The organism is Levilactobacillus parabrevis ATCC 53295 (genome assembly GCF_001434055.1).
GTDB lineage: Bacteria > Bacillota > Bacilli > Lactobacillales > Lactobacillaceae > Levilactobacillus > Levilactobacillus parabrevis.
In genome coordinates this window covers 1-40,983 of the sequence record NZ_AZCZ01000024.1, presented here as the reverse complement: position 1 = coordinate 40,983, position 40,983 = coordinate 1, and the positions used below count along the sequence as shown (strand labels likewise).

Below are 40,983 nucleotides of genomic sequence, written 5' to 3'. Positions count from 1 at the left end.
GACTAACTTGTTCTTGCAATTTGCGCTTGATCTTTAATGAAAAACTGCCTTATCGCCTAATAACGTTAAAAGATTGGTTGAGAGATGTATGCCCGCCTGCCGCTGCCAGGGATTCCACCTGCTGTGAGGACCGGTCAAAGCTACGAAGACCACGCGTCTCCGAAGTAGGTTGGCACAGAACGCCAGCCAACATGACGCTCACGGCCAGCTCCATCCTGACCTCCTTCGGCTTGCATAGAGCTCTCACCAAAGATCTTGTTGTTATTCAAGACTGGTTACGTTGTTTATCCACAGTTTTTCATGATCAAATTCCATCCGAATCTAAGCTACCGGTAGCCATCTGTTGTAAATTAAACCGCTCAAATCTTTGCGTAATGTCAAGTTTAGTGAGCATTACATTTTCGATGATTGTATAATACATCAAGTTACCATATCAGCATTTAGCTTGATGATAGTTTTGGCCGAATATTGGTCTCAAGTCAGGCAACAAGACTAGCCCTATCTCCCCAAACGTCATCACATAAGGCTTTCACTGCACTATTCCAAGAGTCACCAAAACCATTTACCATATCTCAGTCACAAATTGTGAGATACAAAAAGCGAAGCACCAGCAATATCCAGTGCTTCGCTTTTCACTTTTTGCCTACTGACGATTAGTCTCTGCCGCCGAATAAGCCGAAGATTTGTAACAGTTGTAAGAATAAGTTGACGAAATCCAAGTAGAGTTGCAGTGCCCCGTTGACGGCAAGACCCGTCGTTGAGACTTGGTCACCGTACTTGAGGTACATCTTCTTCATCCGTTGGGTGTCCCAGGCGGTCAAAGCCGCGAAGATGATCACTGCGACGAAAGAGAAGATCATGGCAATCAGTGAACTCCGTAAGAAGATGTTGATCAGCATGGCCACAATCAACCCAATCAAGGCTGCTGAGGCTTGCGTTCCAATCTTGGTCAAGTCACGCTTGGTCGTTACCCCAATCGTTGCCATCGTCAGAAAGACGGCGGCACTGGAGACAAACGCACCAGCAATCGATGTATTGTTGTACATCAACGTGTAGATGGAGAAGACCGCACCGGTGACAACCGCGTAGACCATGAGGCCCACAAAGGCCACCGTTGGGCGTTTCATAGATTGTCCGCTAATCACGAATGGTAAGATGAACCACACGATGATTGGCAAGATCACCATTCCACCGTTGAGGTTTTGTAAGGCACCGCTGAACTGGGTTGCCATGAGAAAAGCCGTCACAGCAGATACCAGCACAGACAAGCCCATCCACCCGAACATCTTAGTCATGAAACCATTAAGTCCGACCTCGGTATTAATCGTTTGACGGGGTTGCTGTTCATAGTTGTTCATTGAAACGCTCCTTTTTTATCAAAACTTTCCCAGCTGAGTGCCACCCAATTGCGGCACAACTTCTGGGTTTATTAGAATACATTTTATCAAATCCACCCCCAAATACAAGTAATCTGTCGCGCACAAACCCAGCAAAAAAGGGAACGACCCGCGCCGTTCCCCCATAGACTCTTAATTATTAAATTTATATTGCGAACAATTATTTACCGGCGCCACCTTCATTATCGGCTTCACCTCTCGCCCAAACGCGGTTGGCGTAAATCGAGTTGAACAGCAGAGCCGCTTGGAGGGCAACTTGTGATAGGTTCGCCCCTAGGCTCCCAATGCTCGTGGCCCCAATCAGGATCTGAACCGTCAGAATCCCCCAGTATAAAACGTTGGCGATGTTGACGACGATCCACAGTGACCAGTTTTCCTTGTATTTCAGAATGTAGAGCAACTGCGCAATGATGCTGACCACGAAGTTGACGGAGTCAAAGTATGGCAGCTGACCATTCAAAGCGGCCAGAACGACCCAGCCAATGGCCCACGCCACGAAGGCACCGATGAAGATCCAACGCCGCGTGTTCTTCTTGAAAGAATGCGTGGCTTCGTCGTGACCCCACATGTACCAGCCGATGGGTTGAGAAATAACATAAATAATATCCATAGCAAAGGACCCATAGGCGTGGCTGATCCAGGCAACGTAGGTCATGGCCAGACACTGAATCAGACCGAAGATAAACGAAATCTTCCGGCCCTTCATCCCATAGACCAGACACAGAACCCCGCCGACCCCGGAAATCATCCCGATGAAGCTATCTGGGACGATCGCGTAAACGACCATTTGGAGCAGAATCAAAATTGTCACGTAGATGACTTCGAACTTTTTCCAATTCGTGAAGAGCTGGTTAAACCACCAGCCGTGTTGTTTGGCATTATCCATCATACATTCCCCTTTTCACTTGTTCTATGTGGTTTGACACGTGTTACTTATAGTGAATCGTCACTTAAGATATTTAACGCCAACTTGATCGAATCCGTCTCGCCTTGGGCCATCAGGTCGTCCCCGTTCGTTAAGTCACTGACCCCCGCAGCTAAATCACCCTCATACAGAACTACGTTATTTAGGATCGACAACGTCTCCAATCCCCGTTGCCGCCCGATTACCATCATAGCACCGGATTCCATATCTGCCCCTAATATACCCTTAGATGACCAAAAGGCCTCGTTTTGTGCATTATCATCCATGTAGAAGCCGTCGTGAGAGCGAATAATGCCGTAGAAAGCTTCGGGCGCGTAGTAGTGCGCCAAAGCCATCAGCCGGAATGATGGCACAGCGGGATAAATGTTGGGCACGTATTTGCCAGTCAGCCCGTCATCACGGACGACCCCTTCACCAATGATCAGCTTTCCGAGGTCAATGCCGGCTTGCATGGCCCCAGCAGACCCCACACGAATGACCTTCTTCACACCCACGTTGTTGAGTTCTTCAATGGCGATGCCGGTCGATGGTGCCCCGATCCCGGTGGACATCACCAGAATGCGTTTGCCCTGATAAGTCCCAAGAATCGACTTGTACTCACGGTTGAAGGCCCAGTCTTCGACATCGTCCAAGAACTTCTTGGAACGCTCGACTCTAGCGGGATCCCCCATAATGATGGCACTATCCGTGTTGATGGTTGGCAATAATTGCGTGTGTGGTTCTGGTTCAGTCATGTCTATCCCTCATTTCTTAGAATTGTAATCAACTGTGGTAAATTTGTGACGCTGATTTGAGACTTATCGACCGTAATGACGTCCAAGTCCCGTAGCTGTTTGATGATGCGGTTAAGATTCCGGCTGGAGGTATCGACCTCATTGAGCAGGTTGGTTCGCGTCACGACTTGATTGCGCCGCGTCGCCCAGATGAGATACGAGATGGCTTGGTCCAACGCCGAATGCAGGCTGTAACGTTCCGTCCGGTTAGTTAAGGTATAGATCTGCGCAGACAAATTAACAATTAATTCCTGTGAAAAATGTTGATCTTCCTTCAACCAAGTTTTAAACAAGTCATTGGGAATCCTGAGAACCGTCACCGGTGTCAGATTCACGACGGAGGCACTATACGGCTTATCCAGCAAGGCTTCCTGCTCGCCAATAAACGCTCCCTTTTCGTAAATATCCAACGCAACGGCTTTTCCACCAGCTGACATCAGGTAAATTTTAACCTTACCAGCGGCCAAAATATACGTGTTGTCATACTGAGCCCCCTGATCAAACTGAAACTCATCCACCGCGTAATGCTCGATTTGAAAAGCATTGATAATATGTAACGGACAAGTCCGCAATAACTGCTGTAGTACGGGCTCCTGGGCCACCAACGCAGCCAAGTCATTCATCATTTCTCAAACAGCTCCTTACAACATAAGATTAGCAAAATAAGTCGGAAAGCCCAATGACGCGGTTCTCCAAATGTATCCGCTTTCACGTGAAAATTATGTATTTTTGTGGTTTTTCCGGGACGAATGTCCTCGACAAACTGAAGCACTTCTGAAACCGCATTCAATAATTGCCATTTTAATAGATAATCGTTTAGCAGTCGGTTAACTGCGCTGACTTCTCACAACTAATTTAGGTGTCAAAGTCACAATAATATTAATAGCATATTGCGATATAAATTACTACCAGCCTTATAAAGTTATATTCCCGACGACAAATCATTCTGCTTAACCCTCACAACCACTTCTATGTTAAAACGATTTTTCAAGTTATTTTGCCAAAAGATGCGACTAAATCCTTAGAAATTACATTAGTACTAGTATAGGGCTAATTTTGAAATAGTTACGATAACTGCAACAGCTCCCCCACACCTTCCAAATTGTAAACGTGCCACCTACCAGACAAAGTTTTTGACGAAAAAAAGCTCCCGGATTTTGCAATCCGAGAGCCATTACCCAACAACGCGAATTGCCAGGATTTTCGAATGTACCCGACCATGGGTACACATCTACGTCTCTAATAGTACCATGAACGGATACAATTTGAAAGCTAATCATAGATATTAGCTAGACGTTAACTGCAAATTGGTTGGACCTCGGCTTTGACCGGTCCCCACAGCAGGCAGAATCCTGGCAGCCGCAGGCGATACGCCAGCGCCACCATAACTACCATCACCATCAGACAAAAAGAGGCACCCGCCAGACCGGCGGATACCTCAACGATAAATCATTTAATTTAGTTGTTCTTTAAAGATAAGTGACTCAGTAATTCTTCGTAAGACCGTTCGTACTTCTGCACGTCACCGGCACCCATGAAGACAACGACAGCATCGTGGAAGTCCAGTAATGGCGACATGTTGTCCACCGTCAGGATTTCGCCACCCTTGGCAATCTTAGCAGCTAAGTCCTTGCTGGAGACAGCGCCTTGCGTTTCACGCGCAGAGCTGAAGATATTGGTCAAGAAGACCTTGTCGGCCAAGTTCAGGCTCTTGGCAAAGTCGTCCATCAGGGCAATCGTCCGACTGAAAGTGTGGGGCTGGAAGACCGCAATGATCTCCTTGTCCGGATACTTTTGCCGTGCAGCGTCCAGCGTGGCCTTGATTTCGGATGGATGGTGCGCATAGTCATCAATGATGGTCATGTCGGCAAGCTTCCGTTCCGTGAACCGACGCTTAACACCCTTGAAATCAGCCAATTCACGCTTGATTTCATCCATGTTGACCTTTTCGAAGTAGGAAACGGCGATTACGGCCAGACTGTTCAGCACGTTATGTTCACCGTACAGGTGGATTTCAAAGTTCCCTAAGTTCTTGCCATCATGGTAAACGTCAAAGGTTGACCCAGTCGTTGAACGCTTGATGTTCTTGGCTTGGAAGTCGTCACGGTCGCTGGTCCCATAGTAATAGACCGGTACGTCCGTCTTTAATTTACGTAACTCAGGATCATCACCCCAGGCGAAAATTCCCTTCTTGACCTGGTTAGCCCACGTCTCGAAAGCACTGTAAACATCGTCGATGCCCGTGTAATAGTCGGGGTGATCGAAGTCGATGTTGGTCATGATCGCGTAATCTGGCTTAGTGGCCAGGAAGTGACGCCGGTATTCGTCGGCTTCGTAAACGAAGAAACGCGCGTTAGGCGTCCCCTTCCCAGTCCCATCACCGATCAGGTATGAAGTTGGTGCCACGCCGCTGAGGACGTGTGACAGCAGGCCAGTCGTACTGGTCTTACCGTGGGCACCGGCAACCCCGATACTGGTGTAACCTTCGATCAAGTGACCCAAGAATTCATGGTAACGGTAAACGGGTAAGCCCATAGCGCGGGCCTTCTTGATTTCTGGATGGTCATCCGTGAAGGAGTTCCCGGCAATCACCGTTAATCCTTCGTGAATGTTGGCTTCGTCAAAGCCCATGACATCGATACCAGCCTTTTCCAAACCACGTTGCGTGAACGTGTACTGGGTGATATCTGACCCCTGAACCTTGAATCCCTTATCATGTAAAATCAGGGCAAGGGCACTCATCCCTGATCCTTTAATTCCGACAAAATGATAAACCGTTGCGTTATCCATTAAATGATCCTCTTTTCTACTCTGTGCGGTAAAGGCCACTTGACTCAATAAACCGTGCGAGTGACTCTCTTTCCATTCTAGCATATCCCCCCACCCCTTAAAAGACGGAGACCGATTAAAGGGCAGTGAGGACTATTCACCTTACAATGAAGATATAGCACCTTAGTCGTGTGGCTCAGGTAAATCTTTCCCTAAGTCGTCCGGCGTGAGGTAGACCTCACGCGGCTTCGACCCGTGCTGTGGTGAGACGTAGTGGTGCTGTTCCAGATCATCAATCAAATTGGCCGCGCGATTATAGCCAATCGAGAAGACCCGTTGCAATTTCGAGGTCGACACGGTCTTCTCCTGAGCAATGTACTCTAAGACCTTTGGCAACAAATCGTCTTGATTTTCTTCAGCCGTTTCGCGTTGCAGTAAGCCCTTCGGCTCAAAGGCATAGTGCGGCTTACCCTGCGTCCGAACAAAATCGGTAATGGCATCGACCTCGGATTCAACGAAAGCCCCTTGCAACCGCATTGGTTGACTGGCCCCGTTACCCAAGTACAGCATGTCCCCACGACCCAGTAGGTTCTCGGCACCAGCGGTATCCAGAATCGTCCGCGAGTCGATCTGACTGGAAACCATGAAGGCAATCCGCGTTGGAATGTTGTTCTTGATGGTCCCGGTGACAATGTCGACACTCGGCCGTTGGGTGGCGACCAGGAGATGAATCCCGGCGGCCCGGGCCTTTTGCGTGATCCGGACAATGTAGTCTTGAACCTCGCTGGCGGCCATCATCATCAAATCAGCCAATTCATCGATAATAATCACGATGTATGGCATCTTCAGGGATGGCTCGTCATTGGCATCGGCACGGTCGTTAAACTGCTCGATGTTGCGGACCCCCGCAGCGGCCAACTTCTCGTAACGTTGGTCCATTTCGGTAACGACCCACTTGAGAGCTGCCGCAGCGGCCTTCGGATCGGAAATAACGGGTGACAGCAGGTGTGGCAAGGCATCGTACGGTGCCATTTCCACGGCCTTCGGATCGATCAACAGAAGCTTGACCTGTGCCGGTGTGGCCTTGTAGAGAATCGAGAGCAGTAGGGAGTTGATGAACACACTCTTCCCGGACCCAGTAGCCCCAGCAATCAAGCCGTGGGGCATCTTCCGCAGATCGGTGACCTGTGGTTGCCCAAATAAGTCGACCCCGAGGGCCACCGTTAATGGTGATTCGCTCTTCTGGAAGACCGGTGAATTCAGAATTTCAGACAACATGACGGGCCGCGACTTTAGGTTCGGAATTTCGATTCCAACCGTACTCTTCCCGGGAATTGGCGCTTCGATTCGGATATCCTTGGCAGCCAAGGCCAGCTTCAAGTCATCGTTTAAGTTCGTAATTTTATTGACCTTGACCCCAAGTGCCAGACTGATCTGGAACTGGGTAACAGTCGGCCCAACCGTCCAGTCACTGACGTGGGCGTCGACATGAAAGGCGCTCAACGTCTCGTCGAGGACTTCGGCTTGGTGTTCGATCCACTCGTCGAGAGCTTCTTCGTCGGGAACGACCGGCTTTGGTAGCAGGTCAACGCCAGGGAAGTGATACCCGCGTTCGGTTTGATCTGCCTCTTCAGTATCTGATACCGTATCCGACATCTCTGGCCGATCAAATAGGGCCAGATTGCGCTGGTCGTTACCCTCTTCTTGCATGATATCGCCAAGCGAGTGGCCGAGACCGCGCGATGGTTTGGCCTTAGGCTTTACCTGTCGCGGTGCCGAACTAGCTGGTGCAGTATCGTCTGCCGTTGCCCGGTCGAGGAGTTGATTGACCTCGGCAGGTCGGTTTGATGCGTCACTTGTCTGTGAGGTCGGTTCCGCTGAATCAGTCGTTGCCTGCGTATTTGTAGGCGCCACGTTGGTTGACAGCTGAACGGCGGGTTTAATCGCCGCCTTATCTGGCGTCGTGGCCACCGTGGCATCTGGGATCACAGCCGGGTGAGCGCTATTGGACGCCACACTGGCCGGAACACCCGCCGCTGAACTCACAACTAAATGAGCCGTGGACCGCACAATTGCGGCGTGGCTGGCGGTGCTTTCCGGTTGGCTGGTTTCAGAAGTGTTAGGAGCTGTTTCGGTTGAATCTTCTTCGGTTGAGACCGTTTCGTCAACTGGTGCCTCACTAGTTGATGATTCACTGACTGGTGAGACATCAGAAGCCGGCGTGGACGCTGCCGTAGTAGCCGTCGTCTTGACTGTTCCCACGGGCAGGTAGTCCCCTACCCCACTGACGGCGGTACTGGTTGCCTGGCTGGCAGGCTCGGTCGATGCAGTCGCTTCAGCATCAGCAATTGGTGCCGTCGGGTAGAAAATTTCGGTTGGTGCCGCTTCACTGGCGATTGTCTCAGCTTCAGAATCAGTGGCATCAGATTCAAACGATGCTTCCGACGCTTCGTCAGCATCTTCGGTCGCAGTATTTGCCGTTGTTTCGGCGTCATTAGTGGATTGATTATCGGAGTTGGTATCTGGAGTTGATGACCCATCTAACACTGTTTCATCCACCTCTTCGCTATCAGAGGTCATATCGTCTGATTCAGAATCAGCGTCCTCACTGTCGCTGTCAGCTGGTTCGCCAGCAATTTTAGTCGACTCGGTTGACGTTTCAGCAACAGTTGTCGAAACATCCCCGGAATCCGTTTGTTTTTCAATGGTATTAGGCTCAACAGCAGCTGTTTCTGGAGCTGAAGTCTCAGTAACCGATGCGTCTGACGACATAGACATAGACGTCTGATCCGACGCTGCTTTTGTGTCAGTTGCGGATGCACTTTCGAGTTCAGCCGCATCGGCAGCCGACCCAAACAACAAAAAGCTGCTATCGTCCTTATGCAACTCCGCCACTAACCGCCGGTAACGCCGCCGCGACTCGGAAGTCGGGTGCGACCAATGCAACTGCTTGGGAATCGGGGTCATCTGAAATGGCCGATAGTTCTCATCATCACTGGATTTTGGCGTTGGTGTTGTGGCCTGTGAGACAGGTGTTGACTTGGCAACGGATGTTTCCCGTGGCTTAGCCGGTGCAGCCTGTTTCGATGCTTGCTCGCGCTTTGCTACCCGTTCCTCGCGAAGCCGCAATCGATCATTACGTTCCTGTCGTTGCTTAACGGAGCGCTGGGCGCGTTCATTCGTGGTGTCTTCTAATTGTTCGGGATTTGGCTTAACCGCAAATTTTCGGTAAAAAGCTGGTCCATCATAGTGCTCCATGTTTCTTCCTCCTTGACGGGTGCACACCGCACCTGCCGAATTTCAAGACTTTGGGAGGAGACACCGCCTGGATTGGCGGTTGGTTAACTCATTCCCTGATTTTTTGTCTAGCAAAAAGCTAGTTTTATAATTCATTTAATTGTGTTTGTCACTAAGTCTCATTTTAGCCGCTTCATGAGATAACGTGAAGCGGTGAGCGCGTCTAAACCGCACATTAAAATTCTTTCTGACCACCCAGCCCAAATTGGCTAAAGGCAATCTCCCCTATTGTACACAAAAAAGCGGGTTGCCGACAAGGGCAAACCCGCTTTCGTAATGTTTCTTAAGCATTTTCTTGTGCCATGAAGATTGTTTGGCCCCGTTCAAAGTCGAACGGTTCCCCAACTTCATAGTCATCGGGAAGAATCAAGGCACCTGGCCGTTGTGGCGCATTGGCTAAGCGCAACTCACGACCGGAGCAGATCATCCCGTCACTTTCGACGCCTCGTAAGGCTCCTGGCCAAATGATCAGGCCGTTGGGCATCATCGCACCAACCTTGGCAACGACAACTTTGATATCGGCTTGCATGTTAGGCGAGCCACTGACAATTTGAACGGACTGGTCATTGTCTACGACCGTTTCCGTCACCAACAAGTGGTCGGAATCTGGGTGTGGCGTTGCCGTCTTAACGTAACCGACAATGAACTTCGATTCCGTGTCAGCGACCAATTCACCATTGAAGCCGGCGTCTTCCAATGCGGCGTTCAAAGCAGCAACCTCGTCAACGGTCAACATCACTTGGCCATTGCCACCGATGTTAGGCAAGATCTTGGAAATTTCCAAGAAGTTGTAGCCTAAGGTTTTTTCCGTTTCGGCGTCGTAAATTCGCGCGATGCCGTCACGAACGGTGTGTGCCTGTTGGGGCGTGTCTTGAGCAACGATAACAATCAAAGTGTCCCCTAATTCTTGGGGATTATAACTAGCAATTAACATGTGGGATCCTTTCCAACGGTTTAATCGGCGTTGGCTGCTAATGAATTAATAAATTCTTCAACCTCAGCCTTGGTCTTGCGGTCCTTGTTGACTAATCGACCAATTTCATCACCATTTGAGAAGGCGATAAAACTAGGGATACCGAAGACATTTAATTCGGCAGCCAAGTCGATGTTTTCGTCGCGGTCAACCGCGATAAACTTAAAATCGGGATATTCTGCTTCAATGTCGGGCATTGCTGGCTTAATGAAGGCGCAATCCGGGCACCAAGTAGCAGAGAAGAATAACATGGTCTTACCGTCTTTAACGACGTCTTTCAGATCAGCGGCTGACATTTTGGGTAATTGTTCCATGAGTAAGCACTCCTTTATTTAAGTTTTAAAAAATACACAAACATCATTATAGCAATGTGGCCGAGGGATTACAAAATTTTAGCTTAATCTGCTTACTTTTTGTTACTTGAAAGCTGGTTATCTGCAGGTAAGCACGTCTAAGCTTTTAAAATTGACTGGGTAAGATGTGATTTTTCCAAACCAACGACTTGACTCTTATAAGTTATTCTTAACTGCTAACAAAATCAATCTAAATATTGACTATACATTATGACCCAATCATTCGAAAATATTTCTCCGATTCCAATGATTCTTTGTCAAGAATTTCAAGCTTTACACCTCGCCAACCTCTGCGTATACTGGCGATAACATTATTTTCCAAACTTTTCTACCTTTTTACGGGAACTTCCCCCTAAACATTGCTATACTAGGGGCAGATAGAACGTTTACACGTCCCATAAATAAACTGCTAAGGAGGCGGTAGGATGACTGCTAGAAACGGACAACTGTATCAACTCAGCCTTACCGGGGTAGTCGGAGGCTTAATGGGCATTTTCATCACGCGCTTCTTTGGTGGCGGCTCGCGCTTGAATCCCGACAACATTTTGGAGCAGGTCAAGCACCAGTTCCGCCAAGAGTCCCCCATTGAAGGCGCCTGGATTGAGAAACATGCGGTACCTTTCCAGAAGTTCGCGGTTAAATCACGCGTTTATTATGGTGGTATCACGCGATATGAGGACGACAAATTAGTGCAATACCAATTTGTCGCAGATGCCAACACTGGTAGTGTCCTGGATATCCACCGTCTGTAATTGACTATGAGCTTAAACAAAAGCAGCACGTTGAAATTTCAACGTGCTGCTTTTTGAGTAATCCTTATTTTGGTTGAAATATGTATCCCAATTCACCCTAATCGACGATAATTGCGAATCACCCGACACAGGTTATAGAGACCGACAATCAGGAAGACGTAAAACACCCCCACGCGCATCAAAGCAAACGGTGTCTCGAAGATAACGGCCTTCCAGAACCATTCGCCCTGCATCTGCCACAGTCCCGGCGTGAGATACCAACTTTTAACATCGAAGAAATTAAGGTCATCCGTGGTCTGCCAATAGAAGAAAACGTAACTCAACAGAAAGACGGCATAGTACAAGCTGAGGCGGGTGAACCGTCGGCGACTTCTGGCCCTGGACCGCTCATCCGAAAAGATATCACGATCCGATGCTGCCGTCTTCTGTTGGAAGTATTGGATACCGCCGTGACGACTCCCGGCAATGAGCCGCCACCCACTATCGCTAAAGAGTTGGCGATAGTCCTGGTAGGCACGCCGTTTCATTCCCCTATCCCGAAAGTCTAATCGGGTATACGGATTGAACTGATCAGCGTCCGCCAGCTTCTGAAATGTATAACAGTGGAGATATGGATTCACCCAATCCAAGCGGTACCCTCCCTCCTGAATGGCATTAATCCAGTTTTCCTCGTCATTAAGATCTAAAAACACGTGAAACTTTTTCATGTCCTGCTCCTCCCTAATAGCCAAACTTCTCGGCAAGCTTCCCCAAGCCCCGTAATCGTTGCGTTTCTAATTGCAAGATTATTTGTCCGGCCGCGGTGATCCGGTACACGCGGCGCCGCTTATCACTGCTCGGTACCTCTTTGATCCATTTTAGCTTCAACAAGTTCTCCGTTGCTCCGTACATCGTACCCGCCGCAATCTTGACGGTCCCCTGACTAAGCCGTTCAATCTCCTGAATGGCCCCATAGCCATGGAGCGGCTGCGTGAGCGCCAACAGAATGTAATATGTCGTTTCAGTCAGCGGTAAATTTTTATTTCGTGCCATTTTCCTTCTCCTGATCTGGTTTTCAATATGTAAAGTCAAATTTTATACAGTTCAGCTATATATAGTCTAACTGTATATTGTGAGCCTGTCAATAAGTATCACCCACTCATAGATCTTAAAGTTCTCTCGATAATCACGCCTATCTAACCCTAGGATTAGATTTACCCTGTCAAGATTAAAGAATACATAAGCCCAATAAAATGATGCGACAAAATCGGTGGAAATTACATTAGTAGTAAGTAGACGGCAAAAAAAGAAGGCCAACTCAACCGAGTCAGCCTTCCCATAAAAATTAACCATTTTAAAATTCAAACAATTAAGAACACCTGCTGCAAGCTCATATCTTTGACTTACAACTATCTTAACCGTAAATCCTAGACACGCTTGAACTTGCTGGAATGATTCTGCATATCGGTGCGGACGATCAACACGTCGGTAACGGCATTCGTCACGACGGCACTGGCAGTGGAGCCCATCAACATCCGTTCGACCACGTTGGAGCCAATAGCCCCAATCATGATCAAATCGGCATTGTATTCCTGCGGCAAGGTCTTGGCCAGGTCAATGTTGGGGTGTCCGTAGAATACGGACGTTTCAACATGTTTGACCCCAGCCTCCTCCGCTTGCTTGCGGTACGCGTCGACGGTCTGTTCCGAACGCTGGCGGGCCTCATCCATGACTTCCTGGTCCACAAAGCCGAAACCGACTTTGGTATTGTTGCCGATTCCAACGTAATCGCCACCCGTCATGATAGTAACGATAATTAAATCTGCTTCGTTTCTGACAGCAACCGCGATGGCTTTTTCAACCGCGCGTTTGGCTTGCCGGGAACCGTCCACCCCAACTAGAATTCGCTCGTAGCGTTCGGACATCTTTACCACTCCCTTGTGGGTGCTCCTCACACCCTATTTCGTCAATTCATAGGTCGCCTGCCCGTAAATGGACATCGCCTTGATTAAATCATCTTCTGGTTGGAACTCGTCAGCTTGATGCATCGTGTCTTGTGTACCTGGGAATAACGCCCCAAAGGCCACACCACGCTTCATCAGGCGACCGTAAGTCCCACCACCAACTACTTCTGGCTGTGCGTCAGTATCGCCGGTCTGTTGCCGGTAAACGTCCATCAACGTGGTGACGATTGGGTCACTTGGATCAACGTAATGTGGGACCATTTCGCGGCCTTGCTTGATTTCAACATTCATCATGGCGGTTGCCTTTTGCAGCCCAACTAAGATTTCTGCAGCGCCAATTCCGGTTGGATAACGGAAGTTGGTGTTGATGAGACCACCCTTATCAGCCGTAAACGTCATAATCCCAACGTTCATGGTCAGGTCACCCATCACTTCATCGGTGAAGGCCAAGCCCAGTTTGTGGGCCCGAGAATCATCGTGGAGATCATGCGCTAACAGGCTCAAGAAGTCCTCAGCATCGCCGCCAAAGTCGTAGGTCGTCAGGAAATGAGCCAGGTAGGTCCCGGCATTGATCCCATTCTTGGGTTCCATCCCGTGAGCGGCCTTCCCGATAACTTCGAAATGCAAACCAGCAGCATCCTGTTCAACCGTTCCCGTAACCGGTGCATCGGCCAAAAATGTCTTGAAGTCGGCCATCATTTGGTCGGCATCGGGGGTTTCAACCGTAGCTTCGGCGTCCCGTGGAACCATGTTTTCTCGCAGGCCAGCTTGGAAGTCACGTAAGGTCACGCTCCCGCCGTTAGATCCAGCAAAGTGGCTTTCAAACGTGACGTTCCCCTTTTCACCGTTAATCAGTGGAAATTCGGCATCGGGGGAGAAGCCCAACGTTGGTGCGGGTTCCAAATCGAGGTAGTGGTGCATCCCCGTCCAGTCACTCTCTTCATCGGTCCCAATGATGAACCGGATCTTCTTGGTAGGCTTGATTCCTTGGTCCTTCATCATTTTTAAACCATAGTATGCAGCCAGTGCAGGTCCCTTATCATCAGAGGTTCCCCGGCCGTACAAGTTGCCGTCCTTCTTGGTCAACGTAAACGGATCGGTGTGCCAGCCCTTACCACCGGGCATGGTGTCGGCGTGTCCCAGAATGGCCAACGTCTCATCACCTTCACCAAATTCAACGTAACCAACTAAATTATCGAGGTTCTTGACGGTAAAGCCGTCACGTTCAGCTAATCCTAAAAATGCGATCAGAGCTTTTGCTGGACCGGGCCCGAGTGGGTAGTCTGCGGTAGCCTTAGAATCATCTCGTGCACTGTCGATGCCGACTAAAGTCGTCAGGTCAGCGACGTAATCCTCGCGGTACTGTTCAGATAACTGTTGCCAATCAATTGCCATGATTGGACCTCCTTTAATTTTTTCGGACCACAACAATGTCCAAAGTATACTTAAACTTAATTCTAGCATAACCGCGCCGAATTGTAAGCCGTTTTCCGGTACTAAAATGCTATACTGAAAGCGAAAACAATTTTGAGGAGGAATTCACATGGAAACGCTCTCGCAATCCATCTTGTCCAAAACGATTCGGCAACGCCCTGCCGACAGCTATAAGGGCACTTACGGGCGGGTCACCCTGGTCGGTGGTAACCGCAACTTTGGTGGCGCCATTTTAATGGCCAGTGCAGCGTCTGTATACGCCGGCGCCGGGTTGGTCACGACCATTACCGATGCCAGCAATCAGACCAGTCTGCACGCACGGTTGCCGGAAGCCATGTTTGCCGACATGACCAATCATGAGCAAATGAAAAGTTTGGTCAGCCCGGCCGATGTTGTCGTGATTGGTCCCGGCTTGGGAACCGACGAAGCTGGACTAATGGCGTTGAACACAACCTTTGGTGCACTCAAACCAACCCAAACGGTGGTCATCGATGGCTCAGCCATTACACTGATCGCCCAGCACAATCTGACCTTACCGAACGCCCACTTGATCTTTACGCCCCACCAAATGGAGTGGCAGCGGCTCAGCGGCATCCCGATTGCCGATCAAAGCGTCGCAAACAACCAGCCAGCTGTGGCTAAGCTCAACGCAACGGTCATCGTCAAGTCTCATCGCACCCAGATTTACACGCCGACTGCGGTCTACGAAAACCCACTCGGCACCCCCGCTCAGGCGACTGGTGGCATGGGCGATACGCTAGCCGGTATGGTCGGCGGCTTCGTTGCTCAATTTACAGATCACACCGATGCTGTACTGGCCGCTGTGTATAGCCATAGTGCCATCGCCGAAGAATTGGCGGAAAAGCAGTACGTGGTCTTACCTCACCAGATTATCGATGTCCTGCCACAGTTTATGAAGGCTCACGAGGCGCTGGTCTAAGCCCTACAGTTAATGGTCCATCCAATTGAGCCGCCAGCAAGCTAACGACCCATGCGGAAAATAATTAACAGTTGTTTTTGCTTGTCAGCCTGCGTCTAGTCACGCATACTAAAGACAATTCTGGGGCAACCCTATCACTGCCCCCTACCAAAAGGAGCACCTACTATGGATGACTTAACCTTACCGGCTGCAATTGCTGCCTTTATCACTGCAACCAATGCCGCTGACAGCGACCAATTTGTCGCCCAGTTCACGCCCGATGCCGTCCTCGACGACTGGGGTACCACCTACAACGGTCCAACTGAGATTGCCAAGTGGAATCAAACCGACAACATCGGCAAACAATCGCACTTCGAACTGGAAGACTTCACGCAAGACAATGCCATGACTTGGACGGTTCAACTTAACGTGACGGGCAACGGCTTCAACGGTACCAGTCCCTTCCGAATGACGATCAAGGACGACTTGCTAGTTCGCGTGGAAATCTTACCGGACTAAAGTGTGCGTGTCGCCTGCGGCAGGTAGGATTCCGGCTACGTTAACGTTTAGTCCAGATAGGCCTGGTTCTAGCAAGTATTCGTGACTAGATGTCATCTTGAAAACATCGGTACTAGATCTGAAATTCTGTTTCAATGGACCAATTATAGATTTGACGTTTCTAACAAGATTCAAAAAATCGGCGACAAACTCGATTAGGAGCTTGCCGCCGATTAGTTTAAGTAAGGTTATATTAAAAGAAAACAATTCGATTACACGTTAGAAGCGGTGATGATTTCTGCTTAACGCCACCATTGTAAAACAATTTGATAGCTAAAAACCACGCTTAGCCGGGGGAGGTCAGGGATGGAGCCGGCCGTGACGATGACCTTAGCTGACGATTTCTGTCAGGTTAGGTCATGGGACGAGCTTGGAGACGTCCGACTTTGACGGCTTCAAGTCGAGGTTCAAGACCACCCCACAGGCTTGGACCGGTCCCCACAGCAGGTGGAATCCCTGACAGCCGCAGGCGACTGGTTTAGAAAACCAAGCTACACCCTTTTACAACTCATGTGAAGTCGAAAGATCGCTATCCAGCGGGCCATTCAACGCATCGATTTCTGCCGGGAATAAGCCGCGGTAGGACGCGCTGGACAGATCGACCGGTAATGGTAGCGGACCATACGCCACACGGCTCACAGGGCCATTGACGCCCTTCAGCGCCATCAATGTGGATACCGCCACGGTCAAGTCACGCGTCCGGACGGTAACCGTCGTCAACTGGTGAAGGGTGTCGGGCACAACTTGGATGTCTTCGAAAGTGATATCGCCTTCCAGACTTGGCAACTGGGCAACCTCACCCGTGAGCTGAACGCGTAAGGTACTGACCCACTCCTGAAGATCAACATCGGTTAGAAAGTGGTCATCATCACTAGCCAATACCAAACCACTGGCCTCCTTAGGCAGGTCTGTCAGTGCTTTGAGTGGCCGTATCTGATCCAAGGTGTTTAACAAACTTCCCAGGCTATGCGCACTGGTCGGGTCCATACTGAGCTGAAATCCAATCGGCTTGTTGAAGACCATGTATTGCGGCTGACGACCAGTAACGGCCATGCCATCCACACGAACCTGATCGGACTTGGCCACCGTCAACAGTGGTGAATCGACCACGTCGTCATTGACTGTCACCCGCTGTTGGTGCAGCAGACGCAAAATCTGCCGCGGCGTGCCCTGCCGATGCTCCGTTAAATAACGTTCAATATTCATCTCGCACCCTCCTAACGAATATGCAACCGCCGACGAAGACCAGCCACACGACCACCGATGATCGCATCGGCTAACCGACTCCTCAACATCATGTAGACGTAGAAATACCCGCCGAGAACGGCCGCAATCGCCGTCACCGTGAAGCTGATGACCCGACCATTGCTACCAAGCAAGCTGCCCAACATGACAACGACCCGTGCAATCGCAAAGGTTCCAAGGGAGGCCAACAGGATACCGTTAGTCTTCTTGGCAATCGTAGCGTAGTTGATGCCGAACTGCATATCCAATGAGTGAATGATTAGGTAACAGGTCACGAACAAGCCAATTCCGGTCGCAACCAGTGGCCCGAAGGCTCCCAAGAAGTAGACTAATGGCCACTGAACAATGAATTTCACCGCGGTACCGACCGCAAAGTAGTGTACGGCACGCCGGTTCTGTGAGATCCCCTGCATCAGCGCGGAAACCACCGTGTAAAGGCCCAAGAGAATCGACAGGTACGATGAGAACGCCAGAATTGACGAACCCAAGGCTTCCTGCGTTTGCCCGTAAAACACGATGTTTAGTGGGCGCGCAACGGCTGACATCCCCAAGGCGGCGGGAATCATGACGAATTCAAACATCAAGAAGGCGTTGGTCAGTTGACCAGAGATTTCATGCTTATTGCCCCGCGTGTAGGCTTCGGACAGCAACGGGACGACCGTCACGGCCAGAGCCGAGGACAATGAAATGGTAATCATAATTAATTTGTTGGCATTTACCCCGAACAGCGCGAACAGGTCGTTCAGGTAGGCATCCGAGTAGTTGCCCGCTAAATGCATGATTGGCGCGAACGTGTATTGGTCAATCAATTGGAAGATCGTGATGCCGGCCCCCAAAATGATGAATGGGACAGCCTGGGCAATGATTTCTTTGTAGAGTTGTTTGGCGGGAACGACTAACTCCTCGTTACTGCCGGCAACCAGGCCGCGGAAGTAATCGCGCCGTTTCCAATAGTAGACACCCAAGACAATCAGCCCGCACAAGGCCCCGATGGCAGCGGCCAACGTGGATTGCGAAACGGCGGAAACCCAGTCGCCCTTCAAAACGTACATGATAATAAAGGCCGTGATCAACATGTAGGCAACCCGCGCCAGTTGTTCAACGAATTGGGAAATCGCGGACGGTGCCATCTGCTGGAAGCCTTGGAAGTAGCCCCGCGTCAGGCTCATCGTGGGGATAATCAAAATGGCCCAGGCCAGCGAGTGCAGCACGGGAATCAGGTTCTTATCGCCACCGGTAAATAGCGGTGCCCCCAGGAACAACAGTAAGGCAATAATCACCCCGGTTAGAATGGCGATTACCAGCCCCCGTTTGTACAACCGCACACTGATGCCATATTCATTCAGGGCATTGTAGTGCGCCACCTGTTTGGCAATGGCGGAAGGCACCCCGGCAATGGCCGCAATCAGGAAGAAGCTATAGATATTATAACCCTTCCCATACAGCGCGTTGGCTTGCAGGAAGAATGTCCCAAACCAGATGTTCCACGGAATAATATAGATTGCGCCGAGAATCCGGGAAAAAATACTTCCCGCGGTCATCCACGCCGAGCCAGCAACCATTTGGTCTTGCGCGCTCGCGGTTTGATTTCCTGTTTGATCAGACCTTGCCGACATTTGACACCCTACTTTCAATTTAATATAAATTATCCCTTGCTTTCAAACAAGGGATGAATGCCACTATGCCGTTCACTGACTGGCAATGTAGCTTTCTACGGCTTCCTTGCTCATATGATACCTTCATAAATATTATTATAAGCCGTTTCGCTATGGATACAGTATACTCATATGATATGCTACCATCAAGCAAGAGGAGGTGGCAGCTTATGGCGAAGACAATGGCCCAATTACCTTACCATTGTGGCGTTAAGGTTAGAGTCTTTCCTTCAACCGAACAAAAACGGCTGATTAAGCGTAATAGTGATGCTAGCCGGTTCATTTATAATCAGATGAATGACATGACCAATGACCTGTTCTGGTTAAAGCAAGTGAAGATTCCAATTACAATTGTCTTGAATCGAATCGCTGATCTGACTGAACGTCTAAGGAATCCATCGACTGCTATCTCCAATATTCATGGTTGGTTAAATCATCCAGATTTTGATAGCTTGATGAAAGCCAACGCTATCAAAAATTACAAGACTGCCTGGAAGCTATTCCGCCAGGTTCATCAGGCGGGGACGCCTAAATTTCATAAGCGTGGTTATACTCAAACTTATCAAACATCGTGTCTTTACGGTGCCAAAGTGGCAGTGCCAACTATGCGTAATGGCAGCGTAAGACTAAATGATACTCATCATCTACAACTACCCAAGCTTGGGCGTCTTCGTTTTAAGGGACTGCCATCGAAGATTTTGGATCAAGCCGATGATATCAGAATCGGGACAACGACAATTTCGATGGATGCTGTCGGCCATTACTTTGTGTCCCTGCAGATGGGTTCGGGACACCCTTTCGCTGCCAAGCAAAGAGTTACGAAATCTAAAGTTGGGATTGATCTAAACCTTGATAATTTTCTGACGGACTCCAATGGACAGGTGATTGCTAATCCACGTTACTACCGAATGATTAAGGGAAAGCTAGCTAAAGCCCAACGGAAACTGTCACGGCGGGCTAGACGAGCTAAGAAGAACCAACAACGTTTATCAGAATCAAAGAATTATCAAAAGCAACGGTTACTAGTGGCTAAATTACGGCTTAAAGTCGCTAATAAACGCAAGAATTTCCTGCACCATGTCTCTACGACCTTGATCAAAAACCACGATTTAGTCGTAGCTGAAGAACTGCGGAGTAAAAATATGTTGCGGAACCACGCTTTGGCAATGAGCGTTTCGGACGTTGGCTGGCGAACACTATTGGCTATGCTATCCTACAAAGCTGGGTTATATGGTCGGAAATTTTTGACTGTCAGTCCGCGAAATACAACGCAAACTTGTAGCCGTTGTGGGCACGTTATGGCCGGAAAAAACAAGTTGACGTTGGCTGATCGCAAGTGGACGTGTCCAAGTTGTGGGATATTCCATATACGTGATCATAATGCGGCACAGAACATTTTAGCTAAGGGTTTAGCAACCTTGTAAGAAACGAGTCCGTCTGGCAACCTACGGACCTAAAAGGCTTTGGTAATTAGCGGATAAGACCTATTCGTAGGCTAGCGCTGTATCTAAGCAAATTGTGGTCACTATGCCGTGGGGTGTGGTTCTCACAAGCGTCCGTTTTTAAACGGGCGTGGTTGACAAATTCAACGTACTCCGAACTTAGCTAACTGCCAAGCTAATCAAACAAATATTATACCATAGCTTGCTGGTCGCAAATATCAGTTTTTGGTAAAGATTTGGGAATCTAGGCCGTCACAATTGCAGTTTGCTTTACCGGATTCAGAGAACAGTGGTATGCTGGAGATAGTCAAGAAACAGATTATTCAAGGAGGAATGCCATTATGACACAAGTAGCAGCTGGGGCTACCGCAGCTCCAGAAATGCAAATGTCGCCGGAAAGAGCCAAGCAAGTTGTGCGGATGACTAAAAGTATCCGTCAACATTTTCCAGAGTTAGCACAGGTTCAAGACGCGCAATTGATTTATTCCACATGGCGTAGCTTTAAGCGGATCGACCAGACCAATGATAGTGATTATCAAACGATGGCTGACGTCTTCTTCCACGAATTTGACCGTCACTTACTCAATTACCAATTCTCAAAGGCTGGCGAAGATGAAGTTGTTAAGCACCGCTTCTTCGCCATCTTAACGGAATTACTGCAATAATTAATCCAGTACCCCCGCCGGCCGGTTGGTCCGCGAGGGCTTTTTTGTGGCAAAGAGTGCGGAACAAGGCGCTTAGACTCTGAGCATTAACGTCATTAAGGGCAAAATCCCGGGTCTGGATTTTTCCTTATTGAGGTTAAGCGCAGGAGTCTGCCTTGTGGAGCACGTTTCAGTAAAAGAGTGCGGAAGCAGGCGGGAGTCAGTGAGCATTAACGTCAATAAGGATAAAAGCCCGGGCCTGGCTTTTTCCTTATTGGGGCTAAGCGGAGCTGACTGCCTGCTGGAGTACGTTTCGGCCACATAAATTTAGAAAACAATCTCCAAGCCAATTTAACATCAAAACAGTTCCCCTAAGCCAACATAGATCTAAGCCAACATCTTCTGACCCATATTCAATACTAATAATCCAGCAGACTTCCCAACTAGGCACGCAGCCTCCACTCCAAACCCAACCAACGCCCCAAAAAGCTCAAATCCTAAAGATTTTTCCACCAATGCGGTATACTAGTTACATAGTCATTGATGGCGCTACCAACCAGTTAAGCAGCGCCATCAATCCGACATCATAGATTTTAAAAGTGAGGCGATTGCTTTGCGTTACTTAGCACTATTAGGAAGTCACGAGCGCCACGGCATCACGGCCGGCTACCTCCAAGCGGTCTTGGACGGCTTGCCGGATTCAGCCGAGGTCGAGACGGTTTTCCTGCGTGATTACGATATTTATCCGGATACCAAAGAGAAGGCTTGCCCAGCCCTCGATGAGATTGAAGCCAAGATGGCTGCCAGCGACTTCTGGATTATCTGTGCCCCAACCTACTGGGGTGGGATGCCCGGCGTCATGAAGCAGTTCTTTGACTGCATGCGATTCCGGCTAGTTCGGATGACCTCGAAGGCCGATACTCTACCCGGCAAATATAAGGATAAACATTACCTGAGTATGACGACCTGCTTCATCAGCTCGGCCGATAACTTCTTTACCGGTATCACCGACCAAACCTTTGTCACGATTGACCGCGTTTTGACTGGCGCTGGTCTGATCAAAGTCGGTGAATTTGTCGGTACCGGCACTTGGGGGACGCACGCCCCGCGGGAGAACAAGCTCGCGGAGTGTCGCCACCTCTCTCAAAAGATTGCTGACCGGCCACGAAAGGATGATAATACCTTGAAACGTTACATACTGCTCTTCTTCATGATTGCTATCATGGCGTTGATTACCATGGGCCTGCAGGCTTGGTGGTTCGGCGTCTTTGCGGCCGGCAAATTTTGGCTGACGTACGCCAGCTTTGTCATTATCTTTTACGTGCTGCTGGCCAGTATCTTACATTTCTTTACGTTTGTGCGGCACCGTCGGCGGTAGTCAGGAGAAATTGTTGACCACTTATTCCCAATCAAATAATGCTATTAAAAAATCAACTTCCAAATGTGGCAGTTGATTTTTTGGGTTTCCTAAGCGTCTGTTTTCAAATAAGCTTCTTCAAAACTACTCGTTCCCGTCCGCATCATCAATTCATTTGGCGTCCCGCTGAACGCAATCTGCTTTCCAGCGAGCACCAAAACTTTGACATTTTCGGTAGGCAAATTACGAAACTGATGCGTTGTCATAATCACAGTCTTCCCATTAGCTGTTAGCTGCTGGATCCGATCAAGCACGCTGACCGCAACTTTGACATCCAACCCACTCTCAGGTTCATCGAACAGATACAGCTCTCGTCGTAATTGACAGACCCCTTCCAGAATAACCAATTGACGCTGTCCACCGGATAAATCGCGGAAATGACTATGCGCAATTTCTTGGAGACTTACCGGCAGTTGATCTTCCGTAAAACGTTCGTCTGGTTGATCGAGATCCACCATCATCTTCAAGGTATCCGCGACCGTAGCGGAACCAGTGAATGGCGCATCCTGCATCTGATAGGCGACCTGATGCATTGTCGGGAATCCCACAAACGGCAGATCACGACGCTCGCTGACACCGGCAATAAAATCCAATAACGTCGTCTTTCCCACGCCATTTACGCCCAATAAGATATTAATTTTTCCAGCGTCAAAGACGGCCGATAGATGCTGAAATAATTGTCGGCCATCCGGCAACTGATATGAAAAATCTCGTATTTCCATAGGTGACCTCCTAATAGCGACTGGTATTCGACTGCAACTTCATGTGGCGAACTGGATAGAAGCCAACCAGTAAATAAAATAATGCGACAATGGCTAAGAGCCCTGCATTGACCAGTGTTGCTTGCCCCAGCATATTCAGACCCGTACTATAGAATTGGATCATATATGAACTTGGCATAAGTATCGTTAAGACAACCCCAAGCAACGAATCCGACTGATAAGGCAGATTGACAATCAGCATGGCTAGCAGGATATATCCCATCATCAACAACGAGGTCAGGTTAACTTTAAGTGGTAGGAGTAAGACAAAATTCGTAAATCCAGCGACGATTGGTATCAACAGGAAATTCAGGAAGAAACCACCAATCATCATCGGAATCAGGAATAGTGAGGACGGATTTAAAACTAACACAAAAATATCAAACAAAATAATTTCAGCTTGGACAAAGACCATTTGAACGATTAGGTTGCTATAAAAAATCAACCGCTTATCGCCAGCGATGATGGTAAACATCTTTAAGAAATTGCTTTCTCGCATACTGACCAGTCCAAATTGAAAACCATTGAGTACGCCGACGAGAATGATATAAACCCAATATCCCAGCAGTTGAAACGCAATATTGCGGGCGCCAAACGGCTGTCCCTTGGAGCTCACGTCAGCTATGACAAAGTAAATTGTTGGACAGATTAACGTGTAAAACAAAATGGCTTTGTCATCCCAAGTTTGTCGCAACTCAAACTGACTTAGTATTCGTAACTTACGCCACATGACGAAGCCCCCCTCATATATAGTTGAAAAGCTCTCATACAACGACCACGGCTTATATAATTAACTAATTTTAATCGTTTTATAATCACTTTGCAATGTTATCTCTGAGTAATTTGAACCTACCATCTACAGTCGATTATACCAATCAAAAAGTGCCAGTCCTCTCCCGTTAGGAAAGTGACTGGCACTTTATGTTATCCATTTGAAATTTAATAACGACTAGTTGGCAACAATGTTAACCAGCTTGCCTGGCACTACGATCACCTTACGAATGGTCTTGCCATCCGTATGCATCTTGACCGTGTCGTCAGCCAATGCTGCGGCTTCAATGTCATCCTTGGCAGCGTCCTTAGCGACCTTCAAGTGGGCGCGGACCTTACCGTTGACTTGGACAACCATTTCAACCACGTCTTCGACCAATTGCTTAGGGTCGTAGGTTGGCCACTTCTCGTAAGAAATCGTCTCGTCGTGACCCATCAATGACCAGAGTTCTTCGGCAATATGCGGTACGATTGGGGCAATCATCTTGACGAAACCTTCCATGTAGATCAATGGGAGACTGTCAGCCTTGTAGGCTTCATTGACGAAGACCATCAATTGTGAGATGGCCACGTTGAAGTGCATGGCTTCGAGGTCTTCACTCACCGTCTTAACGGTCTGGTTGTAGATCTTGTCCAGTTTACCATCGTTGATCATCGTAACCCGGTCGCGTAAACGGTTATTATCATCGATCAATAACCGCCATACTCGGTCCAGCCAACGCCGAGAACCGTTGATACCTTCCGTGCTCCAAGGCTTGGAAGCTTCCAATGGCCCCATGAACATTTCGTACAGGCGCAGGGTATCGGCCCCATCCTTCTCGACGATTTCGTCGGGATTGATGACGTTGCCCTTGGACTTGGACATCTTTTCGTGGTTAGTCCCCAGGATCATCCCCTGGTTAACCAACTTCTGGAAGGGTTCCTTGGTAGGAACGACACCGAGGTCGTAGAGGAACTTGTGCCAGAACCGTGCGTAGAGCAAATGCAAGACGGCATGTTCGGCCCCACCAATGTAAAGGTCAACTGGCATCCAGTACTTCAGCTTGTCGGGATCGGCAATGGCTTGATCGTTGTGTGGATCGATGTAACGCAAGAAGTACCATGAACTCCCAGCCCACTGTGGCATGGTGTTGGTTTCACGCTTCCCCTTACGCCCGTTCTCGTCGACAACGTTCACCCAGTCGTCCAGGTTAGCCAGTGGGCTCTCACCGGTACCAGAAGGTTCGAGTTGCTTAGCTGCTGGCAGCTTCAAAGGCAATTCGTCTTCAGGAACCAACGTGGTTTCGCCATCTTCCCAGTGAATAACGGGAATTGGTTCACCCCAGTAGCGTTGCCGGGAGAAGATCCAGTCGCGCAGGCGGAAGTTAACTTGCTTGTGCCCAGCGTCATGTTCTTCGAGCCAGTCGATAGCGGCCTTGATGGCAGTCTTCTTGTCCATGCCATTCAGGAAGTCGGAGTTGATGTGTTCACCATCACCGGTGTAAGCCGCCTTTTGGACATCGGTATCGTCATCCCCCGCGATAACTTGGGTAATTGGCAGATTGAATTTCTGAGCAAATTCGTTATCCCGGTCATCGTGAGCGGGTACGGCCATGATGGCCCCAGTCCCGTAGGATGCCAGTACGTAATCACCAATCCAGATTGGCAACTTCTTACCACTTAGTGGGTTGATGCCGTAAGCACCGGTAAATACCCCGGTCTTATCCTTATTCAGGTCGGTCCGTTCGAGGTCAGACTTGCTTTCAATAGCAGCCTTGTACGCCTTTACAGCATCTGCTTGTTCCGGCGTCGTAATCTGGTCGACCAAGGCGTGTTCCGGCGCTAAGACCATGTAGGTTGCCCCAAATAACGTATCGGGACGGGTCGTATAGACCTCAACCTTGGTGTCTTCTTGCCCATCGACTGGGAAGAAGACGCTAGCACCTTCAGAACGACCGATCCAATTCCGTTGCATTTCCTTGATGCTGTCGGGCCAGTCGAGGTCGTCCAGGTCATCGATCAAACGATCTGCGTAGGCCGTGATCTTCAGAACCCATTGGCGCATTGGCACGCGGTAAACGGGGTAACCCCCACGTTCCGTCTTACCGTCAATGACTTCTTCGTTGGCCACAACGGTCCCACCCATGAAGTCAGGCGCCCAGTTGACCATGATCTTGTCTTCGTAGGCTAAGCCCTTCTTGTAGAGTTGCTCGAAGATCCATTGGGTCCACTTGTAGAAGGATTCGTCGGTCGTGTTGACCTCACGACTCCAGTCATAGGAGAAGCCCAGGGACCGAATTTGTCGCTTAAAGTTTTTGATGTTGTGCGCGGTAAAGTCCTTAGGGTTGTGCCCCGTCTTCAAGGCGTATTGTTCGGCTGGTAAACCGAAGGCGTCCCAACCCATTGGGTGCAGGACGTTGAAGCCTTGCATCCGCTTCAAACGCGCCATAATATCGGTTGCCGTGTACCCTTCAGGATGCCCAACGTGCAGCCCTTGCCCAGAAGGATAAGGGAACATGTCTAAGACGTAATACTTTGGTTTCGTTTGGGTGTCAGCGGTCTTGAAAGTCTCGTTGACCCGCCAGTAATGTTGCCACTTGTGCTCAATAATTTGGTGTTTGTAAGCCAAAAATTTCGCTCCCTTTCTCAATTAACGTCGTGCCACAAAAAAAGCCCCCAGCAGCCCAAAATGGGCTCCTGCAGGGCGTCTAAGCGCGGTACCACCTACATTTCCTCGAAACAACTTCGAGGCTCATTCCGGCTGATAACGTCGCCAAACGCCCACCTTGCGGCAGAAGTGACTCGGAGATAAGTTCGTCCCTGGAGTAACGGATTTGCAGCGACCATCCGCTTTCTAAATACCTACCAGAACTACTACTTCTCGTCAACGTCTTTGAATAATCAAATTGTTTTCATCTTAGCAAACCACCCCCGGAAAAGCAAGGGTTTCACGGGATTCTTATCAGTTTTCTGGCTGGGACGGAACGACCGCGTTTCCGACGCCGTTAATTAAATCGTCAGGTGCTGTCCGCTAGCGGTTTCTCCTGAGCGATGTGCTATACTGAATAGGATTGATTATCGAAAAAGTAATATCGATGCTCATTTACTCAAAAGTGATGATCATGAATCATTTATGACTCGCGACAATTTTGACCTTATAAAGGAGGCGACCCTCGTGCCACCCATTTCTAAGCTTCGCTGGCGGTTCACCATGGCCGCTGGAATTGTTTTTTTACTCGATCTCATTGGTGTCGTTTATCAACAAAGCTGGCTAGCTGCGTTTGACCGCACCATTATCAGCTGGGTTCGCCAGCCGTTGCCACATGGCTTGACGCAGACGATCATCACTATTACTAAAAGTGGCAATCCGCAGCCGGTAACCTGGATAACATTACTGATCATCGCTGGCCTGGTGATTGCCCGGCGGTATCGTGGCGCCCTCTTCCTTGGCTGGAACGTACTGTTCTGGGCGGGAATCGGCAACAGTATCATTAAGCACGTGGTCCGGCGCGACCGGCCCACCGTTGACCGACTCGTTGCGGCCAGCTCCTACAGCTTTCCCAGCGGCCATTCCATTACGGCCATGTTGCTGTGGGGTACCGTGATTGTCCTGATTGGCTGGTCACTGCGCCGGCATACCGGCTGGCGGTGGCTACTCATTGGTGTGCTAAGCCTGTGGATCGTCATCATCGGCCTGTCACGGGTCTACGTGGGGGTCCACTACCCTAGCGATGTGGTCGCCGGTTGGTCAGCGGGCTTCGTCCTGTTGACGGTTACCCAATGGTATCTAACGCGTTACGGAGATGATTTATAATGAACTTACCTAATGCTTTAACTTACAGTCACGCCCTGCTCAGTGAATGTGTCGGCCCCGGCGATACGGTCGTCGACGCCACCGTGGGGAACGGCCATGATACGATTTTTCTAGCGAGTCTGGTCGGCAAAACGGGCCATGTGATTGGCTTCGACATTCAGGAGGCGGCACTCAAGGAAACACAGACGCAGTTGACGTTGACGGGACTGGCATCTCAGGTCGAGCTTCATGCGACCGGCCACGAACACGTTGGGGATTACCTCACGGCTGAAACGCCAGTGAACGGAGCCATCTTCAACTTGGGCTACCTACCAGGCGGCGACAAGTCACTGATCACCCAGCCAACCACGACCCTGGCAGCTGTGGCCGAATTGCTAAAACACCTGCCGCGCGGTGGTCGGATCATTCTGGTTGTCTACTACGGCCATCCCGGCGGCAAAACGGAGCGGAATGCTGTGGTGGACTTCTGCCAACAGTTGCCGCAAAGGGTCTACCAGGTGTTGCAGTACGGCTTCATTAACCAGGTGCATAATCCCCCGTTCTTACTTGCGATTGAACGGCGGTAAACGATTTTTCTCAAATTTCTTATGATACTAGTAAAGCCGGTGTGTCCCATTAAAGTTGGGATACACCGGTTTTTTAATATTATTCTTTAGCTAGCAACCATTAACCAGCTGTCTATTTGTAGTCAAAATACTTTTGTACCATGTCCCCATAACCTTTACAAACACTTTACACACGGGCATCAGCAAACATGGTATGCTATCGGTATATACCAAATTGCAACGACCAAAAATGATTGGATTGCTGTCACTTACCGCAATGTTTGCGTCTTATTTCTTCATCGACTGCCGCTTAGGACTGACCCAAGTTCCCGAACCAAACCCCAGAATGGTCTTCAGTGCCGGAATAAAGGTCATAACCACCGTGATGGGGTTGACCATCCAATAAAAGAGCATGTACAGCGGCGCAAAGAAGAGATACTTCATCTTGGCGCCGTGGTGATCCAACAGTAACGCCGCCAGTAACTGCATGAAACCGGCGAACATTTCAAACGTCACGAAAATGAACGAAATCACGATACCATGCATCAGCCGCTCGTAGTTCCCTGTCAATAGGAAATACAGCATCAATCCAACGAAAGCAACCGACGTAATCGTGAAGAAAAACGACCAAATGATCGACAACGTGGAATCCACAAACATCGACCACTGGTACCGGTGCTCAACAGGGTGTCGCAGAAACTTTTTAATATTAGTCAACCAGACTTCGGTTCCCCCCTGTGCCCACCGTTTACGCTGATGGTAGAGGTCACGAATCGTTTCCGGCACATTCATATGAAAGATGATATTTGGGGCAAAGCGTGGCACGGCGCCCAGCATCTGGTGGTCCCAGGCAATACTGATGTCTTCAGTAGCGCGGTTCTGCCGAAAGCCGCCGACGTCGATCAAGAAATCTTTCTTGTACAACGTGTTGGCCCCGCTGTAGGCATACATCGAGTCGTTGACGGCGGTCTGACTACGTTTAATAACGCCCACGATACTGGTGAACTCCACGGTCTGAGACTTGCCCAGCAAGGTCGTTCGATTCTGAACATCCATGTTGGCAGTCACGGCCGACGTGTTCATATCACGATCCCTCATGAAGAAATTCATATACTTCATCAGCGCGTCCGGTTCTGGAATCGTATCGGCATCATTGCTAAGGATATACTCCCCCTTGGCAAAGTACATACCAATGTTAAAGGCGTGGGCCTTTCCCTTATTCTTCAGAATCTCTACCGTCCGTAACCGCGGATACTTCTCCTGCAATCGCGTGATAATCGCTCCGGTCTTGTCGGTCGACCCATCGTTCATCACTAAAACTTCAAAATTCTCGTAATTCAGTTCTTCAAATAAGTAGGTAACCGTTTCCTCAATCATAACTTCCTCATTGTGCGCAGGAATCATAATCGTGACCATTGGCTGATATTCTACCGGAATGTATCTGGCAGCAGCTGCCGTGTCCCGCTTATTAGTCTTCAGGAAACGGTAAGAAAGTGCACCGGCGAACCAAAAGAAGGAACCGACCACGGGATATAGACACAAGATTAACAGAAAAACATTAAAAACTGTTTTTCCCACAGTCGCCCGTAGAATACTGTCAATAAAGATATTGGACACGCCGATGACACCTCCTACTCGTCTAAATCATTTAAATCGTGTTGCTCATACAATTTATGAATCTGATCCGTATCTAGATTCTGTTCTGGCTTAACCTGGTAGTGCCGGACATTCTCTCGAAATTCCTGGTCACCGAATCGTTCGTCCATGAACTTACCGAGTTGCGTCTCACGCTTGCGCTGATTAATGGGATTAAATGTCGGCCACTGTTCAACGACCCGATCACGTTTACGGTTCTGGATGATCGTCATCCCCACCGCAAACAGGGATACGAGCACAAAGGCAAACAGGAGCAGAACTCCAATGAATTTAATTTCAAAAATCCCCTCATTATACGACCAGAGGTGAATAATTTTTGGATTATAAGATGCCCAAAAGGACAACACGGTAATGATAACGGGGACAAACACGCAGACCCAACCCAAGAGGCCAATTAGGGTCTGCCGAATCTTTAATCCCCAGTGGCCCTTCTCAAAGTACGCATCCGAATAAAGTTGTTGCCGATCTTGCTTTTTATCACGCACACTAACGCCTCATTCCAGGATTACTGGGCCGGGCAAAAAGATAGCCCTGCCGCGTCTTAATTTTTAACTGATCTGCGAGCTGCTGGTCCTGCTCGTCTTCAACCCCCATCAAGATTAACTCAATGTGGTTTTCCTGTGATAGCTGATTCCAGAACTGCAAGTTAAGATCCAACCATTCGTTGGGATCAGTCTTGCGGAAGCTCCGCATGGAACACTTCAGTGAATCAACTTCGGGCAAGATCCATTCGATACTCTTCAAGTTATTCAGGGATGATCCCACGTTATCAATCCCAAAGCGCATGCCGTACTGCCGGGCCTCACGAATACGCTGCCGAAACACCCAGCGCTTATACTTTGGCTGATTGGCCGTAGCGGTGAACTCCACCGCCAACTTCATTGGCGCAATCCGAGACAGTGCCCAGCGAACAAAATATCGGAAGTCTGGACTGATAATCTGGTCATACTCCAGATTAATCGATAACGTAATCGGTTCCTCGGGCAAAGCCTTGAAGGTGTCCGTCAGTAGAAAAATAACCCGTTGTAGTGGCAACGAATCTAGGTTCTGTGGCAACGACCACGAATCGTCCCACTCATGTTGACGAAGTAGACACTCGTAACCGGTAGTTTGACCCCGAAAGTCAACCTGTTTTTGAATAAAGTAACGCAACTCGATCTCATCGTTTTCCAGATAATTGTTTGAATTTTTCCGCGAATACCAATAGTAAATGATAATGGTGAGCACGACAATCACCGCCATAACGGCTGTTGCCCACAACAAGTAACTCTCCAATTGTTCTAAGCTCACGTGCTCACACCTCCAGATTCTATTTTAACAAGCCATCCGTCATTCTTAAAATGATTTGCAGAATATAATTTACTATCTATCTAATTAGTCCGCCAAATAATTATAGCAGGTTAAGCTTAAAACACCAGTGGTTTTCCACGTTAACTTTTGGTTAAGCTCAGCGATAACGATTACACAAAAAAATCCAGCCTCGGCTGAAGTTGGATTTACAACACAATTTATCAATTTACTTTTGGCACTGACCCTAGTGTCCATGTGATCTCACCAATATAGTCGTCGCTGACGGCTCCCCCATTGACATCGAGAAGAATGCCAGAATCATTAGTCCAATCACTAGCGATATTGGTCTCAGTTGGCGCACCAGTGCTCTGCGGACTCGTCATGATTGGTGAATCAACTGTATTCAGAGTCGTCACGTCATCACCATTTTTATAAATCAAATTACCATCCAGTGACTGACTAGGCACGTTGACACTATGCATCCCCGTAGTCCGAGCGGAAAGTGTCCACGCCCCAGATGCCAGGGAACTATCGACATTCAAACTCCAAGGACCGTTAGAATCATCCCGAGAAATTGTTGTGCCCTTCCCAGTTAGAACGGTCTTTTTAAAGATGATTTTACCACTGGTGGCACCAAAGGTAACGGTCCCACCATGGAGCTTAGCTGTATCTTCATCCGTGTACCCACTAGACACCGAACTAGTAGCAACTACATCGACTGCCGTATCACCTGCCGGAACTTTATCTACAGGAATAGTAAAGCTATAGCTCCCATCGCCATTCTTCACAATAGAAATTTTATCAGAGTCAATATCAGTTACTGTTCCGTCTTTAGAGGTCAGCCGAGCCGCAATTTTGGTGTTCTCGGCTGTCACTTTGGTATCGTTAGCAGAAAACGTCCCCGTAATCTTAGCTGGCGTGTCCGCATTAACATTAACGTTTCTAGAATCTTTGTCGATACTCATACTAAAGGATCTCGGATTGATTTTAAACGTATTACTCGTAGCAGTTGCAATAGCATTTTTCCCACTAAAGTAAGTCGTATTCGCCACATCTTGTGCCGATACATTCTTAGCTTTCCCCTCAAGCGTAATCACCGCTTGTTTTCGGGCATCACTCAAAGCATTCACACTAACGTCCAACTTATTATTGCTAATACTGCTCGTATTGAGAGTTGAGCCCTCAGAACCATCGGAGTAGGTGATTTGTCCTTGATCCCAATCAATATTTGCCGGAAGGTTCAAAGAACTCTTAATCTCAGACCAAGGATTTTCGCCACTTTCATAATTCAATTTATAAGTTAATTTTACACGATCATTACCGCCAATCGGATGAGTTGAATCAGCGGAATCTCCCGTTTTTTCATCTTTTAAGTCCGTAGTCGCATTAACATTGGCCTGTCCTGGAACTTGCTCAAACGCAACCAAAGCATTCTCAGTTCCTGAATTCGTCGTTTCTCCCGAAGCAGGAGCACCAGTCGTTCCAGTGAACCCCCAATACACATTTGGCTTTTCCGCTGTAACGTCAAGGTCCTTCAAAGAAATATTCTCCGTTGCAGTCCACTGTGTCTTCTTGGGAGCACCGTTCGCCGCATACTTATCATCAAAAGTATAAGTCATCTGACCTGTATCACTACCCTCAGATGGTGCCACATAATTGAGAGTGATATGATGCCAAGCCCCATCAGATATAAAATGATCATTTCTAACAGTCTCAAGCAGGCCATCATGTTTGAGTCCATAATAGTTATACTTCTTTGTATCATAATGGGGCACAACAAGAAAGTCATAACCATTTTGGACTCTCCCAGACTGTGTTCTTGGAACATAAGTCCCCGTATTCGACGGAGAATCTGAGGCGATATGTTCACCCCAAATTGTCTGTGGGATATCATTCTTTCCATTCGTCGGATTGTAACCAAACCCATTATAAGTATTGTTACCAGTTATATCATCCACTGTCCCAATATCAAAAGCATCGGCTGTCGTATCGGCAATAATTAGATTACTAGCTGGCATCGTTTGATTTAACCTCGTATCAAATTCAATTGCCCAACTATGCTGAATCGCTGTTTGTGCAATCGTGTTGTCATTTGACTTAGGATCAACCCCCCAAACACCTAAAGACTCTCCAGTTCCAGAAAAGGCAGAGTCACTACTATTTTGTATGGCAAAAGCCATCCCTTCCCCGGGTTTATCGTTGACATCTCCACCATTTACATAAACCCACATCGAAGCCCGTTGGTTCTGATACATATCGAAAGTCTTACCTTTTGACCAAATTGCTCCCCCGGAGTTCTGTTGTCCTAATGAAGAAACCTGAACAGCATCCCCGTTCGGTCCGTCTTGAATTTTCGCAGCATTTGGAATAGTTGTCGCACTCTCCGGATTACCTATTTTCGTTTGAATTGTAAAATAATTTTGATCATTAACGTGTAGTCCTTTAGGTTCCGAAGACATTATGGAATCGATGCTTGTCGTAAAAGCTTCCCCTACAACCGTATTCCAAAAAACGCCCAGCCCAATTCCAGCCAGCACGGTTCCTGCAACCGTTAACATTTTGCTTCTCAACTTCATCATCAAGACTCCCTTCACCCGACCCTCATCAGGCAAAACTCTCGGCGCAACCCTAGTCAACCCCATGCGCCACTTGCGACTCATTCAACATTTTTATTTCTTATTATTTTGGTGGGTGATGGATTTGCTAATCTGCCACAGTCCCCAAATGATTATGGCTAGTATTACCGGTTAACTTACTAGGCTATCCAGTAATCATCATTCCACCAAGTGTTAACTTATATTGTTAAATATAGTATAGCATCGAAACGAAAAAGTTCCAGTACTAATATAAAAATAATTATAGTGTGATAAGTGGGTACCCCTAACGTATCGGCATTTATAGGCCGCCCAAGCTATCTCAATATTTTTTATTTCAATCTCGCCAGTCAATTATCAGCCACTTTAAGGAGACCGTAACGTCAAGTACTCTGAGATTTCTGACAAATAAAAAAACGCTAAACCTCCTGACTTACAGAAGGTCTAGCGTTCCCAATACAGACTAATCACTTAAAAAGTGGAACCGCGTCAGTTCAAGTGCACTGTGTTCCATGATCATTTTCCCGTGTTCGGCCAAAACGTCCGGAGCAACCTTGGTGCTGTCACCATATTCGTACGCAACCGAGAGTTCATCCTTAATGGATTCGCGAGATGACTCGTTGACGAAGAAAATCAATTCCAAATAGTAGACGCCTTTGTACTGATACAGATTCGACGCCGCATTTTCTAAATGCAGTACCCGTGCCAGACTAATCATGTCCTCAAACGTGTGTAACCGGACCACCCGCGTTGTCGTAGGTTGCCCGTCATCGTTCAAATAATCTTCGATGTCGTTCGAGTCACCGCTGGTCGTCGTTGACTTATAATTTGAGAAGAAATCCTTTTGCCCATCTTTTTCCAACAAGTGGGCCTTAATCTGGTCCGACACTTGATCGGGGTGATTGCTGTCGACACTAGCGTCCGTGACGTTCACATCCGTAGCATCGTCCTCATCCGCATTTTTACTGATAAACAATTCAAGACCATTGCGATTTGGTAGTACCTGGAAGGTAACCGCATCGTTATCTTGAAATTGGTGGTCAATATCGACCTCTTCCAAAATGCTATAGAAGAAGCCTTCGATTTGTTTGTGGTTGCCCAACAGATCCAAGACGGTAATACCGCGTTCGCTCAAATCATCGTTGCCAATGACCACCCGAATCGTGTTTTCATTGATTCGTTCCATTTCCATTGAATAACACCCCTTTCTCGTGGGTTTGGGTATTGTCCTTGTTACTCATTCTAGCCATTTTATTTTACTTGTAAAGTAATGATAACAAAAAAACTGGACTGCAAGTAATATTCTCTCACAAATCCAGTTAGATGCAACTAATTAAGCTTATTCGTTACCATTAACTAATCGTTGGGCCCGAGCGAGCTCTAATTCCCGAACTTCACGGGGCAGGAAACGACGAATTTCCTCTTCGTTGAAGCCAACTTGGAGTCGCTTGTCGTCCACCATGATCGGTCGGCGTAGAATTCCTGGATTCTTGCGAATTAAATCGTAGAGTTGCCGCAACGGCAAGTCGTCTAAGTCGACCGTTAAATTCTGATACACCCGTGAACGCTTAGAAACAATCTCTTCGGTACCATCCTCGGTCAGCCGCAGAATTGATTTAATCTGATCTACGGTTAAGGGTTCGGAGAAGATATTCTGTTCACGATACGCGATACCATGTTCTTCAAACCAAATCCGAGCCTTGCGGCAAGATGTACAACTGGGTGATGTGTAGAGCGTGACTGTCATAATCTTTTTCCTCCCTTGCCTTGTATAAATGATTTAATAAACTCATTATACAGCATTTCAGAAGGATTGAAAGACTTTTTCAGCAATAATCTAATTAACAGTATCTATCCATTTGTATATTAATCCCAGAAACAATGACGGTAATCAACACATATGTCAATAATTAATTAATGTGCAATTAATTTTTAACGAATAATTCTTATTAGATTTTATAAATGGATTGAGGCTTAACGACTTCGACTGGAATTGCCTCACCAGCCGCTTCCTGGGCCTCTGCTGCTAATTGCTGCAGATTCCCAGTTTGTGGTAAATGGGTCAACAGAAGCCGCTTGACACCAGCATGCTTGGCCAATTCACCCGCTTGGGTTGACGTCAGGTGCCAGGCCGTCCCCTGATGGTTGGCATAGAAGTTGGTATCGGCCAGCAAAACATCCGCCGATTTTGCCCAATCCGTGAGGCCATCGAATGCCGCTGTATCCGCCGTAAAGGCCAACGTGGCCCCTGTCGCCGTCTCAGTGATGCGTGGCGCATACGCTGGGACTGGATGATGGGTTGGCAGAAAGTCGACCGTTAACGGACCTAATTTGAGCGTTTGCGCTGGGTTATACGCTTTACCAACCGTTGAATCGGGCCAAGTCAGGCTACCAAAATTCAACGGATCGGCCGTGTGCCCATAGATAGGTAAGCGTGGTTCCGCTTTATCCCCTTGGGCCAGCTGCCATTCATACTGCAGGACCCCCAGATCGGCCGTATGATCGTGGTGGTAGTGCGTCAGTAGCACCGCGTTTAATTGTAGTGGACTCAGTTGCTTTTCCAAGGCCAACAGCGCCCCACTTCCACAGTCCAACAGCAGATGGTAATCTCCACTCGTGATCAAGTAGCTACTCGTGCCGATACCGTTGTGTGGGTAGCCCCCGTAACAGCCTAATACAGTCAATTGCATCGAATCATCCTCTCGTTTTGTTCTGTTCCTAGTGTAGCGCGCCAGCCGTAGAGTGTAAACGTTTCGCATTTGCCAGTGAGACCCTTATAATAGAAGTGAAACCAAGTCAGGAGGGATGAGCATGCTTCATCAATTATCTTTAACGTTTGGGAGTAGAGATCTGCTGGATAGAATTGTGAAACGCAACCCGGACCGCCAGTTTGTTCTGTTAGCAGCTACCGGTGGGGCCAAAGATCTACAATTACTGGATATTTCGGACCAGTCGAGTGTCTTCACCAGCCATCTGGACTACGAGGTCAAGAGCGAACACGGTCAGCCAAATTGGCACGGCTTCTTCAGTTTCAACTACTTCACCCTGGATGTTGAAAGTGGCAAGGTTCTCGAAGGCGAGGTCAACAAACTCGCTGCCGAACCTCTGCCTAATGGGATGACAGCCATGCTGGTCCTGTCAAAATTTAAAAATAGCGGTGAATACGTCCTGCTGACCATCTGGGATAGCAGCGATGCCTTCATGATCTGGCGGCGATCCGCAAAATTCTCGCCATTCACCAAGTACGCGACGACGTTGAATAACTTTCACGCCGCCACCTACCAGATGGCACCACCAGAAAAACACGATTCACAGCACGCTTAACGTAAGCCCTTCAGTTGATGGAGGGCTTTTCATTTGGCCAAACTTCGCGTTACAATAGGCGTATTCATCCTTTCTAGAAAGTAGGCGATGGTTTGCGTAATCAGCCAACCAATGCAGCAACAGCTAAAATTTCACCCGACCTCCCACTCACACCGGAGCAAGGGCAACTTGTTCAACAGATTCTGACCTTCACGACCAGTCACCTGAATACGGCAGGACCAGCCGTTTTCACCATTTACGGAGATGCCGGAACCGGCAAGAGTGTCGTGCTGTCTCACCTCTTCAATCGGCTTCAAGTTGCGGCGCGCACACAGACAACCTCTCCTCTCGCTGGCACCAAGAACTACTTTCTGGTCAACCACCCAGAAATTCTCAAAGTATACCGTGAGATTGCGGGCAATCACCCACACTTACTAAAGAAGGACTTCCAACGGCCAACCTCCCTGATCAATCAGATAGCCAAGGGTCAGGTACAACCTGACGTGTTAGTCATTGACGAAGCCCACCTGCTTCTATCACAGGCCGATCACTATAATAATTTCTATGGGAACAATCAACTCAGCTCACTCCTAGCGACAGCGAAGGTGATCATTGTCGTCTTCGATGAGACTCAGGTGTTACGAATGAAGAGCTTTTGGACGGAACAACACTTAGCGCAACTCGTTGCCCCCTTCCCACACGCGACGTATCGCCTGACCCACCAATTTCGAATGCAGGCCAGTGATGACCTGGTCCGCTGGATCAACGACTTCACGCATCGACGTATTGGGCCGTTACCCACAGACGTTGGGACGGGCTATGACCTACGTGTCTTCGATGACGCCGAGCAGATGCGTCAGGCTGTGGTTCAACGAAATAATGAGGTTGGTCTTTCGCGCATCGTCGCCACTTCAGGCTACCCCTCGACACTGGACGGTGGTAAGCACTACGTCACGGAGGGCAAGTTCAGCTTACCGTGGGATCAATATAACTATACGAGTACCCCTTGGGCCGAATTGCCTCAAACAATCAATGAAGTTGGCTCCATTTACACCTGTCAGGGCTTTGACTTGAACTACGTGGGAATCATTCTTGGTCCCCCAGTGAGTCTAGACACGGACGACCGTTTACAGATTAACCTCGATCGTTACACTGATGTCGAAGCCTTTAAGAAACGTGACGACTTAACCGATCCAACCGAAATCACTCGAATTAAGCAACAGCTGATCTTAAACTCCATCAACGTCCTGATGAAACGTGGCGTTAAAGGGCTCTACCTCTATGCTCATGATTCACGTCTACGCCACTACCTCCACGCATCCACAGCTTAGTATCGCAAAAGGTGTCGCCACCCCAACGGATGACGACACCTTCTTCATGGCTCTATTTAAGTAGCAAAAAAGCCTTCCCCAACAAGGAAGACTTTGTTCACGGTCCGTACGAGACTCGAACTCGTGATCTCCTCCGTGACAGGGAGGCGTCCTAACCAACTAGACCAACGGACCAAATATTGCGGGAGCAGGGTTTGAACCTGCGACCTTCGGGTTATGAGCCCGACGAGCTACCAGACTGCTCCATCCCGCGATAATATTAAATTTTGTAACAATGACCCGTACGGGATTCGAACCCATGTTACCGCCGTGAAAGGGCGGTGTCTTAAACCACTTGACCAACGGGTCATAACTAAACGGAGAAGGAGAGATTCGAACTCTCGCGCCGCTTCCGCGACCTATACCCTTAGCAGGGGCACCTCTTCAGCCACTTGAGTACTTCTCCATAATGGGCCTAAATGGACTCGAACCATCGACCTCACGCTTATCAGGCGTGCGCTCTAAACCAGCTGAGCTATAGGCCCATATAAAGCGGGTAACGAGAATCGAACTCGCGACAACAGCTTGGAAGGCTGTGGTTTTACCACTAAACTATACCCGCAATATAATGAGATATATTTAATGGCGCGGGACGGAATCGAACCGCCGACACATGGAGCTTCAATCCATTGCTCTACCGACTGAGCTACCGAGCCATTTGCCATTTAGATAATTATGGTTGCTATCCTCTGCTGACGAGCATAACAACGGTCTGTACGAGACTCGAACTCGTGATCTCCTCCGTGACAGGGAGGCGTCCTAACCAACTAGACCAACAGACCTATTGCGGGAGCAGGGTTTGAACCTGCGACCTTCGGGTTATGAGCCCGACGAGCTACCAGACTGCTCCATCCCGCGATAATATTAAATTTTGTAACAATGACCCGTACGGGATTCGAACCCATGTTACCGCCGTGAAAGGGCGGTGTCTTAAACCACTTGACCAACGGGTCATAACTAAACGGAGAAGGAGAGATTCGAACTCTCGCGCCGCTTCCGCGACCTATACCCTTAGCAGGGGCACCTCTTCAGCCACTTGAGTACTTCTCCATAATGGGCCTAAATGGACTCGAACCATCGACCTCACGCTTATCAGGCGTGCGCTCTAAACCAGCTGAGCTATAGGCCCATATAAAGCGGGTAACGAGAATCGAACTCGCGACAACAGCTTGGAAGGCTGTGGTTTTACCACTAAACTATACCCGCAATATAATGAGATATATTTAATGGCGCGGGACGGAATCGAACCGCCGACACATGGAGCTTCAATCCATTGCTCTACCGACTGAGCTACCGAGCCATTTGCCATTTAGATAATTATGGTTGCTATCCTCTGCTGACGAGCATAACAACGGTCTGTACGAGACTCGAACTCGTGATCTCCTCCGTGACAGGGAGGCGTCCTAACCAACTAGACCAACAGACCAATTGCGGGAGCAGGGTTTGAACCTGCGACCTTCGGGTTATGAGCCCGACGAGCTACCAGACTGCTCCATCCCGCGATAATATTAAAGTAACAAAGGAGGATGAGAGATTCGAACTCTCGCGTGATTTTACTCACCTGACGGTTTTCAAGACCGTTCCCTTCAGCCAGACTTGGGTAATCCTCCATAAAACAATACAATAGTCCTTCTGGTAATGGACCTTGTAGGACTCGAACCTACGACCGAACGGTTATGAGCCGTTTGCTCTAACCAACTGAGCTAAAGGTCCAGTCCAAGTCCAAATCGCGGCGGGGGGGATCGAACCCTCGACCTCTCGGGTATGAACCGAACGCTCTAGCCAGCTGAGCTACACCGCGAAATGTTAAATAAAATATTCTTATTTAATCGGGAAGACAGGATTCGAACCTGCGACCCCCTGGTCCCAAACCAGGTGCTCTACCAAGCTGAGCTACTTCCCGTTAAAATGCACCCAGTAGGAGTCGAACCTACAACCTTCTGATTCGTAGTCAGACACTCTATCCAGTTGCGCTATGGGTGCAAAAAACGTTACTTACTAATGATGCTTAATACCTTTCGGTACTAAGCGGAAGACGAGATTCGAACTCGCGACCCCCACCATGGCAAGGTGATGTTCTACCACTGAACTACTTCCGCAAAATTAAATGCCGACTAGAAGATTCGAACTTCCGACCCCCTGTTTACAAGACAGGTGCTCTACCAACTGAGCTAAGTCGGCATAGTCAGTATCATGTGTATCAAATTACTCATCGTCCGAAGACGAATGAGCCGTGACAGGCTCGAACTGTCGACCCTCTGATTAAAAGTCAGATGCTCTACCAACTGAGCTAACGGCTCATATGGAGGATACAGGGCTCGAACCTGTGACCCTCTGCTTGTAAGGCAGACGCTCTCCCAACTGAGCTAATCCTCCAAAAATCGCGTGGCAACGTCCTATCCTC

General features: G+C 48.5%; 34 protein-coding genes, 25 tRNA genes and 1 other annotated feature. Of the genes, 10 read left to right on the top strand and 49 right to left on the bottom strand.

What is annotated here, in order from left to right:
* Positions 1-653: 653 nt before the first annotated feature.
* From FD07_RS07650 to FD07_RS07615, 8 genes are all read right to left on the bottom strand, one after another.
* A complete protein-coding gene (locus FD07_RS07650) occupies positions 654-1,358 on the bottom strand; it encodes a Bax inhibitor-1/YccA family protein (protein WP_020089713.1) in 705 nt (234 codons plus the stop codon).
* A 199-nt stretch (positions 1,359-1,557) separates the two neighbouring features.
* Positions 1,558-2,283, bottom strand: a complete 726-nt coding sequence (pnuC, locus tag FD07_RS07645; RefSeq protein WP_020089714.1) for a nicotinamide riboside transporter PnuC — start codon at positions 2,281-2,283, stop codon at positions 1,558-1,560.
* 47 nt (positions 2,284-2,330) lie between these two features.
* The gene (locus FD07_RS07640; protein ID WP_020089715.1) at positions 2,331-3,056 is read right to left on the bottom strand and encodes a nucleoside phosphorylase; all 726 of its coding nucleotides are present in this window, start codon (positions 3,054-3,056) and stop codon (positions 2,331-2,333) included.
* Positions 3,057-3,058: 2 nt separating this feature from the next.
* Positions 3,059-3,721: a Crp/Fnr family transcriptional regulator gene (locus FD07_RS07635; RefSeq protein WP_020089716.1), complete on the bottom strand. Its 663-nt coding sequence runs from the start codon at positions 3,719-3,721 to the stop codon at positions 3,059-3,061.
* A gap of 832 nt (positions 3,722-4,553) precedes the next feature.
* The gene (gene murC / locus FD07_RS07630) at positions 4,554-5,885 is read right to left on the bottom strand and encodes a UDP-N-acetylmuramate--L-alanine ligase (RefSeq protein WP_020089717.1); all 1,332 of its coding nucleotides are present in this window, start codon (positions 5,883-5,885) and stop codon (positions 4,554-4,556) included.
* A gap of 162 nt (positions 5,886-6,047) precedes the next feature.
* On the bottom strand, positions 6,048-9,122 hold the full coding sequence (locus FD07_RS07625; RefSeq protein WP_020089718.1) for a DNA translocase FtsK: 3,075 nt from the start codon (positions 9,120-9,122) through the stop codon (positions 6,048-6,050).
* A 322-nt stretch (positions 9,123-9,444) separates the two neighbouring features.
* A complete protein-coding gene (gene ytpR / locus FD07_RS07620) occupies positions 9,445-10,095 on the bottom strand; it encodes a YtpR family tRNA-binding protein (RefSeq protein WP_020089719.1) in 651 nt (216 codons plus the stop codon).
* A 20-nt stretch (positions 10,096-10,115) separates the two neighbouring features.
* Positions 10,116-10,448, bottom strand: a complete 333-nt coding sequence (locus tag FD07_RS07615) for a thioredoxin family protein (RefSeq protein WP_020089720.1) — start codon at positions 10,446-10,448, stop codon at positions 10,116-10,118.
* Between the two features lie 464 nt (positions 10,449-10,912).
* Here FD07_RS07615 and FD07_RS07610 point away from each other — a divergent pair, with 464 nt between their 5' ends.
* Positions 10,913-11,239 (top strand): PepSY domain-containing protein, encoded by a 327-nt coding sequence (locus FD07_RS07610; RefSeq protein WP_020089721.1) that lies wholly within the window; start codon positions 10,913-10,915, stop codon positions 11,237-11,239.
* 92 nt (positions 11,240-11,331) lie between these two features.
* Here the strand turns inward: FD07_RS07610 and FD07_RS07605 are convergent, their stop codons facing one another.
* The 4 genes from FD07_RS07605 to pepV all read right to left on the bottom strand — a co-directional run bounded on the left by FD07_RS07605 (position 11,332) and on the right by pepV (position 14,577).
* Positions 11,332-11,946 (bottom strand): DUF2812 domain-containing protein, encoded by a 615-nt coding sequence (locus FD07_RS07605; RefSeq protein WP_020089722.1) that lies wholly within the window; start codon positions 11,944-11,946, stop codon positions 11,332-11,334.
* Between the two features lie 13 nt (positions 11,947-11,959).
* Complete coding sequence (locus FD07_RS07600) at positions 11,960-12,271, bottom strand: PadR family transcriptional regulator (protein ID WP_020089723.1); 312 nt, start codon at positions 12,269-12,271, stop codon at positions 11,960-11,962.
* A 374-nt stretch (positions 12,272-12,645) separates the two neighbouring features.
* On the bottom strand, positions 12,646-13,143 hold the full coding sequence (locus FD07_RS07590; protein ID WP_020089725.1) for a universal stress protein: 498 nt from the start codon (positions 13,141-13,143) through the stop codon (positions 12,646-12,648).
* A gap of 33 nt (positions 13,144-13,176) precedes the next feature.
* Positions 13,177-14,577, bottom strand: coding sequence for a dipeptidase PepV (gene pepV / locus FD07_RS07585; RefSeq protein WP_020089726.1), 1,401 nt, complete (start codon positions 14,575-14,577; stop codon positions 13,177-13,179).
* Between the two features lie 148 nt (positions 14,578-14,725).
* Between pepV and FD07_RS07580 the strand changes: the two genes are divergently transcribed.
* Together FD07_RS07580 and FD07_RS07575 are read left to right on the top strand one after the other, a co-directional pair.
* Positions 14,726-15,556 carry an NAD(P)H-hydrate dehydratase gene (locus FD07_RS07580; RefSeq protein WP_020089727.1) on the top strand — a complete coding sequence of 277 codons (831 nt, stop codon included), beginning with the start codon at positions 14,726-14,728 and terminating at the stop codon, positions 15,554-15,556.
* 165 nt (positions 15,557-15,721) lie between these two features.
* Positions 15,722-16,054: a nuclear transport factor 2 family protein gene (locus FD07_RS07575; protein WP_020089728.1), complete on the top strand. Its 333-nt coding sequence runs from the start codon at positions 15,722-15,724 to the stop codon at positions 16,052-16,054.
* Positions 16,055-16,594: 540 nt separating this feature from the next.
* Here FD07_RS07575 and FD07_RS07570 read toward each other — a convergent pair.
* Together FD07_RS07570 and FD07_RS07565 are read right to left on the bottom strand one after the other, a co-directional pair.
* Positions 16,595-17,299 carry a pseudouridine synthase domain-containing protein gene (locus tag FD07_RS07570; RefSeq protein WP_020089729.1) on the bottom strand — a complete coding sequence of 235 codons (705 nt, stop codon included), beginning with the start codon at positions 17,297-17,299 and terminating at the stop codon, positions 16,595-16,597.
* 11 nt (positions 17,300-17,310) lie between these two features.
* On the bottom strand, positions 17,311-18,954 hold the full coding sequence (locus tag FD07_RS07565; RefSeq protein ID WP_020089730.1) for a putative polysaccharide biosynthesis protein: 1,644 nt from the start codon (positions 18,952-18,954) through the stop codon (positions 17,311-17,313).
* Between the two features lie 209 nt (positions 18,955-19,163).
* On the opposite strand from FD07_RS07565, the gene FD07_RS07560 reads away from it, so the two are divergent.
* The 3 genes from FD07_RS07560 to FD07_RS07550 all read left to right on the top strand — a co-directional run bounded on the left by FD07_RS07560 (position 19,164) and on the right by FD07_RS07550 (position 22,457).
* Positions 19,164-20,417: an RNA-guided endonuclease InsQ/TnpB family protein gene (locus FD07_RS07560; protein WP_020089731.1), complete on the top strand. Its 1,254-nt coding sequence runs from the start codon at positions 19,164-19,166 to the stop codon at positions 20,415-20,417.
* 359 nt (positions 20,418-20,776) lie between these two features.
* Entirely contained in the window at positions 20,777-21,100 is a 324-nt protein-coding gene (locus tag FD07_RS07555) for a hypothetical protein (protein ID WP_020089732.1), read from the top strand.
* 592 nt (positions 21,101-21,692) lie between these two features.
* On the top strand, positions 21,693-22,457 hold the full coding sequence (locus FD07_RS07550) for a flavodoxin family protein (protein ID WP_020089733.1): 765 nt from the start codon (positions 21,693-21,695) through the stop codon (positions 22,455-22,457).
* An 89-nt stretch (positions 22,458-22,546) separates the two neighbouring features.
* Here FD07_RS07550 and FD07_RS07545 read toward each other — a convergent pair whose 3' ends face one another.
* The 3 genes from FD07_RS07545 to leuS form a co-directional block, all read right to left on the bottom strand.
* Complete coding sequence (locus tag FD07_RS07545) at positions 22,547-23,218, bottom strand: ATP-binding cassette domain-containing protein (RefSeq protein ID WP_020089734.1); 672 nt, start codon at positions 23,216-23,218, stop codon at positions 22,547-22,549.
* Between the two features lie 10 nt (positions 23,219-23,228).
* Entirely contained in the window at positions 23,229-23,987 is a 759-nt protein-coding gene (locus tag FD07_RS07540; RefSeq protein ID WP_020089735.1) for a hypothetical protein, read from the bottom strand.
* A 219-nt stretch (positions 23,988-24,206) separates the two neighbouring features.
* Positions 24,207-26,636 carry a leucine--tRNA ligase gene (gene leuS / locus FD07_RS07535; RefSeq protein ID WP_020089736.1) on the bottom strand — a complete coding sequence of 810 codons (2,430 nt, stop codon included), beginning with the start codon at positions 26,634-26,636 and terminating at the stop codon, positions 24,207-24,209.
* A gap of 68 nt (positions 26,637-26,704) precedes the next feature.
* Positions 26,705-26,904, bottom strand: a binding site (T-box leader).
* Positions 26,905-27,182: 278 nt separating this feature from the next.
* Between leuS and FD07_RS07530 the strand changes: the two genes are divergently transcribed.
* A complete protein-coding gene (locus tag FD07_RS07530; RefSeq protein WP_020089737.1) occupies positions 27,183-27,821 on the top strand; it encodes a phosphatase PAP2 family protein in 639 nt (212 codons plus the stop codon).
* On the top strand, positions 27,821-28,387 hold the full coding sequence (locus FD07_RS07525) for a class I SAM-dependent methyltransferase (RefSeq protein WP_020089738.1): 567 nt from the start codon (positions 27,821-27,823) through the stop codon (positions 28,385-28,387). Before FD07_RS07530 ends, FD07_RS07525 begins: the two co-directional genes overlap by 1 nt.
* A 267-nt stretch (positions 28,388-28,654) precedes the next feature.
* On the opposite strand, the gene FD07_RS07520 is transcribed toward FD07_RS07525, so the two are convergent.
* From FD07_RS07520 to FD07_RS07490, 7 genes are all read right to left on the bottom strand, one after another.
* Entirely contained in the window at positions 28,655-29,983 is a 1,329-nt protein-coding gene (locus FD07_RS07520; protein WP_020089739.1) for a glycosyltransferase family 2 protein, read from the bottom strand.
* Between the two features lie 14 nt (positions 29,984-29,997).
* The gene (locus FD07_RS07515; RefSeq protein WP_020089740.1) at positions 29,998-30,507 is read right to left on the bottom strand and encodes a hypothetical protein; all 510 of its coding nucleotides are present in this window, start codon (positions 30,505-30,507) and stop codon (positions 29,998-30,000) included.
* A 1-nt stretch (position 30,508) separates the two neighbouring features.
* A complete protein-coding gene (locus FD07_RS07510) occupies positions 30,509-31,312 on the bottom strand; it encodes an EAL domain-containing protein (protein WP_020089741.1) in 804 nt (267 codons plus the stop codon).
* Between the two features lie 221 nt (positions 31,313-31,533).
* Positions 31,534-33,894, bottom strand: a complete 2,361-nt coding sequence (locus FD07_RS07505; RefSeq protein WP_155823071.1) for a hypothetical protein — start codon at positions 33,892-33,894, stop codon at positions 31,534-31,536.
* A 475-nt stretch (positions 33,895-34,369) separates the two neighbouring features.
* A complete protein-coding gene (locus tag FD07_RS07500) occupies positions 34,370-35,098 on the bottom strand; it encodes an adaptor protein MecA (RefSeq protein WP_020089743.1) in 729 nt (242 codons plus the stop codon).
* 147 nt (positions 35,099-35,245) lie between these two features.
* Positions 35,246-35,653, bottom strand: a complete 408-nt coding sequence (gene spxA / locus FD07_RS07495) for a transcriptional regulator SpxA (protein WP_020089744.1) — start codon at positions 35,651-35,653, stop codon at positions 35,246-35,248.
* Positions 35,654-35,855: 202 nt separating this feature from the next.
* Positions 35,856-36,596: an MBL fold metallo-hydrolase gene (locus tag FD07_RS07490; protein WP_020089745.1), complete on the bottom strand. Its 741-nt coding sequence runs from the start codon at positions 36,594-36,596 to the stop codon at positions 35,856-35,858.
* Between the two features lie 121 nt (positions 36,597-36,717).
* On the opposite strand from FD07_RS07490, the gene FD07_RS07485 reads away from it, so the two are divergent.
* Both FD07_RS07485 and FD07_RS07480 read left to right on the top strand, forming a co-directional pair.
* A complete protein-coding gene (locus tag FD07_RS07485; protein WP_020089746.1) occupies positions 36,718-37,230 on the top strand; it encodes an antibiotic biosynthesis monooxygenase family protein in 513 nt (170 codons plus the stop codon).
* A 92-nt stretch (positions 37,231-37,322) separates the two neighbouring features.
* A complete protein-coding gene (locus FD07_RS07480; RefSeq protein WP_020089747.1) occupies positions 37,323-38,540 on the top strand; it encodes a DUF2075 domain-containing protein in 1,218 nt (405 codons plus the stop codon).
* A 100-nt stretch (positions 38,541-38,640) separates the two neighbouring features.
* Here FD07_RS07480 and FD07_RS07475 read toward each other — a convergent pair.
* The 25 genes from FD07_RS07475 to FD07_RS07355 form a co-directional block, all read right to left on the bottom strand.
* A tRNA-Asp gene (locus tag FD07_RS07475) sits at positions 38,641-38,714 on the bottom strand.
* Between the two features lie 5 nt (positions 38,715-38,719).
* A tRNA-Met gene (locus tag FD07_RS07470) sits at positions 38,720-38,793 on the bottom strand.
* A gap of 22 nt (positions 38,794-38,815) precedes the next feature.
* Positions 38,816-38,888 (bottom strand) — tRNA-Glu (locus tag FD07_RS07465).
* A 9-nt stretch (positions 38,889-38,897) separates the two neighbouring features.
* Positions 38,898-38,985: transfer RNA gene (locus tag FD07_RS07460), tRNA-Ser, on the bottom strand.
* 4 nt (positions 38,986-38,989) lie between these two features.
* Positions 38,990-39,064: transfer RNA gene (locus tag FD07_RS07455), tRNA-Ile, on the bottom strand.
* Positions 39,065-39,070: 6 nt separating this feature from the next.
* Positions 39,071-39,141, bottom strand: a tRNA-Gly gene (locus FD07_RS07450).
* Positions 39,142-39,162: 21 nt separating this feature from the next.
* A tRNA-Phe gene (locus tag FD07_RS07445) sits at positions 39,163-39,235 on the bottom strand.
* A gap of 52 nt (positions 39,236-39,287) precedes the next feature.
* A tRNA-Asp gene (locus FD07_RS07440) sits at positions 39,288-39,361 on the bottom strand.
* Between the two features lie 2 nt (positions 39,362-39,363).
* A tRNA-Met gene (locus tag FD07_RS07435) sits at positions 39,364-39,437 on the bottom strand.
* A 22-nt stretch (positions 39,438-39,459) separates the two neighbouring features.
* Positions 39,460-39,532: transfer RNA gene (locus FD07_RS07430), tRNA-Glu, on the bottom strand.
* 9 nt (positions 39,533-39,541) lie between these two features.
* Positions 39,542-39,629: transfer RNA gene (locus FD07_RS07425), tRNA-Ser, on the bottom strand.
* Positions 39,630-39,633: 4 nt separating this feature from the next.
* Positions 39,634-39,708: transfer RNA gene (locus FD07_RS07420), tRNA-Ile, on the bottom strand.
* A 6-nt stretch (positions 39,709-39,714) separates the two neighbouring features.
* Positions 39,715-39,785: transfer RNA gene (locus FD07_RS07415), tRNA-Gly, on the bottom strand.
* Positions 39,786-39,806: 21 nt separating this feature from the next.
* Positions 39,807-39,879, bottom strand: a tRNA-Phe gene (locus tag FD07_RS07410).
* Between the two features lie 52 nt (positions 39,880-39,931).
* Positions 39,932-40,005: transfer RNA gene (locus FD07_RS07405), tRNA-Asp, on the bottom strand.
* Between the two features lie 2 nt (positions 40,006-40,007).
* A tRNA-Met gene (locus FD07_RS07400) sits at positions 40,008-40,081 on the bottom strand.
* A gap of 18 nt (positions 40,082-40,099) precedes the next feature.
* Positions 40,100-40,189 (bottom strand) — tRNA-Ser (locus FD07_RS07395).
* Positions 40,190-40,218: 29 nt separating this feature from the next.
* A tRNA-Ile gene (locus FD07_RS07390) sits at positions 40,219-40,292 on the bottom strand.
* Positions 40,293-40,306: 14 nt separating this feature from the next.
* Positions 40,307-40,380, bottom strand: a tRNA-Met gene (locus tag FD07_RS07385).
* Positions 40,381-40,408: 28 nt separating this feature from the next.
* Positions 40,409-40,482 (bottom strand) — tRNA-Pro (locus FD07_RS07380).
* A 6-nt stretch (positions 40,483-40,488) separates the two neighbouring features.
* Positions 40,489-40,562, bottom strand: a tRNA-Arg gene (locus tag FD07_RS07375).
* Positions 40,563-40,606: 44 nt separating this feature from the next.
* A tRNA-Gly gene (locus FD07_RS07370) sits at positions 40,607-40,678 on the bottom strand.
* A gap of 9 nt (positions 40,679-40,687) precedes the next feature.
* A tRNA-Thr gene (locus FD07_RS07365) sits at positions 40,688-40,760 on the bottom strand.
* A gap of 46 nt (positions 40,761-40,806) precedes the next feature.
* Positions 40,807-40,879, bottom strand: a tRNA-Lys gene (locus FD07_RS07360).
* Between the two features lie 3 nt (positions 40,880-40,882).
* A tRNA-Val gene (locus tag FD07_RS07355) sits at positions 40,883-40,955 on the bottom strand.
* Positions 40,956-40,983 lie beyond the last annotated feature (28 nt).

Excerpts from the sequence above, each read along its gene's own strand:
- FD07_RS07650 (WP_020089713.1), bottom strand. The coding sequence starts at position 1,358 with ATGAACAACTATGAACAGCAACCCCGTCAAACGATTAATACCGAGGTC.
- pnuC (WP_020089714.1), bottom strand. The coding sequence starts at position 2,283 with ATGGATAATGCCAAACAACACGGCTGGTGGTTTAACCAGCTCTTCACG.
- FD07_RS07640 (WP_020089715.1), bottom strand. The coding sequence starts at position 3,056 with ATGACTGAACCAGAACCACACACGCAATTATTGCCAACCATCAACACG.
- FD07_RS07635 (WP_020089716.1), bottom strand. The coding sequence starts at position 3,721 with ATGATGAATGACTTGGCTGCGTTGGTGGCCCAGGAGCCCGTACTACAG.
- murC (WP_020089717.1), bottom strand. The coding sequence starts at position 5,885 with ATGGATAACGCAACGGTTTATCATTTTGTCGGAATTAAAGGATCAGGG.
- FD07_RS07625 (WP_020089718.1), bottom strand. The coding sequence starts at position 9,122 with ATGGAGCACTATGATGGACCAGCTTTTTACCGAAAATTTGCGGTTAAG.
- ytpR (WP_020089719.1), bottom strand. The coding sequence starts at position 10,095 with ATGTTAATTGCTAGTTATAATCCCCAAGAATTAGGGGACACTTTGATT.
- FD07_RS07615 (WP_020089720.1), bottom strand. The coding sequence starts at position 10,448 with ATGGAACAATTACCCAAAATGTCAGCCGCTGATCTGAAAGACGTCGTT.
- FD07_RS07610 (WP_020089721.1), top strand. The coding sequence starts at position 10,913 with ATGACTGCTAGAAACGGACAACTGTATCAACTCAGCCTTACCGGGGTA.
- FD07_RS07605 (WP_020089722.1), bottom strand. The coding sequence starts at position 11,946 with ATGAAAAAGTTTCACGTGTTTTTAGATCTTAATGACGAGGAAAACTGG.
- FD07_RS07600 (WP_020089723.1), bottom strand. The coding sequence starts at position 12,271 with ATGGCACGAAATAAAAATTTACCGCTGACTGAAACGACATATTACATT.
- FD07_RS07590 (WP_020089725.1), bottom strand. The coding sequence starts at position 13,143 with ATGTCCGAACGCTACGAGCGAATTCTAGTTGGGGTGGACGGTTCCCGG.
- pepV (WP_020089726.1), bottom strand. The coding sequence starts at position 14,577 with ATGGCAATTGATTGGCAACAGTTATCTGAACAGTACCGCGAGGATTAC.
- FD07_RS07580 (WP_020089727.1), top strand. The coding sequence starts at position 14,726 with ATGGAAACGCTCTCGCAATCCATCTTGTCCAAAACGATTCGGCAACGC.
- FD07_RS07575 (WP_020089728.1), top strand. The coding sequence starts at position 15,722 with ATGGATGACTTAACCTTACCGGCTGCAATTGCTGCCTTTATCACTGCA.
- FD07_RS07570 (WP_020089729.1), bottom strand. The coding sequence starts at position 17,299 with ATGAATATTGAACGTTATTTAACGGAGCATCGGCAGGGCACGCCGCGG.
- FD07_RS07565 (WP_020089730.1), bottom strand. The coding sequence starts at position 18,954 with ATGTCGGCAAGGTCTGATCAAACAGGAAATCAAACCGCGAGCGCGCAA.
- FD07_RS07560 (WP_020089731.1), top strand. The coding sequence starts at position 19,164 with ATGGCGAAGACAATGGCCCAATTACCTTACCATTGTGGCGTTAAGGTT.
- FD07_RS07555 (WP_020089732.1), top strand. The coding sequence starts at position 20,777 with ATGACACAAGTAGCAGCTGGGGCTACCGCAGCTCCAGAAATGCAAATG.
- FD07_RS07545 (WP_020089734.1), bottom strand. The coding sequence starts at position 23,218 with ATGGAAATACGAGATTTTTCATATCAGTTGCCGGATGGCCGACAATTA.
- FD07_RS07540 (WP_020089735.1), bottom strand. The coding sequence starts at position 23,987 with ATGTGGCGTAAGTTACGAATACTAAGTCAGTTTGAGTTGCGACAAACT.
- FD07_RS07525 (WP_020089738.1), top strand. The coding sequence starts at position 27,821 with ATGAACTTACCTAATGCTTTAACTTACAGTCACGCCCTGCTCAGTGAA.
- FD07_RS07500 (WP_020089743.1), bottom strand. The coding sequence starts at position 35,098 with ATGGAAATGGAACGAATCAATGAAAACACGATTCGGGTGGTCATTGGC.
- spxA (WP_020089744.1), bottom strand. The coding sequence starts at position 35,653 with ATGACAGTCACGCTCTACACATCACCCAGTTGTACATCTTGCCGCAAG.
- FD07_RS07490 (WP_020089745.1), bottom strand. The coding sequence starts at position 36,596 with ATGCAATTGACTGTATTAGGCTGTTACGGGGGCTACCCACACAACGGT.
- FD07_RS07485 (WP_020089746.1), top strand. The coding sequence starts at position 36,718 with ATGCTTCATCAATTATCTTTAACGTTTGGGAGTAGAGATCTGCTGGAT.